Origin of the sequence: Bacteroides sp. CACC 737 (genome assembly GCF_013874375.1) — a bacterium.
In the GTDB taxonomy this organism is placed as follows: domain Bacteria; phylum Bacteroidota; class Bacteroidia; order Bacteroidales; family Bacteroidaceae; genus Bacteroides; species Bacteroides uniformis.
Window position 1 is genome coordinate 1,900,550 of record NZ_CP059408.1, and the last position, 57,671, is coordinate 1,958,220.

General features: G+C 50.4%; 45 protein-coding genes, 2 tRNA genes and 3 rRNA genes (2 of these 50 running past the window's edge). 14 read left to right on the top strand and 36 right to left on the bottom strand.

Translation table 11 applies throughout. The features are described from left to right. The 20 genes from H1A11_RS08190 to H1A11_RS08285 form a co-directional block, all read right to left on the bottom strand. On the bottom strand, positions 1-893 hold the 5' portion of the coding sequence (locus H1A11_RS08190) for a glycogen/starch synthase (RefSeq protein WP_117601379.1). 769 nt of this gene lie to the left of the window's left edge; the window shows 893 of its 1,662 coding nt (coding positions 1-893); its start codon is at positions 891-893; the stop codon falls past the left edge of the window. A gap of 295 nt (positions 894-1,188) precedes the next feature. Beyond that, positions 1,189-1,608, bottom strand: coding sequence for an ATPase (locus H1A11_RS08195; RefSeq protein WP_005827396.1), 420 nt, complete (start codon positions 1,606-1,608; stop codon positions 1,189-1,191). A 33-nt stretch (positions 1,609-1,641) separates the two neighbouring features. Next, positions 1,642-3,468 (bottom strand): V-type ATP synthase subunit I, encoded by a 1,827-nt coding sequence (locus H1A11_RS08200; RefSeq protein ID WP_117601381.1) that lies wholly within the window; start codon positions 3,466-3,468, stop codon positions 1,642-1,644. Next, on the bottom strand, positions 3,465-4,070 hold the full coding sequence (locus H1A11_RS08205; RefSeq protein ID WP_117601382.1) for a V-type ATP synthase subunit D: 606 nt from the start codon (positions 4,068-4,070) through the stop codon (positions 3,465-3,467). Before H1A11_RS08205 ends, H1A11_RS08200 begins: the two co-directional genes overlap by 4 nt. A 120-nt stretch (positions 4,071-4,190) precedes the next feature. Further along, a complete protein-coding gene (locus tag H1A11_RS08210; protein WP_005827389.1) occupies positions 4,191-5,516 on the bottom strand; it encodes a V-type ATP synthase subunit B in 1,326 nt (441 codons plus the stop codon). A gap of 140 nt (positions 5,517-5,656) precedes the next feature. Then, the gene (locus H1A11_RS08215) at positions 5,657-7,411 is read right to left on the bottom strand and encodes a V-type ATP synthase subunit A (protein ID WP_117601383.1); all 1,755 of its coding nucleotides are present in this window, start codon (positions 7,409-7,411) and stop codon (positions 5,657-5,659) included. 19 nt (positions 7,412-7,430) lie between these two features. Continuing rightward, on the bottom strand, positions 7,431-8,270 hold the full coding sequence (locus H1A11_RS08220; RefSeq protein WP_138345988.1) for a DUF2764 domain-containing protein: 840 nt from the start codon (positions 8,268-8,270) through the stop codon (positions 7,431-7,433). 16 nt (positions 8,271-8,286) lie between these two features. Beyond that, positions 8,287-8,877, bottom strand: coding sequence for a hypothetical protein (locus tag H1A11_RS08225; protein ID WP_117601385.1), 591 nt, complete (start codon positions 8,875-8,877; stop codon positions 8,287-8,289). Between the two features lie 312 nt (positions 8,878-9,189). After that, positions 9,190-9,300: ribosomal RNA gene (gene rrf / locus H1A11_RS08230) — 5S ribosomal RNA — on the bottom strand. Between the two features lie 73 nt (positions 9,301-9,373). Beyond that, positions 9,374-12,251: ribosomal RNA gene (locus tag H1A11_RS08235) — 23S ribosomal RNA — on the bottom strand. Between the two features lie 122 nt (positions 12,252-12,373). Further along, positions 12,374-12,447 (bottom strand) — tRNA-Ala (locus tag H1A11_RS08240). 56 nt (positions 12,448-12,503) lie between these two features. Further along, positions 12,504-12,577, bottom strand: a tRNA-Ile gene (locus H1A11_RS08245). A gap of 135 nt (positions 12,578-12,712) precedes the next feature. Beyond that, positions 12,713-14,239: ribosomal RNA gene (locus H1A11_RS08250) — 16S ribosomal RNA — on the bottom strand. The 16S, 23S and 5S rRNA genes sit together here with 2 tRNA genes alongside, the layout of an rRNA operon. A gap of 723 nt (positions 14,240-14,962) precedes the next feature. Then, positions 14,963-15,436 (bottom strand): N-acetylmuramoyl-L-alanine amidase, encoded by a 474-nt coding sequence (locus H1A11_RS08255; RefSeq protein ID WP_181758006.1) that lies wholly within the window; start codon positions 15,434-15,436, stop codon positions 14,963-14,965. 46 nt (positions 15,437-15,482) lie between these two features. Next, positions 15,483-15,584 (bottom strand): smalltalk protein, encoded by a 102-nt coding sequence (locus tag H1A11_RS08260; RefSeq protein WP_005837396.1) that lies wholly within the window; start codon positions 15,582-15,584, stop codon positions 15,483-15,485. 155 nt (positions 15,585-15,739) lie between these two features. Further along, positions 15,740-16,252 (bottom strand): HU family DNA-binding protein, encoded by a 513-nt coding sequence (locus H1A11_RS08265; protein ID WP_005837397.1) that lies wholly within the window; start codon positions 16,250-16,252, stop codon positions 15,740-15,742. Positions 16,253-16,504: 252 nt separating this feature from the next. Next, complete coding sequence (gene dnaB, locus H1A11_RS08270; RefSeq protein ID WP_117601285.1) at positions 16,505-17,884, bottom strand: replicative DNA helicase; 1,380 nt, start codon at positions 17,882-17,884, stop codon at positions 16,505-16,507. Beyond that, a complete protein-coding gene (locus tag H1A11_RS08275; RefSeq protein ID WP_117601228.1) occupies positions 17,874-18,530 on the bottom strand; it encodes a hypothetical protein in 657 nt (218 codons plus the stop codon). Before H1A11_RS08275 ends, dnaB begins: the two co-directional genes overlap by 11 nt. Positions 18,531-18,717: 187 nt before the next feature. Beyond that, a complete protein-coding gene (locus tag H1A11_RS08280; RefSeq protein WP_005831107.1) occupies positions 18,718-19,020 on the bottom strand; it encodes a DUF4248 domain-containing protein in 303 nt (100 codons plus the stop codon). 319 nt (positions 19,021-19,339) lie between these two features. Beyond that, positions 19,340-19,777 (bottom strand): hypothetical protein, encoded by a 438-nt coding sequence (locus H1A11_RS08285; RefSeq protein WP_117974371.1) that lies wholly within the window; start codon positions 19,775-19,777, stop codon positions 19,340-19,342. 480 nt (positions 19,778-20,257) lie between these two features. Here H1A11_RS08285 and H1A11_RS08290 point away from each other — a divergent pair, with 480 nt between their 5' ends. The 7 genes from H1A11_RS08290 to H1A11_RS08320 are packed head-to-tail and all read left to right on the top strand — an operon-like array spanning position 20,258 to position 27,499. After that, positions 20,258-20,737, top strand: a complete 480-nt coding sequence (locus tag H1A11_RS08290; RefSeq protein ID WP_117601230.1) for a hypothetical protein — start codon at positions 20,258-20,260, stop codon at positions 20,735-20,737. Then, entirely contained in the window at positions 20,734-22,968 is a 2,235-nt protein-coding gene (gene bioA, locus H1A11_RS08295; RefSeq protein ID WP_181758007.1) for an adenosylmethionine--8-amino-7-oxononanoate transaminase, read from the top strand. Before H1A11_RS08290 ends, bioA begins: the two co-directional genes overlap by 4 nt. Before the next feature lie 34 nt (positions 22,969-23,002). Next, entirely contained in the window at positions 23,003-24,193 is a 1,191-nt protein-coding gene (locus H1A11_RS08300; protein ID WP_181758008.1) for an 8-amino-7-oxononanoate synthase, read from the top strand. A 6-nt stretch (positions 24,194-24,199) separates the two neighbouring features. Further along, positions 24,200-24,889 (top strand): pimeloyl-ACP methyl esterase BioG family protein, encoded by a 690-nt coding sequence (locus H1A11_RS08305; RefSeq protein WP_181758009.1) that lies wholly within the window; start codon positions 24,200-24,202, stop codon positions 24,887-24,889. Then, positions 24,874-25,650: a malonyl-ACP O-methyltransferase BioC gene (gene bioC / locus H1A11_RS08310; RefSeq protein ID WP_117601233.1), complete on the top strand. Its 777-nt coding sequence runs from the start codon at positions 24,874-24,876 to the stop codon at positions 25,648-25,650. Before H1A11_RS08305 ends, bioC begins: the two co-directional genes overlap by 16 nt. Beyond that, on the top strand, positions 25,650-26,297 hold the full coding sequence (gene bioD, locus H1A11_RS08315; protein WP_181758010.1) for a dethiobiotin synthase: 648 nt from the start codon (positions 25,650-25,652) through the stop codon (positions 26,295-26,297). Before bioC ends, bioD begins: the two co-directional genes overlap by 1 nt. 29 nt (positions 26,298-26,326) lie before the next feature. Then, on the top strand, positions 26,327-27,499 hold the full coding sequence (locus H1A11_RS08320) for a glycosyltransferase (protein ID WP_117601235.1): 1,173 nt from the start codon (positions 26,327-26,329) through the stop codon (positions 27,497-27,499). 5 nt (positions 27,500-27,504) lie between these two features. On the opposite strand, the gene H1A11_RS08325 is transcribed toward H1A11_RS08320, so the two are convergent. Continuing rightward, the gene (locus H1A11_RS08325; RefSeq protein ID WP_005837409.1) at positions 27,505-28,749 is read right to left on the bottom strand and encodes an ABC transporter permease; all 1,245 of its coding nucleotides are present in this window, start codon (positions 28,747-28,749) and stop codon (positions 27,505-27,507) included. 99 nt (positions 28,750-28,848) lie between these two features. Then, positions 28,849-30,048 carry a pyridoxal phosphate-dependent aminotransferase gene (locus tag H1A11_RS08330; protein ID WP_117601237.1) on the bottom strand — a complete coding sequence of 400 codons (1,200 nt, stop codon included), beginning with the start codon at positions 30,046-30,048 and terminating at the stop codon, positions 28,849-28,851. A gap of 261 nt (positions 30,049-30,309) precedes the next feature. Here H1A11_RS08330 and H1A11_RS08335 point away from each other — a divergent pair, with 261 nt between their 5' ends. After that, on the top strand, positions 30,310-31,545 hold the full coding sequence (locus H1A11_RS08335; RefSeq protein ID WP_117601238.1) for a fucose isomerase: 1,236 nt from the start codon (positions 30,310-30,312) through the stop codon (positions 31,543-31,545). Here H1A11_RS08335 and H1A11_RS08340 read toward each other — a convergent pair whose 3' ends face one another. The 13 genes from H1A11_RS08340 to H1A11_RS08400 all read right to left on the bottom strand — a co-directional run bounded on the left by H1A11_RS08340 (position 31,546) and on the right by H1A11_RS08400 (position 48,518). Next, complete coding sequence (locus tag H1A11_RS08340) at positions 31,546-34,149, bottom strand: PAS domain-containing sensor histidine kinase (protein WP_117601239.1); 2,604 nt, start codon at positions 34,147-34,149, stop codon at positions 31,546-31,548. It lies immediately after the preceding gene. Positions 34,150-34,243: 94 nt separating this feature from the next. Continuing rightward, on the bottom strand, positions 34,244-35,491 hold the full coding sequence (locus tag H1A11_RS08345; RefSeq protein WP_117601240.1) for an ABC transporter permease: 1,248 nt from the start codon (positions 35,489-35,491) through the stop codon (positions 34,244-34,246). A 39-nt stretch (positions 35,492-35,530) separates the two neighbouring features. Further along, the gene (locus tag H1A11_RS08350) at positions 35,531-36,763 is read right to left on the bottom strand and encodes an ABC transporter permease (RefSeq protein ID WP_181758011.1); all 1,233 of its coding nucleotides are present in this window, start codon (positions 36,761-36,763) and stop codon (positions 35,531-35,533) included. Between the two features lie 6 nt (positions 36,764-36,769). Continuing rightward, a complete protein-coding gene (locus tag H1A11_RS08355; RefSeq protein ID WP_117601242.1) occupies positions 36,770-38,038 on the bottom strand; it encodes an ABC transporter permease in 1,269 nt (422 codons plus the stop codon). 3 nt (positions 38,039-38,041) lie between these two features. Continuing rightward, on the bottom strand, positions 38,042-39,322 hold the full coding sequence (locus H1A11_RS08360) for an ABC transporter permease (protein WP_119962128.1): 1,281 nt from the start codon (positions 39,320-39,322) through the stop codon (positions 38,042-38,044). A gap of 25 nt (positions 39,323-39,347) precedes the next feature. Continuing rightward, positions 39,348-40,586 carry an ABC transporter permease gene (locus H1A11_RS08365; RefSeq protein ID WP_119962129.1) on the bottom strand — a complete coding sequence of 413 codons (1,239 nt, stop codon included), beginning with the start codon at positions 40,584-40,586 and terminating at the stop codon, positions 39,348-39,350. A gap of 33 nt (positions 40,587-40,619) precedes the next feature. Further along, positions 40,620-41,915 (bottom strand): ABC transporter permease, encoded by a 1,296-nt coding sequence (locus H1A11_RS08370; protein ID WP_181758012.1) that lies wholly within the window; start codon positions 41,913-41,915, stop codon positions 40,620-40,622. 1 nt (position 41,916) lies between these two features. Beyond that, positions 41,917-42,531, bottom strand: a complete 615-nt coding sequence (locus H1A11_RS08375; protein WP_117601246.1) for a GIN domain-containing protein — start codon at positions 42,529-42,531, stop codon at positions 41,917-41,919. A gap of 144 nt (positions 42,532-42,675) precedes the next feature. Further along, on the bottom strand, positions 42,676-43,938 hold the full coding sequence (locus tag H1A11_RS08380; RefSeq protein WP_174646908.1) for an FtsX-like permease family protein: 1,263 nt from the start codon (positions 43,936-43,938) through the stop codon (positions 42,676-42,678). A 13-nt stretch (positions 43,939-43,951) separates the two neighbouring features. Continuing rightward, positions 43,952-45,226: an ABC transporter permease gene (locus H1A11_RS08385; protein WP_117601248.1), complete on the bottom strand. Its 1,275-nt coding sequence runs from the start codon at positions 45,224-45,226 to the stop codon at positions 43,952-43,954. 50 nt (positions 45,227-45,276) lie between these two features. Further along, a complete protein-coding gene (locus H1A11_RS08390) occupies positions 45,277-45,942 on the bottom strand; it encodes an ABC transporter ATP-binding protein (RefSeq protein WP_117601249.1) in 666 nt (221 codons plus the stop codon). Between the two features lie 261 nt (positions 45,943-46,203). Continuing rightward, positions 46,204-47,451 (bottom strand): efflux RND transporter periplasmic adaptor subunit, encoded by a 1,248-nt coding sequence (locus H1A11_RS08395; RefSeq protein WP_117601250.1) that lies wholly within the window; start codon positions 47,449-47,451, stop codon positions 46,204-46,206. Positions 47,452-47,594: 143 nt separating this feature from the next. Further along, on the bottom strand, positions 47,595-48,518 hold the full coding sequence (locus tag H1A11_RS08400; protein WP_174646909.1) for a glucosaminidase domain-containing protein: 924 nt from the start codon (positions 48,516-48,518) through the stop codon (positions 47,595-47,597). Positions 48,519-48,619: 101 nt separating this feature from the next. Here H1A11_RS08400 and cdd point away from each other — a divergent pair, with 101 nt between their 5' ends. The 6 genes from cdd to H1A11_RS08430 all read left to right on the top strand — a co-directional run bounded on the left by cdd (position 48,620) and on the right by H1A11_RS08430 (position 56,742). Continuing rightward, a complete protein-coding gene (cdd, locus tag H1A11_RS08405) occupies positions 48,620-49,102 on the top strand; it encodes a cytidine deaminase (protein WP_005831168.1) in 483 nt (160 codons plus the stop codon). Positions 49,103-49,459: 357 nt separating this feature from the next. Continuing rightward, positions 49,460-51,106 carry an ABC-F family ATP-binding cassette domain-containing protein gene (locus H1A11_RS08410; protein WP_181758013.1) on the top strand — a complete coding sequence of 549 codons (1,647 nt, stop codon included), beginning with the start codon at positions 49,460-49,462 and terminating at the stop codon, positions 51,104-51,106. A 105-nt stretch (positions 51,107-51,211) separates the two neighbouring features. Then, positions 51,212-51,751, top strand: coding sequence for a flavodoxin family protein (locus H1A11_RS08415; RefSeq protein ID WP_131225292.1), 540 nt, complete (start codon positions 51,212-51,214; stop codon positions 51,749-51,751). Positions 51,752-51,771: 20 nt separating this feature from the next. Further along, positions 51,772-53,268 carry a 4Fe-4S binding protein gene (locus tag H1A11_RS08420; protein ID WP_118132372.1) on the top strand — a complete coding sequence of 499 codons (1,497 nt, stop codon included), beginning with the start codon at positions 51,772-51,774 and terminating at the stop codon, positions 53,266-53,268. Positions 53,269-53,316: 48 nt separating this feature from the next. Beyond that, positions 53,317-54,717, top strand: a complete 1,401-nt coding sequence (locus H1A11_RS08425) for an aldo/keto reductase (RefSeq protein WP_117601253.1) — start codon at positions 53,317-53,319, stop codon at positions 54,715-54,717. Between the two features lie 153 nt (positions 54,718-54,870). Then, positions 54,871-56,742 (top strand): TonB-dependent receptor, encoded by a 1,872-nt coding sequence (locus H1A11_RS08430; protein ID WP_370528739.1) that lies wholly within the window; start codon positions 54,871-54,873, stop codon positions 56,740-56,742. On the opposite strand, the gene H1A11_RS08435 is transcribed toward H1A11_RS08430, so the two are convergent. Beyond that, positions 56,739-57,671: the 3' portion of a hypothetical protein gene (locus H1A11_RS08435; protein WP_181758087.1), read on the bottom strand. Its footprint extends 519 nt past the window's final position; the window shows 933 of its 1,452 coding nt (coding positions 520-1,452); the start codon falls outside the window, past its right edge; the stop codon is at positions 56,739-56,741. The genes H1A11_RS08430 and H1A11_RS08435 overlap by 4 nt on opposite strands.

The following is a 57,671-nucleotide window of genomic DNA, read 5'->3' on the forward strand; positions in this document are numbered from 1 at the left end:
AAGTCCTCACCCAGCAGGCAGTTTGCCACACGCAACATGGTGGAACGGGCACGTTTTCGCTTGCCCGTGAAAGTGGCGCCTTTCGGTACAAAATCATCTTCAAAACCGTTCATCAGCACAACGTCCGCAGGCTTGTCAAGCAACTCCTTGCATTCGTTGTTTGTGATTTCGCTCACGGTAGTGAAGCAGTCCACATAATGAGCCGTCTGCTTTTCTATGGAATGCTTAGACTGCATATTCAACTCCTCCGCCATCTGGTCGCCGTTGTAAGCGAAGAGATAATCGTAGAGCGGCTTATTGTTGCCTGCTATGGAACGGCCGATGGACGTGGCATGTGTGGTGAAGATAGTCCCTATCTCGGGAACGGCAGACTGAAGATAGAGGGCGGCCATACCGGTCATCCACTCGTGTGCCTGGAACACCACTTTGTCTGTTTCCGTCAGATTATAGCGGTAGAAACTCTCTATCACCTTTCCGGTAGCGAAAGCAAACATGGATGCTTCGTCATAATCGCCATATCCATGCAGCGAATCCACTTGATAGCGGTTCCACATCTCTGTATAAATCTCATTTTTTTCTGCAAAGAACGGTTGGAAATCAACCAATATAACAATAGGTTCCCCCGGAATGTTCCAGCGTCCTACACGAACAGAGAGATTGTCTTTCAACGCAGCATATTTTTTCCACGCTGCGCAAAGGTTATCAGACTCAATGAACAAAGGGTTCTCTTTTCCCTGCCAGAAATCCGGCCCTATAAAGAATAATCTATCGCGAAATTTAGTCTGTAAAGTATTTGCCCTTGTAGACAAAACCGTATAGATACCGCCTACTTTATTACACACTTCCCAGCTCGCTTCGAAGATGTAATCGGGGGTAAGTAGTTCTTTAGTCATATTATGTTATAATCTCTTTATCTTAATTACGGCTGCAAAAGTACGTATTATTCTTTGAAAAATAGCCTTTTAATCGAAAAAACTGATTAAATATGCATAAACAATCGTTTACGGAATATCATAGTTTAGCCACAAAAGCCTCATGGGTTCGCCCATCCCTGCATTTTTCGTCTAAAATTCCCGAAGTTTATACGGAGAATCCCTGGAGCTTTCAGTTGAATCCCCAAGGATTTAAACAAAAAGCTCCAGAGATTTCAGTTGTAAATCCCTGGAGCTTATTTTCTTATAATCCGGATTATACCATCAATGCAGCTACCAGCGCCAAAATAGCGTAGAATTCAGGAAGTGCGGCGTAAATCATTGTATTGGTCTGTACGTCGTGTCCTTGTGAGATACCCACGATACCGCTGGCACAAATCTGTCCCTGACGGATAGCGGAGAACAGACATACCAGCCCGACACCCAGTCCGATACCCAGCATCAAAGGGCCGTCCGTAGCAAAATCCCTGCCCATAGACATCAGGAAAGCCACGAAGCCGTAAAGTCCCTGCGTAGCCGGAAGAGCCGACAAAATCATATAACTTGCTGACTTGGAAGGGTCTTTCTTCAAAGCTCCTTCTGCCGCACTACCGGCGATTGTTGTACCGAAGCAACTGCCAATTCCTGCAAGGGCCAACATCAGGCCCAGACCGAGATAACCTAAAATTTCATTCATAATGTTTCTATTTTTATTTGTTTTTTAATTTGTTTATTTCTTTACTACTGTAAAAGGTTTGTAGGCTTCGCCCTTGCCTTCGTAACCGGAATTCTTGAAGTATTCCACGAATGTCAGACGGAGAGGATGGACGAAAGCGCTCAGGCAAGACATGGCGATATTCAGCGTATGCCCGAATATCAGTATCAGTCCGCAGAACAGCCAGCCCAGGGCAGGTCCTGCCGCATCGTTCACCATGAAGGCAAGCTGATTGAACACGCCGCCAAGCATACCGCCTGCCAGACCGAGGGCATAGAGACGGATGTAGGAAAGTATATCGCCCATCAGTCCGGTTGCCATATTATAGGTGTCCCATACCCCGGCACCGATGTTGACAAATACATTCCGGTGGATGTTGTTCAGCAGGTAGATGCCAATGGCGGAAACGCCGCCAATCACGATGAATGCCCATGTAGACACATCTTCCGAAATTATCTTGAAGAAGGAAAGTCCGCCGGTACAGATAAATCCCACTACCAGCAACAGCCATCCCCAGGCACTGAGCGACTCCTTGAAGCCGAAGCGCACGGTCTGCCCCACTGCCTTCACCGTCATGGCAATGCAGATATGCACCGCACCGATAATCAGCGCCAGCAGCATTTGTTTGTCATAGGTGGTCTCGCCTATCTTGCCCACAATCATGAATTCCTTCAGTTTGGCGGGTATCTCCAGGTCGAAGAGGCTTACACCGAAGAATGTTCCCAGTATGGCACCGATGACGGCCGTGAATATACCCAGCGTAATCACCAGATTCATCATGCCTTTCATGGACTCGGACATCTTCTTTTTCAGGATGAACCCGAGTGCTATCAGCACCAAGCCGTAGCCCGCGTCTCCCATACAGAAGGCAAAGAAGAGCGAGAAGAACGGCGCAAGTATTGGCGTCGGGTCGAACTCTGCATAGTCGGGCATGCCGTACATTTTTGTAAGCACTTCGTACATGCGTGTATAGGCGTTGTTTTTCAACTTGATGGGAGCGTTGTCCTCGCGTCTGGCCGCCCTTATCTCATAATAAGTGCCGTTTTCATCGAGAAGTTTCCTCACATCCGCCTCGCAGTCTTCGGGAATCCAGCCTTCCATCAGCACTACGGCTCCTTCCGCCATCTGCTCGCTGTTCAGCTTGACTTTCAGCAGGTCTATTTCTCCTTGAAGCTGGAGGTTGTATTTCTCCAACGTACAGTAATTCGCCTTGCAGAAGTCTTTCAGCCCGGCATGTGCCTGCACAAGGGCTTCTTCCGTACCGGCTTTCTTCCGGCTCAGCTCGGAGAGGCTGAGTGAAGGCAGACGGAGCGGTTCCACATCCAGCTCTACCGGCTGGGGAGTGACGGTCACAAAATAAAGATGTCCGCCGTTCTCTTTCACCACGATGGCATTGTAGTCCTCTGCCCACGCTTCGTTATAGTCTTTCTCCGGGCAGGTGTAGAACTGCACGAACCAGCCGGCATCTTCCAGCCGGCGGATGGATTCCCAATCGAAATCACCCCAAGCCTCCATCTGTGCCACGTCCTTGTCAATGGCGGGAATCTGCTGGTTCAAGTCTTGTATACGTGCCTGCAAATCCTCATAGGATTTCACCAAAGCATCGGCAGACAACTCTTTATGCACCTTTTCTTCCGGCTGTTTGTCCGCCAGGGTGTACATGCTCTGAAGCATATTCTTGTAGAGCGTACGCTTCTGCATGAATCGCTGCAAGGTGTCGTCCATCTCGCCGCACTGCCTTTCCACAACGTGCACCACGCCCAGTTCCCGGATCTGTGCCAGAAACGCTTCGTACTCCTTATGATACACAAGGAACGTGAGCTTCTTCATTTTCGTAATCATGCCTCTGCCTCCTTCCTTTTCTCCTGATGGGACTTCATGATTTTCTGCGATGACTTGGAGAGGTTCTCCTCGTCTTCCATAAACCGCTTGATTTTGCGCAGAGCATCCTGATAGCCCGGAATCTGTACTTTCTCAAAAAGATTCACCTTCTGGGTGGTCTTTTTACGCGCATGTTCCAACAAATTCAACTTGGCAACGATAAATTCACGCTCGATGGCAGTATGTGCCAGCGACTTGAGCAGATGTAACCCGTCCGCATACCATTTGGGCGCATTGAACAAGCTGTAGGGACGTATCTCGAAATCTACATTCTCGAGCAATGGCACCCGTACACCGGCAATCTTCTTCACACCGAGATGAACATCGCTGACCTTTATCAATGAAGCGTCGAACTCATTCCAAAGGGCGAACATGGCTTCGTAAGCTTGGATTTCCTTTTCCAACCTCGCATCCAGCGCGGCAGCATCGCCCTTGCAACGCTTCACTTCCATACGCAGGGCACTCTCCTTGTTCTTGATGATGGGGAGTGTACGCACGCGCACCTTCAGTTGCTTTTCCAACTGCTGGAGGGAGGTTTTGTTATATTGAAACTTAATAGCCATTTTATTTACGATTTAACGATTTACGATTAGACGACTGAAGCTACTCAATTTCTCAATTTACAGATTTACAATTTCAGTAATATCAATCGTAAACCGTAAATCGTCTAATCGTACATTTATTTAGTTTGCTTTCGGCCAGAACTGGTCCACAAGCTCTTTCTTGATATTCACCTCTTCCGGACGGAAATACTTGCCGAACAGACTCCATGCCACATCGAGCATCTCTGTGGTATCGAGGTTGACATCGATGGCCAGTAGCTGGTTGGAGTAGTCCTTGGCAAAGGCAAGGGTACGTTCGTCGTAGTTCGTCAGGTCGAAACCGTTTTCAAGCTTGGTCTTGGCGTTGGCAGCGTCGGCATACAGACGCACGGCGGCATTCATCACCTGCGGATGGTCCTTACGCGTCTTTTTACCCGTAACAAGCTGCTTCAGACGGGACAAGGAACGGAATGGGTCAACGATAACCTTACCGATGTCGCTGTCACGACGGAGGAACAACTGGCCTTCCGTGATATAACCCGTATTGTCGGGCACGGCATGCGTAATGTCGCCACCGGACAGAGTCGTCACCGCAATAATCGTGATGGAACCGCCGCTTGGGAATTGCACCGCCTTTTCGTATATTTTCGCCAAGTCCGAATAAAGGGAACCCGGCATGGAGTCCTTCGAAGGAATCTGGTCCATACGGTTGGACACGATGGCGAGCGCATCGGCGTAGGAAGTCATATCCGTAAGCAGCACCAGCACCTTTTCATTATTGTTCACAGCGAAATACTCGGCTGCCGTCAGTGCCATATCCGGAATCAGCAGACGCTCTACCGGAGGATTCTCGGTGGTATTCATAAAGCTGACGATACGGTCGAGCGCACCGGCATTGGAGAATACGTTCTTGAAGTAGAGGTAGTCATCGTTCGTCATACCCATACCGCCAAGGATAATCTTGTCAGTCTCCGCACGCAGAGCCACATTCGCCATCACCTGGTTGAAGGGCTGGTCGGGGTCGGCAAAGAACGGAATCTTCTGTCCGGACACCAGCGTATTGTTCAGGTCGATGCCTGCAATACCGGTTGCAATCAGTTCCGAAGGCTGCTTACGGCGCACCGGATTCACGGACGGACCGCCAATTTCCACCTCCTCGCCTTCAATGGCCGGACCACCGTCGATGGGGTCGCCAAAGGCGTTGAAGAACCGTCCGGCAAGCTGCTCGCTCACTTTGATTGTAGGAGCCTTGCCCAAGAATACTACCTCTGCATTGGTGGGAATACCTTCCGTACCCTCGAACACCTGCAAAGTCACTTCGTCGCCGGCAATCTTCACCACCTGGGCAAGTTTGCCGTTTACGGTCGCCAACTCGTCATACCCCACTCCGGTTGCCTTCAGCGAACACGTAGCTTTCGTAATCTGAGTAATCTTGGTATATATCTTTTGAAATGCTTTTGTTGCCATCTATTTATTTACTATTTGACAATTTACTATTTACTATTTAAATCTCTGCCATCCTATTCTACTATTTTCCTATCTACAACCTCCGTGCACCTGCATCCGCAAGGCAAATAGTAAATTGTAAACAGTCAAATAGTACATCCTTAGGCTTTCCGTTCCTCAACCAGTTCCTGCAACTGCTTATGGAACTTCTCGTATTCTTCCGACTTGAACTTCGAGTAGTTCATCTGCTTGCAGATGTTAATCATCTTCTTGAAGTAATCCATTACTTCGTTGAAGTTGTCGAACTCAAATTCGGTATGACAGATTTCTATTACCATATTCAGAATCTCCTCCTGACGCTCCATCGGAGTCACGGCATCAACTTCGTCAAAGGCATCCTGCTGCAGGATAACGAAGTCAATCAGTTCCGATTTCCAGAAAGTCACGTGATATTCTACGGGCACGCCGTCGTCACCCAGGATGTTGATTTGCTCGGCAATCTCCTTACCACGCTGCAAACGGGTCTTGATTTCATTCACCTTGCCAATCCAATCACCGTTGATGTGCTTGGTGATATACTCCTCGAATTCAGGGTATTCAATGTATTTGGAATACGAGTCAATCGGATTTACGGCAGGATAACGCTTCTTGTCGGCACGGTCCTGCTCAAGGGCATAGAAGCAGCGAGCCACCTTCTTCGTATTCTCGGTTACCGGCTCCTTCAGGTTACCGCCCGCAGGCGATACCGTACCAATGAAAGTAATGGAACCGGACTCGCCGTTGTTCAGCTTCACATAACCCGCACGGCCGTAGAAGTTGGAGATGATGGAGGACAAGTCCATCGGGAAGGCATCGGGACCGGGCAACTCCTCCATACGGTTGGACATCTCGCGCAATGCCTGCGCCCAACGTGAGGTGGAGTCCGCCATCAGCAGCACCTTCAATCCCATGCTCCGGTAGTATTCCGCAATCGTCATTGCCGTGTAGACAGATGCCTCACGGGCAGCCACCGGCATGTTCGAAGTATTGGCGATGATAATCGTACGTTCCATCAGCTTCCGTCCCGTATGCGGGTCAACCAATTCGGGGAATTCTGTAAAGATTTCCACAACCTCGTTGGCACGCTCACCGCAGGCAGCGATGATTACGATGTCCGCTTCCGCCTGTTTTGAAATGGCATGCTGTAGTACCGTCTTTCCTGTACCGAACGGACCGGGGATAAAGCCCGTACCACCTTCCACAATCGGGTTCACGGTATCGATTACGCGCACACCGGTTTCCAGCAGTTTGAAAGGACGCGGTTTTTCCTTATAGTTGGTCATGGCACGCTTCACGGGCCATTTCTGTATCATGTTCACCCGGATGTCATTGCCTTCGCCATCCGTCAGCACTGCAATGGTATCCTCAATGCTGTAATCACCTTCCTTTGCGATGGATTTCACGGTGCACACACCTTTCTGTTCAAAAGGCACCATGATTTTCAGAGGCTGGAAGTTCTCGTCCACTTGTCCCAGCCAGGCAGCGGCTTCCACTTGGTCGCCCACCTTTGCCAAAGGCACAAAATGCCATTTGCTTCCTTTATCCAGCGGATAGGTATATTGCCCGCGTTTCAGGAAAACGCCATCCATCTTGTCGAGGTCGTTTTGCAGACCGTCGTAGTTCTTCGAAAGCATACCGGGCCCCAGTGTCACTTCGAGCATATGTCCGGTAAACTCGGCTTCGGCCCCCACTTTCAGTCCGCGGGTACTCTCAAATACCTGCACGTAGACCTGGGTACCTACTACCTTAATCACCTCCGCCATCAACTTGTCTCCTCCGGTCGAGATATAACAAATCTCATTCTGCGCTACCGGTCCGTCGACGACGAGGGTCACCATGTTGGCTATTACGCCACTAACAGTTCCTTTTGTTGCCATATATTTTTAGTTGTTTATTTTATCTGAATTCTGCGGGTATCTGCACATCGTCTTTCAAGGCAGCGATAATGCTGCGGAACAGTTGGTTACCCTTCTCTTTATCCAACGAAATCCACCGTTCTATCATCTCCAGCTGTAGCAGGAAGACAAACAGACGTTCCACGGTAAAGTAATCGAAGAATGTGGCCTCCTCCATCCAGTCCCAGCGAAGCTGGTCCAGCTTCTTTTCCCGGTCCACCAGTTCCTCCGTCTCGCTGATTTTCACCAGCTGCTCCAGATAATCCACCTCAGTACCCAGACCGAAGTCACGAGCATTGGAAGTACGCAGAGCCTCGCACACTTCCGTATCACCCACAATCAGCGGAGCAATGTCCAGCTTGAACTTACGTGCTGTGAGCGCCACCAATATATTATTGAGAGTGAGGTTGAAACCAAACCAGGAAGACACAAACTGATTCTTACATTCCATGGCATAGGCGTAATAGAGCGCTGCCAGGCGGTCTTCATACAAGAAACCGTCCTCGGCAGGCAGGCTGAAGTATTCGGAAATGAACGTGGAGAGATAAGATGGGAATACACTGTCAGAGACTTCGTCGCCATCCTTCAGTCGTGAGATATATTCCGCCAGTTCCTCCGACGAATAGTTTCCGCGCGGGTCGATGGCAGCATCCTTATCCTTCAATAGTTTCAAGACATTCGCATTGTCGAATTTCAGATAAAACAAATCTATCAACTTTTTATCATCTTCCGACAAGGCAGGATATAGTTCCGTCCTGAAATCGGCTACTGTATAGCTCAGTTTACTGTCTTCCAGAGTAAGTTCAGGCAAACCGGCTACCAAGTAATAGTATTTACTCATAATCCTGTGGGAGTTTTTAGAACAGCATTTCCACTAATTGCGGACGCAGGAATTCCTTGAAGTAATTCATAAATTCTTCTTCGCCGAAGTTCACCTTGTACGAACCATCGGCAGGCGATACGGAGAACAAGGTTTTGATGCCATTCACTTGCTCAATCTTCACACCCTTGTCCAGCAGGTCTTTCGCCTTCGCTGCGAAATATTTCGTCAAGCCTTCCGCATCCGCAGTAGAGATAACGATTGGTTCGTTCACACTCCATTTGGACGCCAATGCAACGATGAAGGCATTAAGATAATTCTTGTTTGCAGCAAATGCCTTTACATCGGCATTCACAATGTTGTCCGTCACCAACGTAGCGATTTCGGACTTCAGAGCATTCACAGCCTGACCGGCAAACAACTTTAATTCAGATTTTGTATTCTCTGCCAGTTCATCGGCAGACTTATGGGCGGTAGCCACGATAGAATCCGCTTCCTTACGTGCATCCTCTATAATTCTCTTGGCTTCTTCCTGAGCTTTTGCGATAAGTTTCTGTGCCTCTTCATTTCCTTTCTCTACGCCTTCGCGGTAGATCTTATCGGTCAGCTCTTGAATCTTGTTTTCCATATTTGCAGGAGTTATTATATGATTTATATTACAATATTAATTGCGTGATTTTTTCCCTTCCTATTAGATTCACGCCAAATTTACAAAAATCCATTTGATATTGAATAGAAAGAAAGGAAGAAAAGTTCTTGCTCTTCCAAAAAAAACTCGTTTTACACCAACTTTGTTCTGTAATGATAACAAAAGAATGACAAAAGAAGCAGAAAATACGTCTACAACAACGCATGGCAAGGATTAAGGGGAGCAGTTCCGGAGGTATCTAAAACGAACGAAGCCTCCGTATCCTTATCAGACACGGAGGCTTCTTCTGAAAAACGGCGACTACCTACTCTCCCACTGTTACGCAGTACCATCGGCGTGACCGGGCTTAACTTCTCTGTTCGGAATGGGAAGAGGTGGAACCCCGGTGCTGTAGTCACCTGAATAAGGTAGACATGATGCGAAAAAAGCAAAGCATTCATTTATGGCTGAACGTATATACCTCCATACAAGGCAAGGCAAAAAGTGAACGGGCAATTAGTAACGCTCGGCTATGACATCGCTGCCTGTACACCTGCGTCCTATCAACGTTGTAGTCTACAACGACCCTGAGAAATCTAATCTTGTGGCTGGCTTCGTACTTAGATGCTTTCAGCACTTATCCAATCCCGACTTAGATACCCGGCAATGCACCTGGCGGCACAACCGGTAAACCAGAGGTCAGTCCAACACGGTCCTCTCGTACTAGTGTCAGAGCCACGCAAATTTCATGCGCCCACGATAGATAGAGACCGAACTGTCTCACGACGTTCTGAACCCAGCTCGCGTGCCACTTTAATGGGCGAACAGCCCAACCCTTGGGACCTTCTCCAGCCCCAGGATGTGACGAGCCGACATCGAGGTGCCAAACCCCTCCGTCGATATGAGCTCTTGGGAGGGATCAGCCTGTTATCCCCGGAGTACCTTTTATCCTTTGAGCGATGTCCTTTCCATACAGAAACACCGGATCACTATGCTCTAGTTTCCTACCTGATCGACTTGTGAGTCTCCCAGTCAAGCGCCCTTATGCCATTACACTCTGCCGACGGTTACCAATCGTCGTGAGGGCACCTTTAGAAGCCTCCGTTACGCTTTTGGAGGCGACCACCCCAGTCAAACTACCCACCAAACAGTGTCCCCGCAACAGCGGGTTAGAACTCAAATAATCAAAGGGCCGTATTTCAACAGCGGCTCCACGAACACTGGCGTGCCCGCTTCAAAGCCTCCGGCCTATCCTACACATCAATTACCCAAATTCAATGTTAAGCTATAGTAAAGGTTCACGGGGTCTTTTCGTCCCATCGCGGGTAATCGGCATCTTCACCGATACTACAATTTCACTGAGCTCACGGTTGAGACAGCGTCCAGATCATTACACCATTCGTGCAGGTCGGAACTTACCCGACAAGGAATTTCGCTACCTTAGGACCGTTATAGTTACGGCCGCCGTTTACTGGGGCTTCAATTCAACGCTTCTCTTGCGATGACGTCTCCTCTTAACCTTCCAGCACCGGGCAGGTGTCAGGCTGTATACTTCATCTTTCAATTTTGCACAGCCCTGTGTTTTTGTTAAACAGTTGCCTGGACCTATTCTCTGCGCCTCAATTGCTTGAGGACCCTTTATCCCGAAGTTACAGGGTCAGTTTGCCTAGTTCCTTAACCGTGAATCACTCAAGCGCCTTAGTATATTCAACCCGACTACGTGTGTCCGTTTGCGGTACGGGTACCGTAAGGATTAAGTTTAGCGGATTTTCTTGGAAGTATGATTACACGCACTATTGGATTGTCCAGAAGGACGCTCCATACTGTCAGGTTCGACTCTCATTCCGGATTTGCCTGGAACAATCAACATCTACACCCTTCAACGGACTATTCCGTCAGTCCGCGGCGCTGTCACGACTCCGTCTCCACGTCACTCCTTAAGGTAGTACCGGAATATTAACCGGTTCTGCCATCGGCCTCGCCGTTCGGCTGAGCCTTAGGACCCGACTTACCCTGATCCGATTAGCGTTGATCAGGAAACCTTAGTCTTTCGGCGAGGGGGTTTCTCACCCCCTTTATCGTTACTTATACCTACATTTGCTTTTCCACACGCTCCAGCAAGGCTCACGCCTTACCTTCGACGCAGAGTGGAATGCTCCCCTACCGATGATTTCTCATCCCAAAGCTTCGGTAGAATACTTATGCCCGATTATTATCCACGCCAAACTCCTCGACTAGTGAGCTGTTACGCACTCTTTAAATGAATGGCTGCTTCCAAGCCAACATCCTAGCTGTCTTAGCAATCTGACTTCGTTAGTTCAACTTAGTATTCATTTCGGGACCTTAGCTGTTGGTCCGGATTGTTCTCCTTTAGGACATGGACCTTAGCACCCATGCCCTCACTCCTGACATAGAACTGACACGCATTCGGAGTTTGTCAAGACTTGATAGGCGGTGAAGCCCTCGCATCTTATCAGTCGCTCTACCTCATGTCAGTATAAGTCAAGGCTGCACCTAAATGCATTTCGGGGAGTACGAGCTATCTCCAAGTTTGATTAGCCTTTCACCCCCACCCTCAGGTCATCCAGAAGCTTTTCAACGCTTATTGGTTCGGTCCTCCAGATGGTGTTACCCATCCTTCAACCTGCCCAAGGGTAGATCACTTGGTTTCGCGTCTACTCCTTCCGACTATACGCCCTGTTCAGACTCGCTTTCGCTTCGGCTGCGGATCTGAGATCCTTAACCTCGCCGGAAAAAGTAACTCGTAGGTTCATTATGCAAAAGGCACGCCGTCACACTAAAAGTGCTCCGACCGCTTGTAGGCACATGGTTTCAGGAACTATTTCACTCTTCTGTTCGAAGTGCTTTTCACCTTTCCTTCACAGTACTGGTTCACTATCGGTCTCTCGGGAGTATTTAGCCTTACCGGATGGTCCCGGCAGATTCACGCAGAATTCCTCGTGCTCCGCGCTACTCAGGATACCACTAGGCTTCGGTTGGCTTCGCATACGCAGCTATCATGCTCTATGGCTGTACTTTCCAGAACATTCTGCTCACCAACTTTCTTGCCACAACGTGGTCCTACAACCCCACACATGCCGTAACATGGATGGTTTGGGCTGTTCCCCGTTCGCTCGCCACTACTGGGGGAATCATTATTTATTTTCTTTTCCTGCAGGTACTAAGATGTTTCAGTTCCCTGCGTTAGCCTCCCGCATTGCGGGATGATATCCCTTCAGGATATCGGGTTGTCCCATTCGGAAATCCGCGGATCAAAGGTCATTTGCACCTACCCGCGGCTTATCGCAGCTTATCACGTCCTTCATCGCCTCCGAGAGCCAAGGCATCCGCCATGTGCCCTTACTTACTTTTTGTCTTACCGATCACGTATGGTCGATATATACTTTCAGCTTTCAACTTTACTTTTTTTGGTCACATCATGTCAAAGATCGTTGTCAAAGATTAAGGATTAAAGATAATTCCTAATCTTGAGAAGTGGAGAATAACGGATTCGAACCGTTGACCCCCTGCGTGCAAAGCAGGTGCTCTAGCCAGCTGAGCTAATCCCCCTTCACCATTGATGAAAGACCCGCTAAATCGTAACCGGTCGGTCACCAACTGAGAAGTAGTCCCAGGCAGAGTTGAACTGCCGACCTCTACATTATCAGTGTAGCGCTCTAACCAACTGAGCTATAGGACTGTCAGTCAAACCCTCGCCTTACGGCTCGGCTTCTACTTTTCTCGTATATTTTAATAAACAAGTACGCGCAGTACAAGAGGTTCTTATGGAAGCATAACTGCAAGAACCAACGATCGAGTCGAGACGTCACTCCAGAAAGGAGGTGTTCCAGCCGCACCTTCCGGTACGGCTACCTTGTTACGACTTAGCCCCAATCACCAGTTTTACCCTAGGGCGCTCCTCGCGGTTACGCACTTCAGGTACCCCCGGCTTTCATGGCTTGACGGGCGGTGTGTACAAGGCCCGGGAACGTATTCACCGCGCCGTGGCTGATGCGCGATTACTAGCGAATCCAGCTTCATGGAGTCGGGTTGCAGACTCCAATCCGAACTGAGAGAGGTTTTAGGGATTAGCATCACGTCACCGTGTAGCTGCCTTCTGTACCCCCCATTGTAACACGTGTGTAGCCCCGGACGTAAGGGCCGTGCTGATTTGACGTCATCCCCACCTTCCTCACATCTTACGACGGCAGTCTCGACAGAGTCCCCAGCATAACCTGATGGTAACTATCGATAAGGGTTGCGCTCGTTATGGCACTTAAGCCGACACCTCACGGCACGAGCTGACGACAACCATGCAGCACCTTCACAAATGCCTTGCGGCTGATCTGTTTCCAGAACATTCATTTGCAATTTAAGCCCGGGTAAGGTTCCTCGCGTATCATCGAATTAAACCACATGTTCCTCCGCTTGTGCGGGCCCCCGTCAATTCCTTTGAGTTTCACCGTTGCCGGCGTACTCCCCAGGTGGAATACTTAACGCTTTCGCTTGGCCGCTTACTGTATATCGCAAACAGCGAGTATTCATCGTTTACTGTGTGGACTACCAGGGTATCTAATCCTGTTTGATACCCACACTTTCGAGCATCAGCGTCAGTTACAGTCCAGCAAGCTGCCTTCGCAATCGGAGTTCTTCGTGATATCTAAGCATTTCACCGCTACACCACGAATTCCGCCTGCCTCTACTGTACTCAAGACACCCAGTATCAACTGCAATTTTACGGTTGAGCCGCAAACTTTCACAACTGACTTAAGCATCCGCCTACGCTCCCTTTAAACCCAATAAATCCGGATAACGCTCGGATCCTCCGTATTACCGCGGCTGCTGGCACGGAGTTAGCCGATCCTTATTCATACGGTACATACAAAAAGGCACACGTGCCTAACTTTATTCCCGTATAAAAGAAGTTTACAACCCATAGGGCAGTCATCCTTCACGCTACTTGGCTGGTTCAGACTCTCGTCCATTGACCAATATTCCTCACTGCTGCCTCCCGTAGGAGTTTGGACCGTGTCTCAGTTCCAATGTGGGGGACCTTCCTCTCAGAACCCCTATCCATCGATGGCTTGGTGGGCCGTTACCCCGCCAACAACCTAATGGAACGCATCCCCATCAATGACCGAAATTCTTTAATAGCTGAAAGATGCCTTTCAGATATACCATCGGGTATTAATCTTTCTTTCGAAAGGCTATCCCCGAGTCATCGGCAGGTTGGATACGTGTTACTCACCCGTGCGCCGGTCGCCAGCAAAGAAAGCAAGCTTTCTTCCTGATGCCCCTCGACTTGCATGTGTTAAGCCTGTAGCTAGCGTTCATCCTGAGCCAGGATCAAACTCTTCATTGTAAAAGTATCGTGACTGCGCAAATTAAAAAATCAAAATGCGACAGCTTGTTATCTGTTCAGGACGCTCGAATTCAAAAGTTTATCTTTACCTATATAAAATAAGTATTGACGGTTCTCTTGTTTTACCCAAGGCAATTCCCCATTGATAAGGAAAAGCCCTGCTCTTGTACTACTTGTATTGTTTATGTAAATCTGTTCAAAGATCGCTCGTTTCACGATTGCTGTTCTTTTCAGAAAGCGGATGCAAAGATAAGAACTTTTAAGCATATCCTCCAAATATTTTCGGAAGTTTTTTTTCTTTTTTCTTTTCTGTATTTTCAAATCCTTTAAACAAGGATAAGAAAAGCAAAACAAGAAGAATTCTTTTTCTTTGCGAATCGGACTGCAAAGATAAAGAGAATTATTAATAAGCTCCAAATATTTTTCGAAAAATATTTTTATCTCTCTTTATTTCTCTGTGTCACCTTCCACACTTCTGTCTCAGTATTTCAATCTTACCACTTTCCTTCTCTTGGAAAGCGAGTGCAAAGGTATAGGATTTAACAATACAAGCCAAACATATCTATCATTTTCTTTTAATAAAAATGAAACTTTTTTGTAACTTACTGATTCATAAAAGCATTTCGCATGAACAATTTTGAAGAAAGGAAAAAGAGAGAAAATAACTATACATTATATATATACGCGCGAGAGAAAAGCACGAAGAAAGAGAATAAAAACATTTTATAAGCATGCCGGATTGGGTGGTGGCGGTTCTGTCAGTATAGTCGCCGCATCAAAGCAGGGACATTGTTTCACCCACTCTTCCGGCTCTATCTCCCCGTTATGGTTCAGGTCGGGGCTCAGGTCGCGGTGACCGCAAAGCCGGGAACCGGGATAATCCTTCAGCAGCAGCAACACAAGCACACGCAGGGAGTGCTTTTGGAAAAGGGTGCGTGTATCGGCAGGGCGACCGCACTCGTCAAGACCGCCTTCGTAGCAGACACCGATGCTACCTGCATTCCAACCCCGGACATGGGCACCAGGCAGGGACAAGGGACGCAAGGACTTGATGTCACCGTTCTTGCGGATATAAAAATGATAACCTGCGCCGGAGAAGCTCCGGCGCAGGTGGTCTGTCGTCAAGTCGTGCTCCGTATAGCAGCGGTCGCAGCGGGTGGCGGAACAATGGACGACGATAAGATTGATGAATCTCATGAGAATTAAAAATTAGAAATTAAAAATTAAAAGTGAAGGAAACCCGCTACACTGTCATGGCATGGGCGCTCAGGGCACCAATAAGCGCGGAGGCTACAGCGATTATCACTTTCAGAATCTTATCCCAAACGGATGATTTTGTACTCATAAAATTAAGGATTAATGGTTAAGAATTAATGGTTAAGGATTAGTGATTAAGGATTAATGGCTAATGATTAATGGTTAATCATTAGGGATTGATTAGCGATAAACGATTTGCTTGTGTTCATTAACCCTTAATCACTAACCATTAATCATTCCTTTTTATCCCAGCGGATTTTCGCCCTGGTCGCCGTCGTCGCCGGAGCCGCCTCCGGAACCACCGCCTTGATTGCCGCCGCCGGAGCCGCCCTCCTCGGGCTTGTCGAGCACAAAGCCCACATTCGCCGGGCTACGGGTCACGGCGGTACTGCCGTTCACCAGCTTCAACTCCTTGTCGGGGATAAAGCGGATATTCACCTTCGAGATATTGCGTACCGTACATTTGTCCGAGGCCTCCATGCCGGGACAGCGGAACGTCATGTGGAAAGTGCCCAGCTGGTTCAGCTTCACCTTGTCGCCGTTGGCAAGGTTGCCTTGAATCTCCTCCACCAGGGCTTCGATGACGTGCTTCACGTCGCCCTTCGTCATGGCACAGTTTTTCTGAATGGAGGCGGCAAGGACATCGATGTCCACGGTGCCGCAGGTCTTGGGTTTCTGACGGAGATAGTACAACATGGGCGAAGCCGGGTTGCTTACGATTTTACGGCGCTGGAAGCGCTCTACAATTACATCCATAAATTTGAAAAGTTAAGGTTTAAGTTAAGAAAAATGAGTTATAAGAGAGAAGTGGGTAAGGGAAGGGATAGGGCGCCCGAATCAATGATTATTCCTTTTCTTAAGCACATTACAAAGATACAACATTAAGAAGCGGAAGTCAAGTGTTTTGCCATTTTTTTTACTACAAAAAACACGGAGACACAGAGTTTTTCAAGCAATAAGAAAAATCTCCGTGTCTTTGTGTCTCTGCATTCTATAAATTTCCATCCATCACTTTGCATTCCTCGTCAGCCACTCCAATGGTGGTATGTAGTCCACCAGTTTTGTCATGCTTTGGTTATGGTGGAAATAGACTTCACCGGTTTTGCCATTACGGTGCTTGGCTATGATGACGATGCCCAAGCCATCGGTGGGATAAGTACTCTTCTTATCGACGGTCTTGCCGTAGAGGGCAGGGCGGCAAAGCAGCATTACCATATCCGCATCCTGCTCTATGGCGCCGCTCTCGCGCAGGTTGCTCAGGGTGGGGCGATGGTCTATGGTACCGTCGCTCGCCCGGTTCAGCTGGCTCAGCAGCAGTACGGGGATATCCAGCTCCTTGGCCAGCAGCTTTGCCTTGCGGCTTGCCTGCGCCACTTCCTGCTCGCGGTTACGGTTTTTCTGGTCACTCCTCATGTCACATAGTTGCAGATAGTCCACAATCACCATGTCACAGCGATTCTTGCTCTTCAGCAGGCGGGCGGAAGAACGCACGCGGTCCATGCTCGTCATCGGATGGTCGTCTATCAGTATGGGCAACCGCGACAACTCGGCAGACGCCTCATGCACCTGCCTCACCTCGCCGGGTGTGAGCTGGCCGCTACGCAGGTGTTGCGGGTCTACCCCCTCCGTAGCTGCAAGCAGCCAGCGGTCGCCCAGGCGCTCGCCTTGCATTTCGAGGCTGAAGACCACCACATGACGCCCCGCCATGGCAGCGGCACGGGCCAGGTGGAGGGCAAAGGCCGTCTTCCCCACCGACGGACGGGCAGCAAGGATGTTCAAGTCGCCGCGCTGCCAGCCCGCCGTAACGTGGTCCAGAGCATCAAAACCCGTAGGGATACCCGTAATGCCGTTGCATCCGTGCTCCATACGCTGCTCCACCTCGGCCAGCGTGTCGTCCATCAGCCGGTCTATGGAGCGAAGGTGGTCGGCTACGCCGCTCTCGTCCTCCAGCCCCTCCAGCAGTCGATGGGCTTCCACCAGGATGTCGTCAATATCCATCGACTCGTCGGCACTGAACGCCAGCAGTTGCTGGAATCCCGTACGCATGATACGCCGCGTGTGCAATTGCCTAAGGATGAGCGCATGATACTCCAGATGAGCACTGGAGCTGACCTTCGAGCTGATGCGTAACAGTTCGTAAGGCCCGCCCACGGCATCGAGTTTGCCACGGGCTGCCAGTTCGTTCTTCAACGTGATGGTGTCTATGGACTTCGCGCTGCGATACATCGATTGCAGGGCGGCAAAAATTTCCAGATTCTTCTCCTCGTAGAACATCTCGGGACGCAGTTTGTCCGCCACCAGAGGCATGGCAGCGCGCTCTATCATGCAGGCACCGATGACAGCTTCTTCGAGGTCACTGTCGTGGGAAAAAGTAGTTTCAGTCATCATATTCATTTTCAAAAGATTTGTCCGCCAGATAGGTGGCGGCTTGTTTACAATATTTTTGGTTGTTCAGATGGTCGTAATATTCGTCGATGTTGTCCAGTGCCCGCTGTTTCTCGCCTGCCGTCAATTTTTTCCATTCGCGACGGGCCCGGCCGATGTTTACCTTGGGATGCTCGGTGATGTCATGAAACTTTTCCCAGAAGATGCAGAAGTCCTCTCCCGCCCCAGCCACCGGCGCTGCCTTCTTCTTCCGCGGGGCTGCTTTAGGACGGGCATTGCCGGTAAGGAAATCATAATCGGGGATACGGATGTGCATCACGTAGGGGTTGGCCACCCGCTCCACGATACCGGCGTCGAACATCTTGTTGAAGAAGTAGCGCGTACGGTTGCGGGGCCACCCCAATATCTCCATCCAGCGGGCCAGGGAAAGTACGGACTCGCCACGTACACAGTCGAAAAGGTGTCCCCTGACGTTGCAGGTCACCGTGCTGTAGTTGACGTGTGTCAGCACAAAGACAAAGGCTTCGAAGGCATCGGCGGCTTTCTCTCCGGTTTTCATATTCATTTGTTCCTCAAACAAGGCTTTGGGGAAGAGGAGATAGCCTTTCTTCAGCATCTCCGTTGTCATGGGTCTCATTTCTTTTTCCATTTTTGTCTATTCTTAATTCGATAATGCGACAAAGGTAAGGGACCAGCCAGGGGGATACAAATAAGCGGTTAGAATCGGCTAAAAATTAATGAAATACATAAGGTGGCGAGAGAGGGTTTCACCTCATCCTCCACCACCCTATATAATAATATACTAAAATAATCAGAATGTATTAGAAATACATTCTCTATTTCGCATATTTTTTAGAGACCAGAAGATACGGATTTTTCACGGTCATATCCTTCACGTGGTCGGGCATCCCCCAGTAGCTCAGGAGGATGCCTATCTGTACGGGGGTGAGGTGGGCAGTCCTGGCGGTATAGCCCTGGTCCGTCAGGTCCTTCAGCAGGCAAGCGTGTTCCGCAATGGAACGGCGCAGGGCCTTTACGGCCGAGCAGGCATACGCGTAGTTTGGGTAATAGGCCACTGCTACATCTGCAATGCGATGGCATCCCTCGAGCAGCCATTCAAAACTTTGTTCTTTTATCATTTTGCATATATTTATTAATAAAACATGTTGCAAAGTTAGAATGGGAGGGAAAACTGGGAAAGTTCGAGTGGCAATAAGAAAACTTGCTCAAGAAAAATGAATGTGTCAAAACGGTTGATGACACACCCTCACTGTCTTATTGATAAAAGCAACACTTTCATACTATAGTAGTGAAGCACACATTTTGTGTATTTCATGCAACTTATCGGTCAGCGATTTTTTTTAAGAGAGACAGCCATATTATATCTCGCCTGCCTATTAACGAGGAGTTCCGCACTAATCCCTAAGGCTGCTTCTACCATAAGAGCGAAGTCACTGGTTACATCTCCCTCTCCCTCTTGAAGTACCCCAGCACCGTGGCCGGTGTAAGACAGCAGCGTTCCACGCTTTTCAGGCGGCTCTGAAAAGTATATCGGGAGCATAGCACAAGGCAGAACCAAGTATAGTTCAAGCTACGGTGCAAGCGGTGCTGAAGGTGGTCGAAAAAACGGGAAACACGGGCAAAGAAGCTAGCGATACGCTCGCGGGGGACAAAACGGGAAGGCTGTGCGGCAGCATTGCGGGAGCGCTTGGCGGTACGTTCCATCTGTGCAAGGGTATACTCCAGTTGCTCGATGTCATTGCGGGTGTTCTCCATGGTTTGTTCCAATTTCTCGCGTCGTGCCTGCTGCTTGGCATATCGTTCTTTTCTGTCAGCGATTCGATTTTTGAGGTCTTCTGCGGTGAGGTTTATTCCTTTGTTCTGGATTGATTTCATTATAAACGTCTGTTTTATAGTTGTTTGTCTGTATATAAGTTCACGAAAACACATCATCCGTCTGCACCGAATGCATAATGCATAAAGGGCAAACGGATGATATATCAGGAGCAAATGTACGATGAATATTGCAGATAAAGTTCTTAATGACCATTAAGTCTTGTTATAAAACATGATATTATCTACTGCAAATTTGGAGATTATCAGAAAACACGTACCTTTGCAATGTGTTTTTCATAGTATTAGATTTAAGGTTAACAAAAGATTGGCTGTCTGGGATAGATAGCCTTTTTTTATGCCCATACCATTCAATTCATCCAATTAGCCTCAATTTCACTTTATACAACCTTCCAACCCACTAAAGTATTCTTAAGTCCAATTTGCGCGTTTTTTTCATGCATGACCATTACCGTTATGAAATTATTTTTTCTACATTTGCATCTGCTAAAAGGAAACAAAACCGCATCAGGCAGAAAAAACATGAGGAATACATCACCCGCCGCACCTACCATCCGCTTCCGCCGCTGGAGCAGAAAAGCCTACGCTGCATTTGCCAGCATAGGGCGGTGTGTCACCATCGGTTGCCTGCGCAAAAACGTGGCAGACAGTTCTCTCTCCAAACAGAAAGCTGCTGGAACTGCCGGACATGCCGGATGCAGGGAAGAGAGTGCCTGGAGGGGTAAAACGGAAGGAAGGAAAAGCGACATCGGCATTCCGCTGGGTAGCAGCAGCGCCCTGACAAGTATCCTCACGGAGCTTGGAACGAACCGACACATTCTTTTTGAAACACAAGTCATCCGCCCCTGCGGAAATACGGGCGGACAAGACACACATAGCCTGAAACAAAAGAGAATAAGAGGTACGGATTACTGGAAGCCATGCAGCAGAATGACGAGCTGCACCGCCCCGGCAATCCGTACCTCTGTCTTTATCCATGAACATAACCCAAGAAAGATATGACCCTACAGAAATTAAAGGAACAAGTGCTGCGCGGCAGCCACATCAGTAAGGAAGAAGCCGAATGGCTGGCTGTGCAACCAGACAAGGAAGCGCTATACGAAGCTGCCCACGAGATAACCCGGGCCCGAGCCTCGGAGGAGTTCGACATGTGCTCCATCATTAATGCCAAGTCCGGACGATGCCCGGAAAACTGCAAGTGGTGTGCACAGTCGTCGCACTACAAAACCCAGGCAGACGTGTACGACCTGGTGGACAAAGAAGAATGCCTGCGGCATGCCCTGCATAATGAAGCCCAGGGCGTGGCACGTTTCTCGCTGGTGACCAGTGGACGGAAGCCCTCCTCCAAAAACATGGAGAAACTGTGCGAAGCCGCCCGGCACATGCGCCGGCACTCGTCCATCCAGTTATGCGCATCACTGGGACTGCTCAACGAAGACGAAATGCGGGCACTGCACGACGCAGGCATCACCCGCTATCACTGCAACCTGGAGACAGCCCCCTCCTACTTTCCCCAACTGTGCAGCACGCACACGCAGGAAGAGAAGCTGCGTACCCTGCAAGCCGCCCGCAACGTAGGCATGGACATCTGCAGCGGCGGCATCATCGGCATGGGCGAGAGCATGGAGCAACGCATCGAATTCGCCTTCACACTGCGCGAGCTGGAAGTACAGTCCATCCCCATCAACCTCCTGAGCCCCATCCCCGGCACACCGCTGGAACGGCAGGCACCACTCAGCGAGGAGGAAATACTGACCACCATCGTCCTCTTCCGCTTCATCAACCCGACAGCTTTCCTCCGCTTTGCCGGAGGACGCTCGCAACTGAGCAAGGAGGCCGTGAAGCAAGCGCTGCACATCGGCATCAACTCCGCCATCGTGGGCGACCTGCTGACAACACTCGGCTCGAAAGTGTCGGAAGACAAGGTGCTGATAGAAGATGCCGGATACCGGTTCTGCGGCTCGCAGTTCGACAGAGAGCACCTATGGCACCCCTATACCTCCACCACCAACCCGCTACCGGTGTATAAGGTGAAGCATGCCGAAGGCGCCACCATCACCCTGGAAAGCGGAGAAACACTCGTAGAGGGAATGTCGTCGTGGTGGTGCGCCGTCCACGGGTACAACCACCCTACGCTGAACCGGGCGGCAGAGGAACAGCTGGGCAAGATGTCGCATGTGATGTTCGGAGGGCTGACACACGACCCTGCCATTGAACTGGGACAGTTGCTGCTACCGCTTGTCCCGCCGTCCATGCAGAAGATATTCTATGCCGACTCGGGCTCGGTGGCAGTAGAGGTGGCCTTGAAAATGGCCGTGCAGTACTGGTATGGCAAGGGAAAGGCGAAGAAGAACAATTTTGTGACTATCCGTTCGGGCTATCACGGGGATACATGGAATGCCATGTCTGTCTGCGACCCAGTGACGGGCATGCATTCGCTGTTCGGGGCATCATTGCCGGTGCGCTATTTCGTGCCGCAGCCGCGCTCGCGCTTCCACGGCGAATGGGATGAACGGGATACGGTGGAACTGCGGAAACTGGTAGAGGAGCATCACGAGGAACTGGCAGCGCTTATCCTCGAACCTGTGGTGCAGGGCGCTGGCGGCATGTGGTTCTACCACCCCCAGTACCTGCGCGAAGCGGCACAGATATGCAAGGAACATGGCCTGCTGCTGATATTCGATGAGATAGCCACGGGCTTCGGACGGACGGGAAAACTCTTTGCCTGGGAGCACGCGGGTGTAGAACCGGACATCATGTGCATAGGAAAGGCCATAACGGGCGGATACATGACGCTGTCTGCCGTACTGACGACGAATGAAGTGGCGGATACCATCTCCAACCATACGCCGGAGGTGTTTATGCACGGACCCACCTTTATGGGGAATCCACTGGCATGCGCCGTGGCGTGCGCTTCGGTGAAGCTGCTGACCTCGCCCGAATACGACTGGCAAGGCAAGGTGACTCGCATCAGCCGGCAACTGCAAGAAGAGCTTGAACCGGCACGCCGATTGCCGCAAGTGACGGATGTACGTGTGCTGGGAGCCATCGGGGTGATTGAGACAAAAGACCCCGTAGACATGGCGTGGATGCAAAAACGCTTCGTTGAGGAGGGAATCTGGGTACGCCCGTTCGGAAGATTGGTATATCTGATGCCTCCGTTCATTATAGAACCGGAACAGCTGAGGAAGCTGACGGGAGGGTTGATGAAAATTATACAGGAAATGAATTGAGAGGATAAAGGGGAAATTATTATATCAAGAATTTATGAACGTAACTAACTATATGCAGCAAGAGCTGCAAACATTGAAAGAACACAGCAACCTGCGCCGCCTGCCGCAACTGACACACGAGGGGCGCACGGTTGTAGCCGATGGCCGGCATATGCTGAACCTTTCGTCCAACGACTATCTGGGTCTGGCTGCCGACCGCCAGCTAAAGGAAGAATTCCTGCAGGCACTGACACCGGACACCTTCCTGCCGACTTCCTCCTCCTCCCGCCTGCTGACGGGGAACTTCGGGATTTACGAAGAACTGGAGACGGAACTCGCCACACTTTTCGGTACAGAGACAGCACTGGTGCTCAATAGCGGCTATCATGCCAATATGGGGATTCTGCCCGCCGTGAGCGATGCACAAACCCTGATACTGGCAGACAAGCTGGTGCATGCCAGCATCATCGACGGCATCCGCCTATCCACCGCACGCTGCATCCGCTTCCGCCACAACGACCTGGTGCAACTGGAACGCCTGCTGGAACAACACCATGCAACATACCGGCAACTTATTATCGTCACAGAAAGCATCTTCAGCATGGACGGTGACCAAGCCGACCTCACGGCATTGGTGCGTTTGAAAAAAAGATACTCCAACGTACTGCTCTATGTGGACGAAGCCCATGCATTCGGCGTAAGGGGACCGCGCGGCCTGGGCTGCGCCGAAGAAACCGGATGCATCCGGGATATAGATTTCCTCGTGGGTACCTTCGGCAAGGCAGCGGCGTCTGCCGGCGCATACATCGCCTGCTGCCGGACGATACGCGAGTATCTCGTCAACCGGATGCGAACCCTCATCTTCACCACGGCATTACCTCCGACAAGTATTGCCTGGACACTGTTTATCGTGCGGAAACTTGCCGGAATGCAGGACCGCCGCGAGCATCTGGCAAGAATCGGCCGGACGCTGCGCGAAGCATTACAAGCCAAAGGGTACGGATGCCCCAGCGCAAGCCATATCGTCCCTCTGATTATCGGCCCCAGTGCCGACACTGTGCTGTGCGCAGAGTTGCTGCAGAGGCATGGGTTCTATGCACTGCCGGTACGCCCGCCCACGGTGCCCGAAGGAACATCACGCATCCGCTTCTCATTGACAGCGAACATACGGGAAGATGAGATTGGAGAACTGATCCCCCTTATTCCCCTAAAGGAAGAGAAGAACACTAACGCTATACGATTCTAAAAACAGATGAAACAAAGTTACATTATACACGAACATCATCCCCGGCTATTGCTGTTCTTTGCCGGCTGGGGAGCCGATGAGACTCCTTTCAAAATGTATCGTCCGGCAGCCAGCGACTTCATGGTGTGCTATGATTACCGCACACTGGATTTTGACGCCTCCGGACTGGAAAAATATCGCGAAATCAACCTCATCGGCTGGTCTATGGGGGTATGGGCGGCTTCGCAGACCATGCCACAGCTCTCATCGCCAGGTACGTCCGGCGAAGGTATCCATATGGCAAACAGCATCGCCATCAACGGAACACCCTACCCCATAGACCAGCATATGGGTATTCCACCCGCCATCTACCACGGGACATTGGACGGACTGACCGGGGCTTCACTGCACAAATTCCTCCGCCGCATGTGCGCCAGCGGAGCAGCCTTCAAAGCTTTCCTGGAAATCACTCCCCGCCGTCCGCTGGAAGAGTTGAGAGATGAGTTGACGGAGATTGAGAAGATGTACCACACACTGCCTGCTGCCACCTTCCACTGGCAGCAGGCAGTAACGGGAGGCAACGACCGCATCATTCCGCCAGCCAACCAGCTGCAAGCCTGGGAAACACTCGGCACCCCCGTGCTGCAAACGGAGGATGCCCACTATCAGGAAGAGTTATTCAGACATTACCTGCAAGACCTATGGACAAGCCACTGAACCCGATGGACAAACAACTGATAGCCTCCCGCTTTGCCAAAGCCCGGAATACCTATACCCGGGAGGCCCGCGTGCAGCAACAAGTCGCCGAGAAGATGATGCAGCTCATAAAGGAACCATACACACGTTTCCACCGTGTCGTAGAGTTTGGCTGCGGAACGGGAAGCTACTCGCGTATCCTCCTCCACACCTTGCAACCGGAAACCCTGCTGCTGAACGACTTGTGCCGGGAAATGGAAGAGTGCGTCAAGGAACTTTGCGACGGCACTACCGTGCAGTTCGTCCCCGGTGATGCCGAAGCCATCGACTTCCCCGGAGAAACCGACCTGATAACCTCGTGCTCCACCCTACAATGGTTCAACGACCCAGGTGCTTTCTTCACCCGCTGCCACCAAGCACTGGTGGCAGACGGCCTGCTTGCCTTCAGCACCTTCGGCGCCACAAACATGCACGAAATACGCCAACTGACTGGGCACGGGCTGGACTATCCCTCCATTAAGGAGCTGCAAGCCCTGCTGTCTCCCGGCTTCGATATTCTCCATGCCGAAGAAGAGGTGATATCCCTGCCCTTCCCCACTCCCCAGGCAGTGCTGAAGCATCTGAAGCAAACCGGAGTCACGGGTACGGAAAAAAGGATGTGGACGCGTGGCCGCCTGCAATCCTTCTGCGAAGAATACACAACCCGGTTCAGTGATGCCGCAGGCAACGTAAGCCTAACCTATCACCCTATTTATATCATCGCACGAAAAAAGACAAAATAATGGAAACAAAAAACATCTACTTCATCAGCGGCATTGATACAGATGCCGGAAAAAGCTATTGCACCGCCTGGTATGCCCGTGAGCTTATGCAACGCGGCCTGCGCGTCATCACCCAAAAGTTCATCCAGACCGGCAACACCGGCCATTCCGAGGACATCGACCTGCACCGCCGCCTCACCGGAACCGGCTACCTGCCGGAAGACAAAGAGGGGCTGACCATGCCCGAGATATTCTCCTACCCCTGCTCCCCCCACCTCGCCGCCCGCATAGACAAGCGCCCGATAGACTTCGAAAAAATAGAGCGTGCCACCAGGGAACTTTCCCACCGCTATGATACCGTGCTCGTAGAAGGAGCCGGAGGTCTGATGGTTCCCCTCACCGAAGATTTCCTGACGATAGACTACATTGTGGAAAAGCAGTACCCGCTTATCTTCGTCACCTCCGGAAAGCTGGGCAGCATCAACCACACCCTGCTGAGCTTCGAAGCCATCAAGAACCGGGGCATCGCACTCGATACGGTACTCTACAACCTCTATCCCACCGTGGAGGATAAGACTATCCAGGAAGACACGATGAAATACATCAAGCAGTATTTGTCCAAGCACTTTCCCGGAACAAAGTTTGAGGCAGTGCCGGAAATTGCGTAAATTTGCAGCACATAAACGTCCTACTGCACATGGAAGCATTTACATTAGATTCAACTGAAATTATCGTACTCGCCGTAGCGGGTGGTCTGTTCCTTATTCAAATTATCTACTACCTCTGTCTCTACAACCGTATTCATGCACGCCGCCGTGCCGTGAAGCAGGGAAACATGCACTTCACCCAGGAACTGCCCCCCATATCCGTCATCATCTGCGCCCGCGAGGAATCCGAAAATCTGCGCCGCAACCTGGGCGCCGTGCTGGAGCAGGACTATCCCCTATTTGAAGTCATCGTCATTAACGACGGCAACACTGATGAGAGCGAAGATTACCTGACCATCCTCGAGGAGAAATACCCCCATCTCTACCACAGCTTCGTGCCCGATTCCTCCCGCTACATCAGCCGTAAGAAGCTGGCTGTGACGCTTGGAATCAAGGCCAGCAAATATGAATGGCTGGTGTTTACCAATGCCAACTGCATGCCCCAAAGCAACCAATGGCTGCGACTGATGGCACGCAACTTCACATCACGTACCCAAGTGGTGCTAGGATACAGCGGCTACGAACGCGGCAAAGGCTGGCTGCACAAACGGGTGGCATTCGACAATCTGTTCACTTCCATGCGCTATCTGGGATTTGCCCTGGCAGGCAGCCCCTACATGGGCATCGGGCGTAACCTGGCCTACCGGAAGGAACTCTTCTACCAACAGAAAGGATTCTCCGCACACCTCAACCTGCAACGGGGAGACGACGATTTGTTCATCAACCACGTGGCTACCCCGGAGAACACGCGGGTAGAAACGGATGCCAATGCCATTGTACGCATGCAACCGCTTCTGCGTGCCAAGGACTGGAAAGAAGAGAAAATAGGTTACGCCTCCACAGCACGGCTGTATCATGGGATGCAACGCTGGCTGGCCGGTTTTGAGACCCTGACCCGCCTGGTATTCCACGCATCCTGGATAGCAGCGATGTTCATCGGCATTATGCACTTCCACTGGCTGGCAGCAGGCGTCGCTTGTCTTTTGTTCCTGTTCCGTTTCACCCTGCAGGCCGTCATTGTCAACAAGACCGCCCGCGACCTGGAAGAACAGCGTAGATATTACTTCACACTACCGGCTTTCGACCTATTGCAGCCGATACAGTCTTTACGTTGGAAATGGTACTGTCTGTTCCGCAAGAAAAGCGATTTTCTGAGAAAGTGATTCTCTTATTCGTAACGGATGGAAGTTGCCGGATGGATACGTGTAATCAGAAATGAAGGGCCCAACAACATCAGGACTGAAGCCAGCAATGTACCGGCATTCAGTAGCAGGAACAGCCAGATATTGAAAGATACCGGAACAGTAGCCATATAATAGGTCTCAGGGTCGAGCTTGAACAAGCCGGACCAGCGCTGCACAAAATAGAATGCAAGGCCGATTATGTTCCCCCAGAGCATGCCTTTCCCGATGAGGAAGACCGAAAACCAAAGGAAAACTTTACGAATAGTAAAGTTGTTGGCTCCCAAAGACTTCAACACGCCTATCATGGAGGTACGCTCTATGATGATAATCAGCAGGCCGGATACCATGGTGAACCCCGCCACTCCAATCATCAGAATGAGAATGACCCAGATGTTGACATCCAAGATGCCCAGCCAGGCAAAGATTTGAGGATTGAGCTGCTCTACATTGCGGACGCAATACTCGGCGCCATAACGGTCGGGATTCCCGTCCGTATCGGCAGCTACCTCATAGGTGGTTTCTTCCAGCTTGTCATAATCGCGTATTTCCAGCTCCACGCCACTCACCTGGTCCGGCTCCCAGTTGTTCAGGCGATTCACCAGGTAGAGGTCGGTAAGCAGGAATAGGTTGTCGTATTCAGAGAAGTTGGTTTGGTAGATACCTGCAATCTTCAGGCGGCGGGCACGCACATCGTCCTGGATGAAGTAGGTGTCTATCTTGTCACCGAGTTTCAATTGCAGCTTGTTGGCAAGAGACTTTGAGATGACTACGCGGTTGGACGAAGCAGAATCGCTGAATTGCGGAAACTCCCCCTCCAGCAAATGGCGGTGGAAAAAGGTGCTATCATACTCCTGCCCCACACCTTTCAGCACCATTCCCTGAAAGGCATCGGCGGTCTTTATCATCCCCGGCTTGGTGGAGTAGCGTTGTACATGCTTCACTTCGGGATAATCGGAAAGCGCAGCCATCATGCTGTCGCCCACCACCACCGGACGCGTCTCGTATGAGCGTGCAGCATCCAGGTTGCCTATCTGGATATGGGCACCGAAACCCACGATTTTATCCCTTACCTCGCTCTTGAAGCCGACAATGACGGACACGGCAATAATCATCACCGCCAGTCCGAGGGCAATGCCCACCATGGCAATAAGGACAGCCGGACGGGAAACTTGCTTGCCCGGCTCCGAGTTGCGATAAATGCGCAACGCTATAAAGCGAGATAGATTCATGGGCCATTATTTTTTAGGCGCAGATTACACGGAAGATTTGAAACAAACGTCTTTATCTTAAGTTTTCCGTGTAATCCGCGCCTAATGAATTATTTCATTTTATTCGGTTCGCCCCGGATAGGCTTCCAATGCTTTTTGCAGGATAAACAAGGCGCGGTTCAAGTCATCTTTCTTCAGTACGTATGCGATACGCACTTCGTTGCGACCAGAACCCGGCGTAGTATAGAAGCCGGACGCAGGCGCCATGAATACCGTCTGTCCCTCGTATTCAAACTCCGACAGGCACCAGGCACAGAACTTGTCCGAATCATCTACCGGCAGCTTTGCCACCGTATAGAACGCTCCCATCGGAATGGGCGAATATACGCCCGGTATGCGGTTCAATCCGTCAATCAGGCATTTACGGCGTTCTACATATTCATCGTATGTGTCGCGCAGATAATCCTCATCGGCATCCAGCGATGCTTCTGCGGCGATCTGGCCAATCAATGGAGGACTGAGACGCGCCTGGCAGAACTTCATGACAGCATCCCGGATTTCCTTGTTCTTCGTTATCAGGGCACCGATGCGGATACCGCACTCCGAATAGCGCTTGGACACGGAATCAATCAGCACCACATTGTTCTCAATGCCTTCCAGATGGCAGGCAGAGATATAGGGAGAACCCGTATAAATAAATTCACGGTACACCTCGTCCGAGAAGAGGAACAAATCGTACTTCTTCACAAGGTCGCGAATCTGGTTCATTTCACGGCGTGTATAGAGGTAACCCGTAGGATTGTTGGGATTGCAAATCAAAATGGCACGCGTGCGCTCGTTAATCAGCTCTTCGAACTTCTCTACCTTGGGCAACGAGAAACCCTCTTCGATGGTCGTGGCAATGGTGCGTATCTTAGCTCCGGCAGAGATGGCAAACGCCATATAATTGGCATAGGCCGGCTCGGGAACAATGATTTCATCACCCGGATTGAGGCAAGCCAGGAAAGAAAACAAGACCGCCTCCGAGCCGCCGGAAGTGATGATGATGTCGTCTGCAGTCAGATTGATATTGTACTTCGCATAGTAACCCACCAACTTCTCGCGGTAACTGCGATACCCCGCACTGGGACTGTATTCCAGAACTTTCCGGTCGATGTTCCGTATCGCTTCAATCGCGACTTCCGGAGTAGGCAGGTCGGGTTGTCCGATGTTCAGGTGGAATACATGTATGCCCCTCTGCTTGGCAGCATCTGCCAAAGGAGCCAGTTTTCTGATAGGAGATGCGGGCATCTCCATTCCGCGAATAGATATTGTTGGCATGAGGTTATTTACTATTTGACAATTTACAATTTACTATTTAATAGACTATTTATAAGTGATATTGCTATCACTTTATCATTAAAGTTGCAAATGTAGCGAATTATTTGAAACCAAAAGGAAGGCAAGACCATAAAAACTTTAAAAAACTTATCTATCGTAAAAACTCTATGATATGTAAACGGAAACTTGTATCTTTGAAAAAGCAAACGAACCAAGCTGGCTCAATTGTAAATAGTAAATAGTCAAATTGTAAATAACACCATGGTCATCAACCTTATAACTTTTGCTTCCATACTGCATAAACAAGCATCAGTCCGTAGCTCCCACGAAGTGATATTGACTGAATTGGAAAAATACTTTACCGTCAACTTCATTGATTACAAAGATATAGACAAGTTATCACCCGATGACTTCAGTATTATATTCATTGCCACCGGAGGTGTGGAACGGCTGGTAATCCAGCATTTCGAATCCCTTCCCCGCCCCGCCATCCTCCTGGCAGACGGCATGCAGAACTCACTGGCCGCCGCTCTCGAAATATCTTCCTGGCTGCGCGGCCGGGGAATGAAAAGCGAGATTCTTCACGGAGAGCTCCCCGAAACCATCAAGCGTATTTTTGTCCTGCACAGCAATTTCATGGCACAACGCAGCCTTTTCGGCATGCGCATCGGCGTAATGGGCACTCCGTCCAGTTGGCTCATTGCCAGCAATGTGGATTATCTGCTTGCCAAACGCCGCTGGGGTATCGAGTACACAGACGTCTCATTGGACCGCATTTATGAATACTACGGACAGATAACGGACGACGAGGTGGGCGAAGCATGCGCCGGACTGGCAGGAAAAGCGCTTGCCTGCCGAGAGGCAAGCCCCGAAGACATGATAAAGGCCATGCGGCTGTATCGAGCCATCAAGAGGATTGTAGAGGAAGAGCGACTGAGCGCCATTACCCTCAGCTGCTTCCGTCTGATAGACCAAACGGGAACCACCGGCTGCCTTGCCCTTGCCTTGCTGAACGACGAAGGAATCATTGCCGGATGTGAAGGCGATTTGCAATCCGTCTTCACCATGCTGGCCGTAAAAGTGCTGACAGGGAAGAACTCTTTCATGGCCAATCCTTCCATGATAAATGCCCGTACCAATGAAATCATATTGGCACATTGTACCATCGGTATCGCACAAACGGAGCAGTTCATCATACGCAACCATTTTGAGACGGAAATCGGCATCGGTATTCAGGGAATCCTGCCGACAGGAGATGTAACCATCGTGAAATGCGGGAACGAAAGTCTGGACGAATATTACCTGAGCACCGGCACGCTTGTTGAGAATACAAACTACATCAATATGTGCCGCACCCAAGTACGGATAAAAATGAACTCCCCTGCCGACTATTTCCTCAAGACACCGCTGGGCAACCACCACATCATGTTACACGGCAATTACGAGGATATATTGGAGGAGTTTCTGCAAGCCAATGCCTGCAAACGGATTGAATGATTATTCGTTCGCATCCGGTATCACCACCTCGAAACGCGTTCCTTTTCCCAACTCTGAGGAGACCGAGATAGAACCATGCAAGCGGTCTACGATGGTCTGGCAAATGCTCAGCCCCAAACCGGCACCCTGCGTAAAGCTGTCTTCTTTGTAGAAGCGTTCGAAGATATGTTTCTGGGCGTCTTCGGAGATACCGCTTCCCGTGTCTTCGACAAAGATGGTGGTATATCCTTCCCGGTTCGTGACGTAGCCGAAGGTGATGCTGCCCGTTACCGTGAATTTCTTGGCATTGTTTATCAGGTTGTTCACGACCTGCTTCAAGCGGACGGAATCGGTGATGACCAATTTGTCTTCCCCTTCCGGAATCTTTATACGTAGCTCTACATCCCGAGGCATACTCAGACGCTGGGATTCATGGACTTCCTGCATGATGAACGCCAGATTGAATGCTCCGAACTTAAAGTCCATCGTGCCCGATTCTATGCGCGAGAGGTCCAGAATATCGTTTATCAACGCCAACAGCAATGTACAGTTGATGTTGATTGTTTCGACGAACTGCTTTACCTCTTCCGGAGAAAAAGCGTCCAAATCCTTCAACAAATCCGAGAAGCCGACAATGGCATTCAAAGGGGTGCGTATCTCATGGCTCATATTGGCAAGAAACGCAGATTTGAGCTTGTCGGCCTGCAAGGCACGGTCACGTGCGGCAATCAAGGCCTCTTCCGTATCCTTGTAACGCTGGATGCTCTGGCATACTCCCAATACCATGTATGGGGTATCAACCGTCAGTCCGTCATAAGCGGTACTGCGGAACTCCCACCATTCATAGCTCCCATCCGCACTCTTCAACCGGAAACTCATCCGTGAATTGATTTCATTGCCCAACAGAATGGCATCAAAATTCCTGCGCGTATGCAGCAAGTCTTCCGGATGTATAAGGGTGTCCATCTCATCACGTGCCAGCAAGTCCGTATCACCGGTATACCCGAAACGGCGCAGCAATCCACCCGGGAAATGGAAACGGTTCATATGCATGTTGTACTGCCACGGATAAATGGAGCTTTCCTCCACCGCCATATTGAAGAAGCGTCTCTGCATCTCTTCTTCGGAGATATTGCGGCATACAATCGCCATTCCCGTCATCTTTTCATTGGCAAAGATAGGTACTACCTCGCCGGAAACGGGGAAATACGTTCCCTGATGGTTTTCCTGCATGAAGGCTTTCTCCGGAATAGAAATAGGTCTCTTTCCGGTACGTACTTTCTTCAACAAGTCCTGCAAGATGTTTTCTCCATTCATGTAAATCCTGAAAATGGAGCCGGCCATCTGCCCTTCATAGAAACGGGACGTATAGGTTTCGGAAGAAAGTCCCAGCATCTGTAACAACGGACGGTTGACAAAATGGATGCGCAGGTCGGTATCATACGTAATCAAGCCGTCGCGAATGGAACAGAAGATATTGTCGAACTCGTCGCGCTGCTCCACCAGGCGGTGCTGTATCAACAAGCGGGTCTGGGCATGTATGCGCTTACGCGACTCCCTGCGGTTGGCACGGAAAAGCCAGGCAACCAGCAGCACCAATGCCCCGACAATCAGCGAATAGAACAGAATGAACCAGACACGGTAACGCTCCATCAACGGTATATTCAAAATGATGCCCTTGCTCTCCGCACGGTTCGTGTCCACACGGAAAAACTGCAACTGTTTGTAATCGAACAGCAACTTGCCCCCAAAGTCCTTTACTCCCAATGAGGCGGGTGACTTGCCCTTCAAAATACTTGCAGCCTGCCGGCCGGCAGCAAAGGCATCCTCTCCGGGAACGGCATCATACACACACAGCACACCGTTCGTCATAGCCAGGTTCTGGCTGGTAAACACGGGAGCCTTCAACTTCAAGGAAAGAAAAGGAATCCATTTGGGAGCTATAACAATATGCTTGTAGGCATTGTAGTCATAGCAAATGGAAGTGATGATAGAGTTCAAGGACTTGGCCTGCACGTTCAGCACTTTCAACTCATGCTCCGGATAGTTGCTTTTTATGCGTTCCCAAGAGTCTTCCACAGCCCTGACCCCTTTAAGGCTCAGGAAACTGCTGTCGGACAGACAAACCAACTCCCTGCGGGAAGGGAACATACGGACAGCCGCATCCAGCAAGACATCGAAATCCGTTTTCGAAACATAGCCAGAGACGTTGGGCATTCTTTCAAAGACCCTCTCATCCGGGTATTTGATGCCCGAAACCACCACCGGTATCTGATAAGGCAGGGAATCACCGCAATGGGTCAATGTGAAGAAAGCCTCATCGCTGGAAGTCACAATCAAGTCCGTTTTCCGTTGCCTGGCACGCTGGCAAATGCGGCGCATGATGAAACATTCGGAAGCGAAAGACCAGTAATCGGCATTCAGATATTCGGTAATGATATTGGCTCTAACTCCCCCCTTTTTCAGTCCGTTCTCCAGATTTTCTGTCAGGAGGCTGTGCCAAGGAGTATTTTTTGTATAAGACTGTATGAAAAGTACATTGTACGTACGTTCCGCAGCCGAAAGTGTTCCCGACATCAACCACAACAAGCCTGCAAGCAATGGAAAGAAAAGGCGTTTCATCATAATATAGATTTTGTATACTCAACGCAAAAACTCTTATTCGTCACGCAAATATACAAGTTATATTGAGAATGAGTACAGATTACTCAAAAAAAACTCATTCATCATGCAATGCTTCGGCAGGCTGCACCTCCATGGCCCGTGAAGCCGGATACCAGATTCCTGCAATCACCATTAGTGCCATCAATACCCAGACAATAGAAACGCATATGACAAATCTCCCCCAAGTGGCATCCGTGGCTTCTGTAAAAGTGACATCTGCCATAACCATGTTAATACATATTATCAAAGCCGGGATAGAAGCAAGCGCCAACAGCAGCAACCCTTCACCCAGCAATTGCCAACGTATCCTTCCACGGCTGCTGCCCATGGCCATGCGCAAGGCAATCTCGCTGCGACGATGGCGGGTACGGAACCAGAAAGTTCCCATCAGCCCAATGAATACATTGAAAACGAAGAATATCACAATGAGCCTTGCACTACGGATATATGGGGTGATTCCTTCGGCAGCATCCCGTTCTATCTTCTGGTCCTTATAGCTCTGTATGTCGAAAAGATAGAATGGAGCGACCTGCAGCTGCGACGTCATATCCTGATAGAAACAGGCTGCAAAATTATCCGTATCTGCCTCCGGACGTATCCGTAGGGAGATGAACGGAAGGTACTGGGCCTCATAGAACCAACCAGGGAAAGGAGTCAGAACAAAAGGTCCGTAACGGGCGTAATCATCCGTCTTCTGCAAGGCACAGACTGCAGAGACACGGTAACGGAGACCTCCGCTGTAATAATCCAGGAACTCGCGGCCCACCGCCCCAGTACTTGTCTGAAAAAGGCTGTCTGCCAGATCACAGGTCACCACGGCAGGCAAAGGACTGGCAGTGGAATTCCAGTCTACGACATTCCCCTGCAACAACGGAATGCGCATGACGTCGAAATATTCTGGAGACACATAGCGTACTGTAGTCTCGACAACATGTACGCTGTCCGTCGTATACCCCTGGTAAACACGCCCGCGGGTATAGGTATCGGTACCCAACCACATGGCCGCACTCTCCACAGCAGGATATTGCCTGATACGCCGGAGCACCTCCTCCATCGGTTTGAACCAGAAGGTCTGCAGACTGTCTTCCGATGTGCACGGTACTATCTGTGTGGGGTTGCAGGAAATCCTTATCTTATAGACATGCTCCAAATCATACCCCTTAGGCTGCCGTTCTGCATGGGTAAAGCCATAGAGCACATCCACACAATACCACATCAATGTAAATACAATCAACAGCTCGGCAAACAGCCAGCCATTACTGCGGCGCTGGTTCCATATCTGATGTAAAATAGAATGTATCATACTCGTTACTGTTTTTTTAATTGGGATTCGTTTATCCGTTCATTCTCCACCAAGAACCTCGGCTATGGGACGGCGGGTGGCATGCCAGGCCGGAATAAACACAGAAAGCAGGTTGAACAACAGGCACACCACCAATACAGCCACGAAAACCGTGGGACGGAAGAAAAGCCAGACACTTACATCAAAATTCGTTCCGGGAGCGCCATAGCCAAGCATCCAATCCTTACCCAGCCATAGGAATATGCATGAAAAGAGAAAACCGAGCAATGCGCCGGCAAATGCCAAAGCCAGATTCTCACGGAGCAACTGCACCATTAAAGTAGAACGGCTGGCACCGTATGCTTTCCTTACCGCAAGCTCAGCCATGCGACGGGACATTTGCGAAGATATAAGTCCGCTGACATTGATAGCAGGTACAATCAGTAATATCAGACCCAGAATTATGCAGGTTACGGCAGGGCTCATCGTATCATTACGGAAGAACTGCCGTTCCGTATAAGTGCTGAGATCGGGAAGTTCCAGTTTATACTCAGTCAGTGTCTCGTTGAAGCGGGCAAGCGACTGTTCTATCTGCCGCTTGAGCTCCTCTCTACCGACACCGGGCCTGACAAGGGCCACAGCCTCGAAATCTCCCCGTAGCCCTTCACTGCCCAAATCGGAATTCCGGGTGGAATAAGGCATCCACAACTCTCCATAGGCAAATGTGAACAGAGAGCTCACATCTTTGGTGACCCCCACAATGCGTTTAGGGCGAAAGTTAACAAAATAATTCTTGCCAATGGCTGCTTCGGCAGACCCGAAAGCTTCGCGGGCAAGCTGTTCACCTATAACCACAACATCCCGGCAAGCATCGAACTCTTCGGTACTGAAAAGACGACCTGCCACAAGAGGGATGTCGTAGACACGCCAATAGTTCAAATCCACCTGACGAACCGTGCGGCGCATTCCCCGCGCTGGCGACTCCCCACAGTATCTAAGATAGGTAGGTCCCAGATAGGTGACAAGTTCTGCTCCCGGAAGTTCCTTAAAAATAGCGTTGACAGCCCGATAAGACATACCCGTATTGGAATTGCTGCGGTCGGACTTACGGTAAGAATATCCATAAGAAGAACATACCATACTACTGCGGTGCGACTCAGGAGCCAAGTCAGCCGTCTGGATGTCATACACCATGTAAATGACCATGACAAAGGTGATGCTCACTGCCGTACCGATGACGGAAACAGCACTGAAAAAGGGATTCTGGCGAATAAGAGCTAAAATTTGTTTCATAACTTTCTATTCATCATGTAATGCTTCGGCAGGCTGCACCTTCATGGCACCTCTTGCCGGATACCAAATACCTGCAACAATCATGACAGCCATAAGCGACCAGGTTGCCACAACAGCTGCCAGAAAACGCCCTCCGCCGAAAGGAAGTTTCTCAACATCCACCAACTCCGCCATTCCCACATTGAAGGCAATAATGACGGCAGGAACGGCTGCAAGGGTAAGCAGCAATATACCCTCCGACATCAGACGGAGGAAGACACCTTGACGCGAACTTCCCATAGCCATACGGAGTGCCACTTCACGGCGACGCTGCTGTGTACGGAACCAGAAAGTGCCGATAACGCCCAGAAAAATATTCATCAACAGAAAGCCGAGCACACAAAGCTGGGTTTTGGCTTCATTCATGTCCTCACGTTCGCATATCTCGCGCAAATCCTTGAAAGAAGTTACATCGAGCAGATAGAGATTCCCTACTTGATAGAGGCGGTCAGCATCCTCCATAAGCTTCTCCATAAAGCCGGAATCGGCATCAGGACGGACACGAAGACTGAGAGTGATGTATCGTGGATTTCCATATTCTTTCAGTCTGTCAAGGTTAAGATGCAAAGCTGCATAAGTACCTCCCCACTCTGAAGAAGTATAGAAGTGCGACCAACGTACGGGTGTGCCGACAGCCCCTACGCGGCACCGTTCATCACTACCGAAATTCAACAGTGTAAGTTCACGGTCTTGTAAAGAAGCTGCATTGTTCAGGTGCAATTCAGGATAGGCTGCAAAAAGATTGGAAGAAACGACCATATGGTCATCCCGTATGGCAGCGGCCATGTGGGTCAACATCTCCTCATCCGAGCTACCATAACGGAACACACGGAAAAAATCAGGTTCCACCCAAAGCAGATGAACATTCTCCGATATAGTATCCAGCCCCAGATTGAGACCGTTGCTACCGTCATTATAAGGAAAGCAATTCTGAGAAAGTGCCACAGCTTCCACACCTGGACGATGCCTCAAACGTTCGGCAAGTTCCACAAGATGCCGCATATCATCGTCCTTGGTCAAATCGAAATTATAAGCAGTAGACTTGAGAGTAAGCTTACTGACTGCAATATTATAGCAATGTTCCGTATCAAAACCCATCGGGGCATTGTAAACACGAAGAGTAACCAGTGTCCAGTCCACAATGTACCAAAGCACCACAAAGACCAGCAGCAGTTCCGTAAAAAGGAAAAGGCTGGAACGCCATTCATTCTTAATCTGAACCAATATATTCTTCATATGTCATTCCCCCCTCTGATTGATTGCATCCACTATATTCATCCTCGAAGCCCTCCATGCCGGGATACCGGCTGAAAGCAAATTCATCAGCAAACAGAAACCGAAAGCCGACAGAAAAGCCCATGGAGAAAGTAACATGCCAGGTGTCAGTGAAGTGTCTCCATTTAAATAGGCATTGGCGCTATTGCCAAAGAGGAAGCCGTTCAATAAAAAAGTAGCACCGTAACTCAAAGCCAGCCCCAGCATACCCGCCAACAGAGAGAGCAGCAGGTTTTCGAAAAACACCTGTCTTACCAGTTCACTACCCGTAGCGCCGAAAGCTTTGCGTACCCCGATTTCACTCATACGCTTCCGCATCCGCGAGAGGGTCATGGAAGAAAGGTTGATGGCAGGCACCAGTAGCAAGATGGTGATGACAAGCGCGTAACGCAAAACAATTCCCTTCATATCCGGCAAATGGTCCCATTTACGATACAGATTGGCAAACACCCCATCGGGTTGGTCACGATAAAAGGTTTCCGCTTCGGATAGACCGGCGTTATACGCAAGGCGCAATCTCTCCGCCTCTTCACGAATAGCCGGAAAATCGGCCGACGAATGTGCTAATATCACAGCCTTCATCTGCCCCATCGTATTTTCCCACCAGGCAAAACCGGCAGCATCGGTCGAATTATAAGGTACCCACACTTGCCCGTATGCTGAAGTGGCAAGCATGGAAACATCGGCCACGACACCTGAAACCCGGTAATCCACATGATTCAGTTGCAATGTCTGCCCCGTTGCCTCCGTAGTGCCGAACAACCGACGCGCCACGGTAGCCGAGATAACGGCACAAGGTATTCCGGCATCGCTGTCTGCCTTGCTGAAACCTTTACCACTCAAAAAACGGAAACGGAAGATGTGCCAGAACTGTTCGTCCGTCTGCACCATATCCGCTGTCAGCTTTGCTCCAGCGGGCAACGACACACGCACTTTTTCCGGTAAAGATATAAGCGTGACGGCCTCTGCCGTAGAAAGCTGTTTAAAACATCCCTTACCCGTCTGTACAGACATGTGCCCATATGCCCCATGGTCAGTTCCTTTATACCTTACTGCCATGGTAGAAACATAAAGCGAACGCGAGCGGTTTATCTCCGGCTCACAATCTACCATACGTACTTGCAGGGTGATGACAAGCACCATAATCATGCAAATGGCAAGAGCGGTACCTATCACGGACACCCAAGTGATAATGGGATTCTCCCGCAAATGGTAGAAAGCTTGCTGAAAGTAGAGACGTATCATAAATAATTAAAAATTGAAAATTAAATTATTCGTCGTGCAGAGCTTCGGCGGGCTGTACCTTCATCGCCTTGCGGGCGGGGATGCCGATGCCGATAATAATCATGAGGGCTATCAACACAAAGCTGATCGCGGCACAGAGCAGCAGACGGCCCCACTCCAATGTCGTACCGTTCCTCCAGGAGTTCAATTCCAGATTCGCCAGATTATAGTCGATGAGCAATGCAACAGGAGTGACAATTGCCAACAATAATATCCCTTCACTAAGCAGCCGGCTGAAGATGGCACGGTCTGTCGCTCCATGCGCTTTGTGCAGCGCTATTTCCGAACGGCGTTGCTGCGTACGGAACCAGAATGTTCCGAGCAAGCCGAGGAAGATGTTCAGCAGCAGGAATCCCATACCCATCACATAGTTACGGATATCATTGGTCCATGCCTGCTGGAAGTTGCGGCGGATGTCCTTGAAAGAACGTATCTCCGAAATGAAGATGTTACCTACGCGAAACTGGCTCTCACTGTCTGCCTTCAACCTCTCAATGAAGTCATTGTCCTGCCCTTCACGGACACGGACACAAAGTTCGAGACCGACATAGTAGAAATTCTGCTTCACCATCATGGAATATGAGCTTCGTGCCTGGTCGTAATCGTGATAGCGTACATCTTGCAATGCGGCACCCAGCCGGTAGGTCTTCGTTGTGTCCCCAAAGAGATGGAACCGCTGGCCCACAAAGTCGGTCATCCTACGGTCATACTTACTAAAAAGGTTGTCCGAAGCCATGAAATCCCCGCGTTCCAACATTTCAGCCAATTGTTCGGGTGTCTCGCCACGCGTGCCCCGATAGCGAAATACACGGGGAAAATCCGGTGTCACCAACCTCCGGATAGTCCAACCGGGAGAACGCAACGTATCGTAGCTCACTTCAGCGCTTGAATTGCTTCCATTGTAAGGGTACGAATTCTGTGAAAGGCTCACCGCCTCTATCTCTGGCCGGTGGCGCAGACGCTCCAGCAACTTGGCTATGTCATCGTGGGTCTGCTGAGAGGTATGCCCGGCTATGTAGTCGGGGCTTTTGGGTGTCAGTTCACCCAACTCGATGAGGTAACAATGCTCGATATCAAAGCCTTTCGGCTCCAGGTAGGTAGCGGCGCGAGTATAGAGATAGTCCACCACGTACCACATCACTACGCTCACCACCAGCAGCTCCAGCACCAACCATAGGTTTGAGAGCCATTCATTCTTTATCTGTATAAGAAGTTTCTTAGTCATTTTCTTCAGCGATTAATGTTTAGTGACACGGGATTATTTATGCAAGCGTCCACCCAATGCATTTACAATGCCTACCCTCGATGCACGCCATGCGGGAATACCGGAACTCAATAAGTTCAGCACAAAGCAGAACAGCAGTGCCCAGCCAAAAGTAGAGCCATGCAGCAATATACTTGCATCCACGGCGGGAGGGCTCAGCGTCTGGCTGAATTCCTGGGCAAACAGCAGGGTATTTCCCAAATAAGCAAACACGACGCTCAGTAACAATCCCAGAATCCCTGCCAACAGTGTCACCACCAAATTCTCTGCAATGATTTGCCTCATCAGTTCCAGTCTTGTTGAACCGAATGCCCGGCGTACACCGATCTCAGCCACACGCTGGCGCAAACGGCTCTGTGTCATCGAGCTGAGGTTGATGGCAGGAACAATCAGTAGGATGATGAAGATAATGAGGCGCTGTCTGCGCGCCTGGTCCACGTCCGGTTCGATGTTGGCAGCCATGCCCGCGGCACTCTTCTCCTGGTCGTAGGGACGGTTGCGGTAAATCAACGAATAACCGTTCTCACCGATTATCGTGTTGTACTCCTGACGGCGGCGCTCCGTTTCCTCGCGGATGGCTGGAAAATCTTCGCGGCTTTTTGCCAGGATGGTGACGCTCATCATCCCCATGTGTTCGTCGCTCCAGGTATCCTTCGTTATCTCAGTAGAGGTATAGGGTACCCATACCTGCGCGTAAGCTGTGTTGGCTAAAGTAGAAACATCCTTCACTACGCCGGCCACTGTATAAGGAGCATGGTTCAAGAGGAATTCACGGCCCACGGCCTCCGTTGTCTGGAATAGCCGGCGCGCCACACTTTCCGTAATCACTGCCACGGGCAGTCCGGCGTCGAACGTAGCCCGGTCATAGGCCTTTCCTGCAACAAACGAAAAATCGAATACATGCCAAAAGGTATCATCTGTCTGCAACAAATCGATACCCGTTGCAGGTTGTCCCGGCAGATTCACGGGGGTAGAAACCACCATGCAGGTATAAATCGTTACCGTTTCCGGTGTCTTCAGCGATTTAAAGCACTCGAGCGCCGTCTTTATACCCATCGGTCCGTTGCTGGTTCCATCGCCCCAACTCTTGTTGGTAATGCTCATATAATGGGCGTGCAGAAAGCGGTCACGGTTACTTTCAGGGGCAAACGGGGCCACCTTCACCTGCTGCATCATCACCACCAGCATGATGAGGAAGATGGCAAGTGCCGTACCGGCTATGGTGACGGCACTAATCATCGGTTGCTGCCGCAACTGTGCCCAAGCTTGTGTGAAAAATTGCTTTATCATCTCAACGGCCTATTTTCAAATTATCAGTATTTACCTCGCCTATGCCTCCTTTAGAAATGTCAGCATGCCCGGCAGTTCCACTCAAAGTAATTTCACCGACTCCACCTACTTTGGCAGAGAGATAATCGCAAACTACATGGATGTCGGCACTGCCCACACCACGTAAAGCCACCCTCAGGTCACGGCAAGTCAAATCCTTCACATGTACATCACCCACGCCTTTCACTTCAAACTCCAGCTTATCCAGTTTCAAGGGTTCCTCACAGTTGAATTCACCCACACCGATAAATTCCACCATCTTTAAGTCCGGAGCCGAGAGACGGATGGTAACACCGTCATTTTGGTTGCGCACCTTCTTATCCTTGAAGCCGATGGTGAGATGACCATCCTTCACTGTGCTCTCCGTATTCTTCACGTACTTCTCCCGTCCTTCAATCTGTAGGGAGTAACTGTCGCTCTGTGTGAAATAAACCGTACCCACAGAAGTTATCCTGATGGATGAGAATGCCTCCACCTTACGTACTTCACTCACTTTGTTATCTTGTCCCCATGCACAAATTACGCCTGCAAATGCCAATGCCAATGCGATGATAACACCTATAATATTTGTCTTCATATTCTTGCTTATTTATTACGATGATTACTTACTCAAAAAACAGATAATATATTTAGTACGAACGGATGATATATTTGCCCCAAACAAGTGATGTGTTCGATACAAACAGATGATACGTTCTTTTTTATCGTTGATATTATTTTCTTATTCTTCATGTAACGCCTCTGCCGGCTCTATCTTCATGGCTTGCCGGGCCGGATACCAAATACCCATCATCACCATCAGTGCTATCAACAGCCAAGCACCTAATGAGCCTATCAGGAAACGTATCATGCTCCACTCTACCGGCCAGGTCGCAATCAATGCAGTACGTCCAATGGTGAATTCGCCGACACCTACGTTGTAACATACCAGCATAGCAGGCAAAGTAACCAATGCCAACAGCAGTAACCCCTCCCCCATAAGAAGGGAAAAAACCTGATGCTTGGTACTACCCATAGCCAACCGTAAGGCTATTTCCGAGCGACGACGGCGCGTACGAACCCAGAAAGTGCCTATCAGCCCCAAAAAGACATTACCCAAAAGGAACAATACCACTATTGTCTGACTATTCACTTTGTCCGTATCTCCATACATCACTTCAAACTGTGCCTGCATTTGCGTGTAAGGTTCCGCATCGGCAACAAATATATTGTCCGTATCCAGCCTCGGTGCTATCTCGCGGAGAAATTGTTCCCGATAGTCCGGTCCGTCGGCTGCAGGCTTTACACGGAAAACTATCTGTGCCTGCTGACTGCCGAATTCCTCACGCATAAGTTGCTCGCCCAGGCGCATAAAAATCCAATGAGCGTCATTACCATAGCGGTAATCGCGGAAACTGCCGACAATGCCACCTTGAGTAACAGTATTCGCAGTATCTCCACGCCATTTCATCGGTGTGTTGAGTGAAAATTCCGGTAGCCGTTCCTTGAAGGCATCGGCAATAGCCTGACTCAACATCACATTATTGATGCCGATAGGCAAAGCGGCAAAAGTCCGTCCTTGTTCCTCCTGCATATGGAAAACCCGGGTATATCCACCGGTAGCATAAATCATACGCCCGTTCTGCCCGATGGTATCTTGTACAGCCAGCGAGTTATAACTATTTGCGCCACTCATAGGCAAACTCCAATAACTCAATGAAGCGGCCTCTACAGTCGGTTCTTGTTCCAGCCTTTTCAGGATATTCAGATACTTGTCGGCATCGAGCAATGCAGTATCACGACTCTCGCCTCCCTGAACCGTAGTAAGACGATAAACATGGTCGATATCATATCCCAACGGACGATAGAAAGTATATTTCATACATCCCAGAGAGTCGCAAAGAAACCACATCACGATGAATACCAAAAAAAGTTCGGCCAAGACCCACCCACTATTGCTCAGGCGTGCCCATATCATGCGTAAGTTGTGTAAAATGAATTTCATAATACTTCTTGTTTTATTTATCGTTCAGTGAATCTACAATTGTCCGTCTTGCTGCCATCCATGCAGGCAGTCCGGCACTAAGCGTATTGATGACCACGCAGAAAGCAAAAGCCAGCAGAAATACCCAGGGACTGAACAATGCCTCCATGCTCAAGCTAAAGTCACCGGCTGTACCGACATTCTGGCTATTGGTAAAAAGCCAGGTACGCATTCCCCATACAGCTACGTAGCTGAACAATAATCCTACCACACCACCAAGCAGTGTCAGTACCAGGTTCTCATTCAGAATTTGGCGTATCAGTACACCGCGCGTTCCTCCGAAGGCCTTACGTACCCCAAGCTCCGAGGTACGCTGCTGCATCCGGCTGTTACTCAGCCCGCACAAATTGAGCGACGGCACCAACAGAATGATGAACAATGCAATGGCATATTGCAGGTATAGCATCGTCACATCCGGTCCTACGTTAGCCCATACATGGTTCACATGCGCCACGATGTCATCCGGTTGCTCCATGATGTCTATCTGCATATCTCCCAATCCTGCATTGACAGCCTCTATCCGTTTGGCAATACCTTGACTGATAGCCGGAAAATCGTCGGATGTACGTGCCAGCACAGCAATATGAACACTACCACCATAACTCCATACCGAAGTCACTTCCAACTTATCGGCCGGATACATACTCCATACTTGTGCGTAAGCATCCTTTGCGGTGACAGAAACATCCTTTACCACTCCTATCACACGCGCCGGTTCGCGGTTCAACAATAACTGCTGTCCCACCGCATCTGTCGTACCAAACAGTTTCCGTGCCACAGAAGCACAAACCACAACAGCCTTTGTACCTCCTGCACGATCCTCTTCGCCAAAACCGTGTCCTGCCATGAACTGCAGGCTGAATACCTTCCAAAAGCCCTGATCGGTCTGCATAGCATCCACCTTTACCCGGTTGCTACCATCTGTAAGAGACACCAAAGCGGCACTGGCCGGAACAAAAGCAGTACAAGCTTCCACTTCGGATAACGGCTGTATACATTCTTTCATAAATGCCGGTGAAGGAGTATTATAGTTTTGTACCCCCTCCTCTGTCTTGCTGCTTATATGCATGGCAGAAAAGTAAAGGCACCGGCTACGGTTCACTTCCGGTTCCAAATCGGCATACTTCGTTTGCCAAATAATCACAATAGCCATAATCATGGTAATGGCAAACGCCGTACCCAGTATGGAAATTGTACTCAGCAGCGGATTCTGCTTCAAGATAGTAAAAGCTTGTCTTACGGTTTGCATTTCATTTATTGATAGTTGATAATTAATAGTTGATAGTTTCTAAGCAGTAATTATTCCACCTGACGTCCGTCGAAGAAGCGGATGGTACGCGAGGTCTGTTTGGCCTGCTCTTCATTGTGAGTCACCATCACAATGGTACGTCCGTCTTCCTTGTTCAGCTGATGCAACAGCTCCATGACTTCGGCACCCATTTTGGAGTCCAAATTACCGGTAGGCTCATCGGCGAGGATTATCTCCGGATTGCCGATGATGGCGCGGGCAATGGCTACACGCTGGCACTGTCCACCGGAGAGCTGTGTAGGCATGTGGCGCATGCGGTGGCTCAAACCGACCTTCTTCAACACCTCTTCCGCCAGACGACGGCGTTCTTTGGCAGACACCTTTCTATACAGCAAAGGCAGCTCCACATTATCCAATACATTCAGCGAGTTAATCAGATGGAAAGACTGAAACACAAAACCCAGCTTCTGGTTACGGAAAGCAGCCAGCTCCTTGTCCTTCATGCCGTCCACTTTCGTACCGGCTATTTCGATGGTACCGCTGGTGGGTGCATCCAGTAAACCCATAATGTTCAGCAACGTAGATTTTCCGCAACCGGAAGGTCCCATGATACTGAGAAATTCTCCCTTGTTCACTTCGAGGTTTACATTTTCCAATGCCACGGTTTCAATCTCGTTTGTACGATAAATCTTGTTGATGCCAGTTAACTTAATCATAATGGTAAGTATTTAATTGTTATTATTCTGTTCTGTTTCTATTCCGCACAATTTCTGCTTCAAGAGGTCAAAAGTTGTACCAAAATCGTTTATTATTGATTATCTGCTATTTATACATGCAGTAAGGTGTCCGAAAATGAACACCTTGTCCGTTTTCATCTATCCGTCACGCAGGGCTTCCGTAGGTGGAATGCGACTGATACTGCGCGCCACAGTTTGTTCTGCTTCAACAGTTCCCAGACTTATTTAAGTAAGACTTTATCATTTCAATTTCAACTTATTCTTGTTCTTATAGTTACTCATATCACTCACCACCACTTCATCACCCGGTTGCAAGCCACTGACCACTTCTACAAACTCAAAGTTGGAATCGCCCAACTGCACCTTGCGCTTTACGATTTCCTTATCGGAATTGCGTACAAAAAGTTCATACTCCCCACGTCCCACATAATAGCTGGCATTGGCTATGCGCATCACGTCTTCCTTCACCGCATTCATCACGTACACATCTGTCTTCAGACCGGAACGGAGACGGCGGTTATTATCTTCATTCAACTGCACGGTAAAGGATATTACACCATTCTTTGAAAGCGGAGTAACACTGCTTACGGAACCTTCCAACTTTTCGCTGCCAATCTTCACAATGGCCTTGCCGCCGGCAGCCACACGGTCACCGTAAGTATCGGCAATCTCGCCTTCCACCTTGAAGTGGCTCAAGTCGGAGATGACGGCAATCTGGGTCCCTTCAGGAACCTGAGCTCCAATCTGATTGTTGATATAAGTAAGGATGGCCTTCCGGGGCGAACGCACCTGCGCGTCATCGAGCGTACGTTTGGTTTCGGCCAGTGTCTTCTGGAACATGCTGAAATCCAATTCCTGCACTTGGTATTCCGCAGCCAACACTTCCTTCTCGTTGGCATACTGCTGCTGTAATTGCTCGTATTCCAGTTGTGCAACGTTGTAGCTCAGTTCGGCTTGGCGCACTTTGTCGGTGGTGCCGGAACCGAGGCTATCGAGGTACTGCTCGTTGCGCAGCTCCACCTTCATGCGGTCAAGCTTCATGGCGGAGACTTTGATTTTCATCTGAAGGTCGGTCAGCTTGGTTTGATTGTCAAGTTTCAGCTGCTTTAGCTTGTAGCTGCGCATCTGCTCTTCGTCCAGCATCTTCTTGTAGTCGGTTTCGGCACTCTGTAAGTCCAGTTTCAGGATAGGAGTACCGACATCCACACTATCGCCACCTTTTCTGTACACCTCCAAAATGCGGGTATTGATGGGCGAGTTGATAATTTCCTCGAATGCCGGAACCACCTTGCCGGAGGCGCTGACACTGACTTCAATCGTGCCCTTGCCTACTTTGGAGAACACAAGATCTTTCTCTTTCACTCCCGCACGCATCAATGAAATGAGTACACTGACCACTACGATACCTGCCACGCCGATAGCACCGTAGCGGATAATTTTCTTATTGCGTTCTTTATTACGCACTTCTTTCGGAATTTCTCTATCCATATCTTTAAATTTTATTGTTTGCGAACATAACGCTTAATATATACTAAATTCATGCCAAAATCATAACCCACTGAAAGTAAGCGAAAAGACAAAAAAGAAGGGTGTCCGTTTTCGGACACCCTGTACATTTTCGGATAGATTCTTTATCTTAATCTCAAACGGTCGCCAATCTCCGGCACGTATTCCGCATCCTTGCGATTCATCTTATAAAGGTTCTTCAGACGAATGCCGTACTTTTGGGAAATGGAGTGCATGGAATCACCATCCTTCACAATGTAGACAGTATGGGGTTTAGCGGCTTTCTTACGCTTTTCTTTCAAGTAGATGATGTCTCCCGCCTCCAGTGTGTATTCTTTATGGAGGTCGTTGTATTTCACCAGTTTCTTCCAGCTGATGTCAAACTCCTTGCCCAAGATCTTGAAGGTGTCTCCATCACGTGCCACAACATAAGCTATATCGTTGGCAATGTATACCTGATGCGGATTGGCCAGCCAGGGCTTCTTTTTCAGTTCCTTCTCCCAATTGCGGGCATCGCGCTTGCTCATGCCACGACTGTCGTACTTATACAGTTCATAATCCTCGATGATGGTTATCAGGCGGTTGGCATACGACGGGTCGGTAGCGTAGCCGGCTTTCTTCAAGCCGCGCGCCCACCCCTTATAGTCCGTAATCTTCAGCTTGAAAAGAAAGGCATAACGTGCTCCCCGTTTCAGGAAATCGGAATGGTCTTCATAAGAGTCTTTCGGATTGCGATAAGCGCGGAAACATTCATTGCGGGCATCGTCATCATGCCTCACTGTCCGTCCGCGCCAGTTACCTCCGCACTTGATGCCGAAGTGGTTGTTGCTTTTGCGCGCCAGCGCGCTGTATCCGGCACCGCTCTCCAACAGCCCTTGGGCCAGCGTGATGCTGGCAGGTATCTTATGACGCTGCATCTGCTCCACGGCAAGGGGGGCATACTGTTTGATATACTCATTGTAGCGAGCATTCCGGCGTTGTGCCTGCACTGTTGTAATGGAAATTAAAAGAAATGCTATGATAGCAGTCAGTCTGAAAATCCGTTTCATGCTTAAAATGTTGAGTTCTGCACAAAAGTCCGTAAAAGAATTGAAATAACCAATCTCTTTCCTATCTTTGTAACATTAATTACAATATAACCCTTTACCTTATGAAAGAATTAAATATCGAAATCGCCGTCAAGATATACGACTATGAAGAACTGGATGCCGCCGACCGCGAACTGATGGATGCCGCCCGCGAGGCTACCAACCGCAGCTATGCCCCTTACTCCCACTTCTCGGTAGGAGCTGCAGCCAGACTGGCAAACGGTATTGTAGTGACCGGCACCAACCAGGAAAACGCCGCCTACCCTTCCGGGCTGTGTGCAGAACGCACCACCCTATTCTATGCCAACTCCCAACATCCCGACCAGGCGGTAACCACCCTCGCCATTGCCGCACGCAACGAGCACAACGAGTTCCTGGAGTCTCCCATCCCTCCCTGCGGCGCCTGCCGGCAAGTGATGCTCGAAACGGAGAAGCGCTTCAAGCATCCCATGAGGGTGTTGCTATATGGCAAAAAGGGAATCTACGAGCTGAAGAATGTGGGAGAATTACTGCCACTCTCGTTCGATGCTTCGGCCATGAAGTAACAGAACCAATAAAGTATTAACATCGTGTCTGCAGGAAATTAATTTCTTGCAAACACGATATTAACTTCTTGACGACACGATATTAATATCGCAAAAACCTTTGTTATTCAGTGGAAATCATTACCTTTGCACCCACTAACCAATTAATTCCACCGATGAGAATATCCGACTAAAGACAACACATTTCGGTAAACATCACTATCAACATGCTTTTTCAGACTGAACGCTGAGCATCACCTATATAGATGTTTAGCCAATACTGTGTTTGTCTGTACCTCTCCCCTTCGAGAATTTCAATTTCGGGGAATGCTTGCATCTCCCCTATCATTCTTACTTCTAAAAACACAGTAGAAACTTATGAGCTTTATCATTAAAGACCTTAGCTATATCCATACGGATAAAGAAATCTTGTTTTCACACATCCACTTGAGTATCAACTCCGGAGATAAAATAGCCCTGACCGGAAATAACGGTTGCGGCAAGTCTACCCTCATGCGTATTTTGGCAGGAGACTTGTCACCAAGTTCGGGAACGGTGCTACGCCCCGAACATCTGTACTACGTGCCCCAGCACTTCGGACAATACGACCGGCAAACGATAGCACAAGCTTTGGGAATCAGCCACAAGCTGTCCGCCCTACATGCCATCCTGAGCGGTGACGCTGCCGAAGCACATTTCAATACGCTCAACGATGACTGGACCGTGGAAGAGCGCGCCCAAGCCGCCCTCGACAGTTGGGGACTGGGCGGCATCCCGCTTTCCCGCCCGATGGAAGGACTAAGCGGCGGCGAAAAGACCCGCATCTTCCTGGCAGGCATGGAGCTGCACAACCCGACAGCCATCCTGCTGGACGAACCGACCAACCATCTGGACGCGGACGGACGGGAACGTCTGCATAACCTGCTACGACGAACATCGGCCACCGTACTCGTCATCAGCCACGACCGCACGCTACTGAATCTGCTGCCTGCCATCTGCGAACTCTCCTCCCAGGGTTTGACGTATTACAGCGGAAACTACGACTTCTACAAAGAACAAAAGACCCTGCAACAGAACGCCCTTACCCAACAACTGGAAGAGAAACAGAAAGCCCTGCGCCTTGCCCGCAAAGTGGCACGCGAAGTAGAAGAGCGCAAAGCCAAACAGAATGTGCGGGGAGAAAAAGCCTCCATCAAAAAAGGGATTCCCCGCATCCTAATGGGAGGACTGAAAAACAATGCGGAAAACAGTAGTAGCAGACTCAGCAGCATACATGCGGAGAAAGCGGAAAAGCTGCAGACGGAAATGGCAGGTATCAAAAGTTCACTGTCGCAGACGGACAAGCTGAAAACAGACTTCAACGCCTCCCATCTGCATACGGGCAAGATTCTGGTTACGGCAAGGGACGTCAACTTCCATTATCCCAACTATCCCAACCATACAGCCTCCCCCACAGAAACACCCCACACGGAGACGACTGCAAAGAGCCTCTGGGCTTCTCCTCTCACCTTCCAGCTAAGAAGCGGCGACCGCCTCAGCTTGAAAGGAAAAAACGGCAGTGGAAAAACAACCCTGCTGAAACTCATCATGGGCGAATTGCACCCCACCGACGGAGTGATGGAGCGTGCCGGCTTCACCTCCGTCTATCTGGACCAGGAATACTCCCTCGTCCGTAATGAGCGCAGCGTACTCCAACAAGCAGAAGCCTTCAACCACCGCCACCTGCCGGAACATGAAGTGAAAACCATCCTCAACCGCTATCTCTTTCCCCGCGACGTGTGGAACAAGCCGTGCAGCAAACTGAGTGGCGGCGAAAAGATGCGTCTTTCCTTCTGCTGCCTGATGATTGCCGACAACACCCCGGACATGTTCATTTTGGACGAACCCACCAACAATCTGGACATCGAGAGCATAGAAATAATAACGGCAACGATACGCAACTACGCCGGCACCGTAATTGCCATCAGCCACGACCGGGAATTTCTGAAAGACACCGGCATCGAACGGGAGATACTTTTGGAATGAATCAGTAATTTAGGTAACAACAACCGTAATTTGTATACTGCCGTTCTCATAAAACCGGCCTATTTTTGTAGCACGTAATCATTTACTAACTAACGAACAACGAATATGAGCAAAAAAGTATTAATCCTCTCCTCCAGTCCCCGCAGGAATGGAAACTCCGACCTCTTGTGCAACGAATTCATGCGCGGTGCCGCAGAAGCCGGACATCAAGTAGAAAAGATTTTCCTGAAAGACAAGCACATCAACTACTGCACGGGATGCAGCATATGCAGCATGTACGGCAAACCCTGCCCGCAAAAGGACGATGCCGCCGAAGTGGTGGAAAAGATGATTGCCGCCGACGTCATCGTCATGGCAACTCCCGTATACTTCTACACCATGAGCGCGCAGATGAAGACACTGATTGACCGTTGTTGTGCACGCTACCTTGAAATAAAGAACAAGGAGTTCTACTTCATCATCGCCGCCGCCGAAGAAAGTGTCCCCATGATGGAACGTACCATTGATGGTTTCCGTGGCTTCCTCGACTGCCTGGAAGAGCCCAAAGAATGCGGCACCATTTATGGCGTGGGTGCCTGGAAGGTAGGCGAGATAAACGACAAGCCTTCCATGCACGAAGCCTACGAGATGGGGAAAAAAGTATAAAGAACGAATACTAAACATTTATGCTACGTACCATCAGACTGACCCTTGCCGTCATCTTCTTCGCATTCATCACGCTGTTGTTCCTCGACTTCACGGGAACACTGCATGCCTGGTTCGGATGGATGGCGAAAATACAATTCCTGCCGGCCGTGCTGGCACTGAACATCGGTGTAGTACTGTTTCTTGCAGTGCTGACCTTGGTATTCGGACGCATCTACTGCTCCGTCATCTGCCCGTTAGGAGTATTCCAGGATATTGTTTCCTGGCTCTCCGCCAAACGGAAGAAGAACCGTTTCCGCTATTCGCCTGTACTGAAATGGCTACGCTACGGTGTGCTGGGAGTATTCGTACTTGCCATTATCGGCGGACTGAACTCTTTTGTCGTGCTACTGGCCCCTTACAGCTCATACGGGCGCATCGTTTCCAGCCTTTTCTCCCCGCTCTACCAATGGGCAAACAACGGACTGGCCTACCTGGCCGAACGTGCTGACAGCTATGCCTTCTATGAAACGGATGTATGGATGAAGAGTCTCCCTACCCTGCTGATTGCCACGGTCACTCTGGTGGTCCTCATCGTGCTGGCATGGCGAGGCGGACGTACCTATTGTAACACCATCTGTCCGGTAGGTACAGTGCTTGGCTTCCTCTCGAAGTATTCCTTGCTGAAACCGGTAATTGACACAAAGAAGTGCAACAGTTGTGGACTTTGTGCCCGTAACTGCAAGGCATCGTGCATCAACATCAAGGCACACGAAATAGATTACAGCCGTTGCGTGGCATGTATGGACTGTATCAACAAGTGCAGGAAAGGTGCCATCACTTACACACGCCGCAAGCCGGCCTCCGCTGCAGTCTCTCAGGAAACCTCCGTGGCACCGGAGCAGGTAAACGACGCCCGCCGCGCATTTCTCTCTACAACCGCCGTGTTTGCTGCTACGGCAGCCCTCAAGGCACAAGAGAAGAAAGTGGACGGTGGACTGGCTGTCATCGAGGACAAAAAAATCCCCGAGCGCGCCACTCCCATCACTCCTCCGGGCTCACTGAGCGCCCGCCACTTTGCACAACACTGCACAGCCTGCCAGCTCTGCGTATCGGTATGCCCCAACCAAGTGCTCCGTCCTTCTTCGGACTTGACAAAACTGATGCAGCCGGAAATGTCTTACGAACGCGGTTACTGCCGCCCCGAATGCGCCAAGTGTGCGGAGGTGTGTCCTACCGATGCCATCCATCTGACGAACCTCGCCGAGAAATCGGCCATCCAAATCGGTCATGCCGTATGGATTAAGGAGAATTGCATCTGCATTACAGACAAGATGGAATGTGGGAACTGTGCCCGCCATTGTCCGGCCGGTGCCATACAGATGGTTCCTTCAGACCCGGAAGACGAAGCCTCCATCAAGATACCGGTAGTCAACGCCGAACGCTGCACCGGATGCGGAGCATGCGAGAACCTTTGTCCGTCGCGTCCGTTCAGTGCCATTTATGTGGAAGGCCATGTGATGCACAGAACTGTCTAAAGCAGCTTTATCACCCAAATATCCATTTATAATTTCAGTCCTATCACAATGAAAGAAGACAAGAACAAGATAAACCGCCGCGATTTCTTCAAGCTCGCCGGTGCAGGAACGCTTGCCTCGGCAGCAGCCCTGTACGGCTGTTCGGGCAACAAGAACAACGGGGAGAGCGAATCGGCCGCGCTGGGCGAGATACCAACCGACAAGATGACCTACCGTACCAATCCCAACACGGGCGACCGGGTTTCCCTGCTAGGATACGGATGCATGCGATGGCCCACCCGCAAACGCACCGACGGGAATGGAGACGAAATAGACCAGGAAGCCGTGAACGACCTGATAGACTATGCCATTGCCCACGGAGTGAACTATTTCGACACCTCCCCCGCCTATGTGCAAGGTCTGTCGGAGCGCGCCACGGGCATTGCCTTGAAACGCCATCCACGGGAGAAATTCTTCCTTGCCACAAAGCTGTCCAACTTCAGTCCCAGCACGCACAGCCGCGAAGAGTCCCTTGCCATGTATCACCGCTCCTTCCGCGACCTGCAAGTGGACTACATCGACTACCTCCTGCTGCACGGCATCGGCATGGGCGGCATGGAAGCCCTCCGTTCCCGCTATCTGGACAACGGCATGCTGGACTTCCTGCTGAAAGAGCGCGAAGCCGGACGCATCCGCAACCTCGGATTCTCCTATCATGGAGACATCGAAGTCTTCGACTACCTGCTCTCCCGCCACGACGAACTGAAATGGGACTTCGTACAAATCCAGCTGAACTACGTAGACTGGCGGCATGCCAAAGAAGTGAATACCCGCAACACGGACGCCGAATATCTGTACGCCGAACTGGTGAAGCGAAACATCCCGGCCGTCATCATGGAGCCGCTGCTGGGCGGACGCCTATCCCGCCTGAACGACCACTTGATGGCACGTCTGAAACAACGCCGCCCGCAGGAGAGCGTGGCTTCCTGGGCCTTCCGATTTGCAGGTACTTTCCCCGATGTGCTGACCGTACTGAGCGGAATGACGTACATGGAGCATCTGCAAGACAACCTGCGTACCTTCTCCCCGCTTGTTCCATGTACGGAAGAGGAGTTTACCCTGCTGGAAGATACCGCCCAGCGAATGCTGCAATACCCCACCGTGCCGTGCAACGACTGCAAATACTGTATGCCGTGCCCCTATGGGCTGGATATTCCAGCCATCCTGCTGCACTACAACCGCTGCATCAACGAGGGCAACGTGCCGCAGAACAGCCAAGACGAGAATTACCGCGAGGCACGCCGCGCCTTCCTGATAGGCTATGACCGCAGTGTTCCCCGTCTCCGCCAAGCCAACCGCTGCACCGGTTGCGGCCAATGCAACCCGCACTGTCCGCAAGGCATCGACATCCCGGCGAAACTGCAGGAGATAGACCGATTTGTGGAAGCGCTGAAGCAGGAAACCCTTTAACGGACTTACCTTCAACCCTGGTTGTCCATTTTAAGGATTACCAATCATATACAGATTCTTCTTTTTGTATAACTTTGCAAAAAGAACCATAGATAAACGATGAATAAAAAGATTTTAATCGCAATTTTAATAAGTATCGCCCTTCCGGGTAGTATGCTGTCCGCACCTGCCGACAGCCTCCGGCTGAAAAGCTACAAGCTTGATGAAGTCGTGGTGACCGGGACAAGAAATGAAACAGACATCCGCCACCTGCCAATGACCATCTCCGTAGTGGGTCGTCGGCAACTGGAACAGACCTACCAGCCCTCCATCCTGCCTACACTGACCGAGCAGGTGCCCGGACTTTTCACCACAAGTCGCGGCATCATGGGCTACGGCGTATCCACGGGAGCCGCAGGAGGCATGAGCCTGCGCGGTATAGGCGCCGGGGTAAATGCAGCCGGAGGACCTACAACCAGCCTGCTGGTGCTGATAGACGGACACCCGCAATACATGGGCTTGATGGGACATCCCATCGCCGACGCCTACCAGAGCATGATGACCGAACGGGTGGAAGTGCTGCGCGGTCCCGCCTCCGTCCTCTACGGGTCCAATGCAATGGGCGGGGTTATCAACATCGTCACCCGCAAGATGCAGGAGGACGGGGTGAAAACCAATGCGCAGATAGGATACGGTTCCTACAACACCCTGCAGACGGAAGTCTCCAACCGCGTAAGAAAAGGGCGTTTCAGCAGCGTGGTGACCGGCTCGTACAACCGTACCGACGGACACCGTGACGACATGGAGTTTGAGCAGTATGGCGGCTATGCCAAATTGGGATACGACTTCAGCAACACCTGGAAGCTGTGGGGCGACGTGAACATCACCCGCTTCAACGCCTCCAATCCCGGCGAAGCCGACAATCCGTATATAGACAACGACTCGCGCATCACACGCGGCATGACCTCCTTCGCACTGGAAAATCGTTACGACCGCACTTCCGGCGCCGTGAGCTTCTTCTACAACTGGGGCCGGCACAAGATTAATGACGGCTACCACCCCGGAGGAGAGCCCCAGAAGTCGCACTTCAACTCCAAAGACCGGATGCTGGGCATATCGTGGTATCAAAGCGCCACGTTCTTCACCGGCAACCGCCTGACCGTAGGTTTCGATTACCAGCACTTCGGCGGAGAGTCCTGGAACAAGGTTGTCGCCATCGACGAGGCAAAACCCGGACAGCAGATTGGCGACCGTATCCCCGGTGTGGACAAGCAGATGGATGAATTTGCAGGCTATGTGGATTTCAGGCAGGACATCAACAGCTGGCTTTCACTGGACGCCGGTGTCCGCATAGACCACCATTCGCACGTAGGCACGGAATGGATTCCCCAAGGGGGACTGGCTTTCCATCTGCCGCGGCAGGCAGAACTGAAAGCAATGGTGAGCAAAGGATTCCGTAACCCCACCATCCGGGAGATGTACATGTTCCCTCCACAGAACCCCGATTTGAAAGCGGAGAGCCTGATGAACTATGAACTCTCCTTTACGGGGCAGCTTTTGGGAGGGGCCATGTCCTATGGGGTGAACCTCTACTACATCAATGGGGACAACATCATCATGACAGACCCTGCCCTGCGCAAGAACGTCAACTCCGGAGAGATAGAGAACTGGGGCGTGGAAACCAACCTCGGCTACCACATCAACCGCCACTGGCAGATAAACACCAACTACAGCTGGCTGCACATGGAGAATCCGGTACTGGCTGCTCCCGAGCACAAACTTTATGCCGGTGCGGACTTTACGCAAGGACGTTGGGGCCTGTCTACCGGTATACAATACGTGAAGGGGCTTCATACCTCAGTCACCCCGGGCAAGGAGAAGCAGGAAAGCTTCGTACTCTGGAACCTGCGTGCCAACTACCGTCTGTGCAGTTTTGCCGACGTCTTCGTCAAGGGCGAAAACCTGCTGGCACAACGCTATGTAATCAATGCAGGCTTCCCCATGCCGAAAGCCACGGTGATGGGAGGCGTAAATATCAACTTTTAATACTGTCGCGAAGGAGTATACTCCGCCCGATAGATATGGTCGAAGAATGGTGCCCACTCATTGTCCGTGATGCCAATCTGCAGACCGTAGAAGTGTGTACCGGCTTCCCGACAACGGCGAATCTCCTCCATAAAGGCAGGTGAAGAATGAGGAATCTTGAAGTCGCTGACCCAAAGCACATCGGCATTCATATACTCCTTGCCTTCTTTGAGCAGGCGGAACGTGGCTTCCAACATGCGGGTGGCATCTGTATCCCCGCAAGCTGTCTTTGAGAAGAATTCGAGCAGCCTTGCCCGCTCTTTCCTTACGTCAATCGGATGAATGGAGACGGAAAAGGCTATCAGAAAGCAGTTCCGCCGTTGACGGTCGGCTATCTCCAGGAGCTTTATCAGCAGAGAGTGAGCAATCTTCTCCGGCTTGCCAGCCATGCTTCCCGAGGTGTCCAGACAGACAATCATCGGACCTTTGGGACGGGCGGGCTTGGTTTCGATACGCCGGGCAGGCTGCATGATTTCCGATTTATAACGGAAGGTCTGGAGCTTGCGAGTAAGGTATTTGTAGACGAACAAATCTTCCAGTTCACTGTCGGCGGAATGGGCAAGCTCAATGGGAAGCAGAGCATTGAGGTCGTTGCCGGTGCTGATGCCCAGGATGTCACATTTGGAGGAGTGCTCCATTTTGTAGACGTTTCCCTCGGCAACGCGGATTTGCTCACGTCCTTCGTTGTCTGCCATACGCCCCATCTTGTGGGCCACTTTCACTATCTCGGGGCAGGAGCGCTGGATGCGCACGATTTTCCGTATACGCTCAAAGTCGACGGTATTCCACAAGCCGCTCATCATGCCCCAGGTCTGGAAGAATTCGTCCTTATCCACGGGGTTCTGGCGGATGTACTCGGGGATGTCTTTCAGATTGGAACGGAGCCTGCG

What these genes read in the sequence shown, in the direction of transcription:
- H1A11_RS08345 (WP_117601240.1), bottom strand. Translation starts at nt 35,491, where the DNA reads ATGATACATTCTATTTTACATCAGATATGGAACCAGCGCCGCAGTAAT.
- H1A11_RS08300 (WP_181758008.1), top strand. Translation starts at nt 23,003, where the DNA reads ATGAACGTAACTAACTATATGCAGCAAGAGCTGCAAACATTGAAAGAA.
- H1A11_RS08340 (WP_117601239.1), bottom strand. Translation starts at nt 34,149, where the DNA reads ATGATGAAACGCCTTTTCTTTCCATTGCTTGCAGGCTTGTTGTGGTTG.
- bioD (WP_181758010.1), top strand. Translation starts at nt 25,650, where the DNA reads ATGGAAACAAAAAACATCTACTTCATCAGCGGCATTGATACAGATGCC.
- H1A11_RS08355 (WP_117601242.1), bottom strand. Translation starts at nt 38,038, where the DNA reads ATGAAGAATATATTGGTTCAGATTAAGAATGAATGGCGTTCCAGCCTT.
- H1A11_RS08360 (WP_119962128.1), bottom strand. Translation starts at nt 39,322, where the DNA reads ATGATACGTCTCTACTTTCAGCAAGCTTTCTACCATTTGCGGGAGAAT.
- H1A11_RS08210 (WP_005827389.1), bottom strand. Translation starts at nt 5,516, where the DNA reads ATGGCAACAAAAGCATTTCAAAAGATATATACCAAGATTACTCAGATT.
- H1A11_RS08215 (WP_117601383.1), bottom strand. Translation starts at nt 7,411, where the DNA reads ATGGCAACAAAAGGAACTGTTAGTGGCGTAATAGCCAACATGGTGACC.
- H1A11_RS08425 (WP_117601253.1), top strand. Translation starts at nt 53,317, where the DNA reads ATGAAAGAAGACAAGAACAAGATAAACCGCCGCGATTTCTTCAAGCTC.
- H1A11_RS08380 (WP_174646908.1), bottom strand. Translation starts at nt 43,938, where the DNA reads ATGAAATTCATTTTACACAACTTACGCATGATATGGGCACGCCTGAGC.
- H1A11_RS08370 (WP_181758012.1), bottom strand. Translation starts at nt 41,915, where the DNA reads ATGATAAAGCAATTTTTCACACAAGCTTGGGCACAGTTGCGGCAGCAA.
- H1A11_RS08260 (WP_005837396.1), bottom strand. Translation starts at nt 15,584, where the DNA reads ATGAGTACAAAATCATCCGTTTGGGATAAGATTCTGAAAGTGATAATC.
- H1A11_RS08335 (WP_117601238.1), top strand. Translation starts at nt 30,310, where the DNA reads ATGGTCATCAACCTTATAACTTTTGCTTCCATACTGCATAAACAAGCA.
- H1A11_RS08255 (WP_181758006.1), bottom strand. Translation starts at nt 15,436, where the DNA reads ATGAGATTCATCAATCTTATCGTCGTCCATTGTTCCGCCACCCGCTGC.
- H1A11_RS08400 (WP_174646909.1), bottom strand. Translation starts at nt 48,518, where the DNA reads ATGAAACGGATTTTCAGACTGACTGCTATCATAGCATTTCTTTTAATT.
- H1A11_RS08320 (WP_117601235.1), top strand. Translation starts at nt 26,327, where the DNA reads ATGGAAGCATTTACATTAGATTCAACTGAAATTATCGTACTCGCCGTA.
- H1A11_RS08200 (WP_117601381.1), bottom strand. Translation starts at nt 3,468, where the DNA reads ATGATTACGAAAATGAAGAAGCTCACGTTCCTTGTGTATCATAAGGAG.
- H1A11_RS08275 (WP_117601228.1), bottom strand. Translation starts at nt 18,530, where the DNA reads ATGGAAAAAGAAATGAGACCCATGACAACGGAGATGCTGAAGAAAGGC.
- H1A11_RS08265 (WP_005837397.1), bottom strand. Translation starts at nt 16,252, where the DNA reads ATGGATGTAATTGTAGAGCGCTTCCAGCGCCGTAAAATCGTAAGCAAC.
- H1A11_RS08385 (WP_117601248.1), bottom strand. Translation starts at nt 45,226, where the DNA reads ATGCAAACCGTAAGACAAGCTTTTACTATCTTGAAGCAGAATCCGCTG.
- H1A11_RS08330 (WP_117601237.1), bottom strand. Translation starts at nt 30,048, where the DNA reads ATGCCAACAATATCTATTCGCGGAATGGAGATGCCCGCATCTCCTATC.
- cdd (WP_005831168.1), top strand. Translation starts at nt 48,620, where the DNA reads ATGAAAGAATTAAATATCGAAATCGCCGTCAAGATATACGACTATGAA.
- H1A11_RS08280 (WP_005831107.1), bottom strand. Translation starts at nt 19,020, where the DNA reads ATGATAAAAGAACAAAGTTTTGAATGGCTGCTCGAGGGATGCCATCGC.
- H1A11_RS08195 (WP_005827396.1), bottom strand. Translation starts at nt 1,608, where the DNA reads ATGAATGAAATTTTAGGTTATCTCGGTCTGGGCCTGATGTTGGCCCTT.
- H1A11_RS08285 (WP_117974371.1), bottom strand. Translation starts at nt 19,777, where the DNA reads ATGAAATCAATCCAGAACAAAGGAATAAACCTCACCGCAGAAGACCTC.
- H1A11_RS08390 (WP_117601249.1), bottom strand. Translation starts at nt 45,942, where the DNA reads ATGATTAAGTTAACTGGCATCAACAAGATTTATCGTACAAACGAGATT.
- H1A11_RS08420 (WP_118132372.1), top strand. Translation starts at nt 51,772, where the DNA reads ATGCTACGTACCATCAGACTGACCCTTGCCGTCATCTTCTTCGCATTC.
- H1A11_RS08365 (WP_119962129.1), bottom strand. Translation starts at nt 40,586, where the DNA reads ATGACTAAGAAACTTCTTATACAGATAAAGAATGAATGGCTCTCAAAC.
- H1A11_RS08290 (WP_117601230.1), top strand. Translation starts at nt 20,258, where the DNA reads ATGAGGAATACATCACCCGCCGCACCTACCATCCGCTTCCGCCGCTGG.
- H1A11_RS08415 (WP_131225292.1), top strand. Translation starts at nt 51,212, where the DNA reads ATGAGCAAAAAAGTATTAATCCTCTCCTCCAGTCCCCGCAGGAATGGA.
- H1A11_RS08410 (WP_181758013.1), top strand. Translation starts at nt 49,460, where the DNA reads ATGAGCTTTATCATTAAAGACCTTAGCTATATCCATACGGATAAAGAA.
- H1A11_RS08375 (WP_117601246.1), bottom strand. Translation starts at nt 42,531, where the DNA reads ATGAAGACAAATATTATAGGTGTTATCATCGCATTGGCATTGGCATTT.
- H1A11_RS08325 (WP_005837409.1), bottom strand. Translation starts at nt 28,749, where the DNA reads ATGAATCTATCTCGCTTTATAGCGTTGCGCATTTATCGCAACTCGGAG.
- dnaB (WP_117601285.1), bottom strand. Translation starts at nt 17,884, where the DNA reads ATGATGACTGAAACTACTTTTTCCCACGACAGTGACCTCGAAGAAGCT.
- bioA (WP_181758007.1), top strand. Translation starts at nt 20,734, where the DNA reads ATGACCCTACAGAAATTAAAGGAACAAGTGCTGCGCGGCAGCCACATC.
- bioC (WP_117601233.1), top strand. Translation starts at nt 24,874, where the DNA reads ATGGACAAGCCACTGAACCCGATGGACAAACAACTGATAGCCTCCCGC.
- H1A11_RS08395 (WP_117601250.1), bottom strand. Translation starts at nt 47,451, where the DNA reads ATGGATAGAGAAATTCCGAAAGAAGTGCGTAATAAAGAACGCAATAAG.
- H1A11_RS08225 (WP_117601385.1), bottom strand. Translation starts at nt 8,877, where the DNA reads ATGGAAAACAAGATTCAAGAGCTGACCGATAAGATCTACCGCGAAGGC.
- H1A11_RS08350 (WP_181758011.1), bottom strand. Translation starts at nt 36,763, where the DNA reads ATGAAACAAATTTTAGCTCTTATTCGCCAGAATCCCTTTTTCAGTGCT.
- H1A11_RS08305 (WP_181758009.1), top strand. Translation starts at nt 24,200, where the DNA reads ATGAAACAAAGTTACATTATACACGAACATCATCCCCGGCTATTGCTG.
- H1A11_RS08220 (WP_138345988.1), bottom strand. Translation starts at nt 8,270, where the DNA reads ATGAGTAAATACTATTACTTGGTAGCCGGTTTGCCTGAACTTACTCTG.
- H1A11_RS08430 (WP_370528739.1), top strand. Translation starts at nt 54,871, where the DNA reads ATGCTGTCCGCACCTGCCGACAGCCTCCGGCTGAAAAGCTACAAGCTT.
- H1A11_RS08205 (WP_117601382.1), bottom strand. Translation starts at nt 4,070, where the DNA reads ATGGCTATTAAGTTTCAATATAACAAAACCTCCCTCCAGCAGTTGGAA.